The following is a 56,848-nucleotide window of genomic DNA, read 5'->3' on the forward strand; positions in this document are numbered from 1 at the left end:
GCTGTACGGCGCTTTCCGTCGCGGCGAGGCCGATCCGCTGCCGCCGCCGACCTTGCAATACCCGGATTACGCCGCCTGGCAGCGTCGCTACCTGACGCCGGAACGGCTGGCGGCGCAGGCGCAATACTGGCGTGAAACGCTGAGCGATGCGCCGGCGCTGCTGACGTTGCCGACCGACCGGCCGCGCCCGACGGTGCAGTCTTTCAGCGGCGCAGAAGTGCCGATCGCGATCGACGCCGAGTTGACGCAGGCGCTGCGTCAATTCAGCCGACAGCATGGCGGCACGCTGTTTATGACGGTGCTGGCGGCCTGGAGTCTGGTGCTGGCGCGCATGGCCGGACAGCAGGAGCTGGTGATCGGCACGCCGGAGGCCAACCGCAGCTGGCTGGAAACCGAATCGCTGGTCGGTTTCTTCGTCAGCACGCTGGCGCTGCGCATCGATCTTCGCGACGATCCGGATCTGCCGACGCTGCTCGAACGGATCCGCCACACAGTGCTGGCGGCGCAGGAAAACCGCGATCTGCCGTTCGAGCAGGTGGTGGAGCTGGTCAACCCGCCGCGCCATCTGGGCTATACCCCACTGTTCCAGGTGATGCTGGCCTGGCAGGACGGCTCGGTGCGCAATATTCCGCTGCCTGGACTGCAGGCCGAGAGCGCCGAGTTGGGCTATCGGATCGCCAAGTATGATTTGACGCTCGATCTGGCCGATACCGGCGAAGGCATCAGCGGCACGCTGAACTTCGCCACGGCGTTGTTCGATCGCGCCACCGCCGAGCGTTACGGCGCCTATCTGGTGCAGGTGCTGCGGGCGATGGCGACAAACGCTTCGCAGTCTGCTTCGCATATCGATCTGCTGCCGGCCGCTGAGCGCGAACTGCTGTTGTATGGCTGGAACCGAACCGCGGAAGCTTATCCGGCGCAGAACCCTGTTCACGCCCAGTTTGAACAGTGGGCGCGGCGTACGCCGGATGCCATCGCGTTGGTAAACGAGGCGGACAGCCTTAGCTACGCGCAATTGAACGCCCGCGCTAACCAACTGGCACACCAACTTATCGGACAGGGTGTACGCCCCGGCGACCGCGTGGCCACGTCGCTCGAACGCAGTTTCTCTCTGGTCATTGCCCAGTTGGCGATCCTCAAGGCGGGCGCCGCTTATGTGCCGCTCGATCCGCACCTGCCTGTTGCGCGGCAGGCGTGGATCATCGGCGACAGCGGAACGACGTTGATCCTGTGCGATCGCGATCTCGATCGCGAGATAGCCGGCGAGATCGAATGTCTGCGTATCGATCGTCTGCGGCAGGATCCGACCCACGATCCGGCGGTGGCTCGCGCCGGCGACGCACCGGCTTACATCATGTATACCTCGGGCTCGACCGGCACGCCTAAAGGCGTGATGGTGACGCATCAAGGCATCCTCCGACTGGCGATTAACAATCGGTTTGCGGCGTTCGAACGCGGCGATCGCTTTGCTTTCGCCGCTAATCCGGCATTCGACGCCAGCACGTTGGAAATGTGGGGCGCGTTGCTCAATGGCGCCAGTCTGGCGATCATTGCGCCGGAGGTGTTGACGGATGCCGATGCGTTGGCGGCAGCGCTGGTGCGGCAAGAGATTAACGTCTTGTTCCTGACCACGTCGTTGTTTAACCAATATGTCCATAGCATCGCCGCGACGTTGGCGCAGCTGAAATATCTGATCAGCGGCGGTGAAGCCGCGGATCCGCACGCCTTTGCTCGTATGCTGAAAGAGGCGGGGCCGGTGCGTCTGGTCAATGCCTATGGGCCGACGGAAGGCACCGTTATCGCCACTGCGGCGATAGTTGAACAAGTGGGGCCATGGCAACGCCTGCCGATCGGCCGGCCGATCGGCAATACGCACATCTATCTGCTGGATGAGCATTTGCAGCCGGTGCCGCTCGGGGCCACCGGTGAGCTCTATATCGGCGGTGCCGGCGTGGCATTGGGTTATCTCAATCGCGCCGAACTGACGGCAGAACGGTTCCTGGCGGATCCCTTCAATCCCGGAGACCGGATCTATCGTACCGGCGACCTGGCGCGCTACCTGCCGGACGGCAATATCGACTACCAAGGCCGTAACGATCGGCAGGTGAAAATTCGAGGCTTCCGCATCGAATGCGGTGAAATCGAGGCGCGAGTGGCTGGTCATCCGGCGGTGCGCGAAGCGGTGGTGGATGTCCTCGGCGAAGCGAACAATAAACGGCTGGTGGCGTGGGTGGTGCCGGAGGCTGAAGCGGACCGTCAGACGTTGGCGGTGACGCTGCGGCAGTATCTGGCGGGCATGTTGCCGGAGTTTATGCTGCCGACGGCCTGGGTTGCGCTGGATACGCTGCCGCTGACGCCGAACGGCAAGTTGGATCGGCGCGCGCTGCCTGAGCCGCAAGAGGACGCCTACGTGCGTGAGGTTTACGCCGAACCGGAAGGCGAGCTGGAAACGCTGCTGGCGGGGATCTGGCGCGAGTTGCTGGGCATTGAGCGTGTAGGACGTCACGATAACTTCTTCGAACTGGGTGGCCATTCGTTGCTGGCGGTCAAACTGATGGCGCAGCTGCGCCGTGTGGGGTTGAGCGCCGGGGTACAAACGCTGTTCACCGCGCCGACGCTGTCGACGTTGGCGCAGACATTGGTCACGCAGCAAGAGGTGAGCGTGCCGGCCAACGGTATCCAACCGGGTTGCGCTTCCATTACGCCGGAGATGTTGCCGCTGGCGGCGCTGAGCCAGCCGGAGATCGACGCGGTGGTGGCGCAGGTGCCGGGCGGTGTGGCCAACGTACAGGACATCTACGCTTTGTCGCCGCTGCAGGAGGGGATTTTGTTCCACCATCTGCTGGCGGAGCAGGGCGATCCGTACCAGCTGTCCGCGGTGCTGCGTTTCGACAGCCGTGCGCGTCTGGATGCCTGGCTGGCGGCGATGCAGCAGGTGATCGACCGCCATGACATTCTGCGCACCGCGTTCATCACCCAGGGCGTGTCTTCGCCGGTGCAGGTGGTGTGGCGCAAGGCCGAGTTGTCGCTGCAAGAACTGCGGCTCGATCCGGCGCAGGGCGATATCGGTTCGCGGCTGACGGCGTTGTTTGATCCGCGCCGCGTACGGCCAGACCTGACGCGCGCGCCGTTACTGAGCTTTGTCGCTGCACGGGAAGAGGAGGGCAGTTGGTGTGTGCTCCAGCAGTGGCATCACCTGATCGGCGACCACTCGACCCTGGCGGTGATGCAGGAGGAAATCAATCTGATCCTGGCCGGACGCGGAGACGAATTGGCCAAGGCGCCGCCGTTCCGCAACGCGGTGGCGCAGGCGCGGCTCGGCGTCAGCAACGCTGAACACGAGCAGTTCTTCCGCACTCTGCTGGCGGATATCGATGAACCGTCGCTGCCGTTCGGCCTGAGCGATGTGCATGGCGAAGGGCGAGATATCTCGACGGCGCACCTGGCATTGCCGCATGCGCTCAATCAGCAGCTGCGGCGGCAGGCGCGACGGATGGGCGTCAGCCTGGCCAGTCTGTGCCATCTGGCCTGGGCGCAGGTGCTGGCGCGCGCCACCGGCCGCGATGAGGTGGTGTTCGGCACCGTGTTGCTGGGCCGCATGCAGGCCGGAGACGGGGCGGAACGGGCGCTCGGACTGTTTATCAACACCTTGCCGCTGCGGCTGGATGTCAATGAGGTTGGCGCAGAATCGGCGGCGTTGCAGGCGCATATCCGGCTGAGCGGACTGCTGGCCCATGAGCATGCGCCGCTGGCCTTGGCGCAGCGCTGCAGCGGCGTCGCCGCGGGCACGCCGCTGTTCAGCGCCCTGCTGAACTATCGGCATAACAGCGGCGAGGAGACTGCCTTGCCGGCCGGCGTGACGCTGTTGGATAGCCAGGAACGCACCAACTATCCGTTCGTGCTGTCGGTCGAGGACGGCGGCGATTCGTTGGGCCTGACGGCGCAGGTCAGACAGCCGATTGAAGCGCAGCGCGTGTGCGGTTACATGGCGCAGGCGTTGAGCGCCTTGGCGCAGGCGCTGGAAGAGGCGCCGCAGACACCGATCTGCGAACTGGACGTGATGCCGGATGAGGAGTATGCGCTGCAGCTGTGCAGCTGGAATCATACGACGGAACCTTACCCGGCGGATACCTGCGTGCACGAACTGTTTGAACAACAGGCGCAGTTGACGCCACAGGCCGTCGCCGTGATCCAGGGGGCGGGGCAGCTCAGTTACGCGCAGTTGAATGCGCGCGCTAACCGGTTGGCGCACCGGCTGATTGAGCGCGGCGTACAACCGGGCGATCGGGTCGCGGTGCGGCTGACGCGCAGCATCGAACTGGTTTGCGCCCAACTGGCGATCGTCAAGGCCGGTGCGGCGTATGTGCCCCTCGATCCGCAACTGCCGACCGCGCGTCAGGCGTGGATCGTCAATGACAGCGGCGCGTGTCTGATGCTGGCAGAGACCGCCGGCAATGAGGGCATTCCGCAGCTGCCGGTCGAGGATTGCGAAGGCAATGACGGTAATCCGGCGTTGCGATTGTCGAGCGGCACGACGGCCTACATCATGTATACCTCCGGTTCGACCGGTACGCCGAAAGGGGTCATGACGCCGCACCAGGGCATTACTCGTTTGGTGCGCAACAATCGCTACGCCGCCTTTGACGCTGAAGACCGCGTTGCCTTTGCCGCCAACCCGGCGTTTGACGCCAGCACGATGGAGGTGTGGGCGGCCCTGCTGAACGGCGGTGCGCTGGTGGTGATAGCGCCGGAGGTAATGATGGAAGCCGAACGTCTGGCGGCCGAACTGCAGCGTCATCGCATCACCACGCTGTTCTTGACCACCGCGTTGTTCAATCAGTATGTGCACAGCATCAGCGGCGCGCTGGCGCAGCTGAAATATCTGATCAGCGGGGGGGAGAAAGAGGATCCGGGCGCTTATGCGCGGTTACTGCAAGAACAAGGGCCGGTGCAACTGATCCATGCCTATGGGCCGACGGAGACCACGACCTTTGCGACCACGGCGCGTATCGAGCGGGCCGAAGGGGAGGCGCGTTTGCCGATTGGTAAACCGATCGGCAATACCCGCGCGTACTTGTTGGACGCCCGTGGGCGCCCGGTGCCGATGGGGGCGATAGGAGAACTGCACATCGGCGGCGTGGGGGTGGCGTTGGGATACCTGAACCGGCCGGAACTGACGGCGCAGCGTTTCCTGAGCGATCCGTTCAACCCGGTCGGCGGCGGCCGCATGTATCGTACCGGCGATCTGGCGCGTTATCTGCCGGACGGCTGTCTTGAATACCAAGGGCGGTGCGACCAGCAGGTCAAGTTGCGCGGGTTCCGCATCGAACCGGGCGAGATCGAGGTGCAGCTGGCAGCGAGCCCGTGGGTGCGGGAAGCGGTGGTGCAGGTTTGTTCGACGGAGCACCACCCGCGCCTGGTCGCCTGGATCGTACCGGCGGCCGAGGGGGAACGCAGCGCGCTGCAAGGGCAGTTGCGGGCCTATTTGAGCGAACGGTTGCCGGAGTACATGGTGCCGTCGGCTTATGTCTGGCTGGATGCGCTGCCGTTGACCGCCAACGGTAAGCTGGATCGGCGCGCCTTGCCGGAGCCGGAGTGTGCGGCAGTCGGCGCTCGGGAGTATGCGGCGCCTCAGGGTGAGACCGAAACGACGCTGGCGCGGGCATGGTGCGAGCTGCTAGAGATTGGCCAGATAGGACGCCACGACAATTTCTTCGAGCTCGGCGGCCATTCACTGCTGGCGGTGCGTCTCTCCAGCCAACTGCGTCAGCAAGGCATCACCTTGCCGGTACAGGCGATCTTCAACCATCCGATCTTGGCCGAATTGGCCGAACGGATCGATCGTCGCACCGCCGAGGCTCCGCTGTGCAAAGCGGTGCCGGCTCGCAGCAGCGGCAGCCGACCGCCGCTGTTCTTCGTCCCGACCGGCTTTGGCGATCACTCTTATGTATTTGAATTGGCCAAGGAGATCGATGAAAGCTTCCCGGTCTACGCTGTGCCGTGGCCGGCGGTGGAGGAGAAGCCGGCGACCATGAGCGACATGGCCGCCAGCGCCGTGGCGTTGATTCGCGAAGTGCAGCCGCAGGGACCCTACCATCTGGCGGGGTACTCTTCCGGCGGGGTGTTGGCCTATGCCATCGCCGAGCAACTGCAATCGAGCGGGGAAGCGGTCGCTTTCCTGGGGCTGATTGACACGTTGCGGCCGGTGGAGGCGATGCACAGCCCGGTCCAGCTGTTGCTGAACTGGGTGGAATCCACGCAGGAGAGGCCGGATCCGCAGTTCTGTCAGCAGTTGGCCGAGCTGCCGTTACCGGAGGCGATAGCGGCCGTGCAACGCGCCGGGATCAAGACTCAGCGTGCGGAAGTGGCCGACGAGGCGGCCCTCTGGCAACAGCGACACCATTACGCCAAGCTGGTGGAAGCGACTCAGGTGCAGCCTGCATCGCTCAAGATCCATCTGTTCAAGGCGAAGCAGGAGCAGGTTTCCGCCAATTCGCAGAACGAGCAGTTCCAGGCGTACTGGCAGAAGATCAAGCAGGCGGGATATTGCCGCGAAGACGCTTCCGCGCTGGGATGGGATAGGCTGTTGCCGCCGGCGACCGTCCGCGTCAGCCAGGTCAACGGCGACCATGTGTCGATGATGGAGCATCCGGTTCACCGGCGTGAGCTGGGCCAGCACTTCAATCTGGCGTTGCGCGATCTCGGACAGGCGTAAGTCGGCGGGATAGACGATCAGAAAGCCCTCGCAAGAGGGCTTTTTTTATCCGGTGACAACGCCCCGATGGCGCCGATGAACCTTTGTTTACCCGTTGGCGGCGGCTTTGACGAGTTCCACCACCAGCGGTGAAAGCTCGCCGCGCAGCGCGGCGCGTTCCGACTGGAACAGCGTGGCGGCGTAAAAACGCCGGCCCGGCAGTTCGATGGCGCGCACGTCGCCTTCGGCATCGTGGCCGCTGATGATCAGCGGGAAGCGCTGCAGATCGGCGACGAAGTCCGGATTCACGCCGAAGTTGCAGTGGTAGCCTTCATGGGCGTTCAGGCTGCCGTAGGCCTGCGCGACGCGGGTGTCAGGCTGAAAAACGATGTCGCCGGTTTTTTCCACCAGCGAGCAGCTCAATGGGGCGATCACCAGCCGGCCACCGCTGTCGGTTTCCGCATGACCGGCGTCGTGCCAGCCCATCACATTGCGGGCGTATTCGACGATGGCGTATTGAAAACCGCCGCAGGAGCCGAGGAACGGCACGTCGTTTTCCCGCGCATGACGGATCGCCATAAACGCGCCGTCGTCGTGACGATACGGGCTGCCTGGCACTACCCAGATGGCGTCGAAATCTTGCAGCGCGTCGGGGGAGGTCAGGGTTTCGGTCGGGAGCCACTGGGGCTGAACGTCGATGTCGAGGTGGGCGGCGGTGAGCTGGAGTGCCACGGGGATAGCCTGGTGGGCCACGGCTTGCGGGTTGTAATCACCGACCAGAGCAATGCGGACTTGAGCTTTCATCATTTCCTTTCCTGTGCGGGTAAAAAAGGAGATTACAGGAAAGCGGGAGCCCGAGCCGCAGATTTTTTAAACGCGGCGCACAAAAAAGCCCGGCGTTGGCCGGGCTGAAAAAAGAGGGTCAGTACAGCGAGGGCGCGCCAGCCGGTCGGGTTTTGAAACGGCGGTGCAGCCACATGTATTGCTCCGGCGCCCGCATGATCTCTTTCTCGATCACTTTGTTCATGTAAGCCGCGGCCGCCTGTTCGTCGCTCAGCGGATAGTCTTCCAGAGCCGGTTGGATCAGCAGGTCATAGCCGCGGCCGCCTTCGCGGCGGATCAGCACCACCGGCACCAGCGCCGGGTTGGCCATGCGCGCCAGCATGAAGGTGCCGCTGGTGGTGGCGGCCTTATCGACGGCGAACAGCGGCGCGAATACGCTGCCGCGCGGGCCATAGTCCTGATCCGGCGCGAACCACACCGCCTCGCCGCGCTTGAGCGCATGCACCATGCCGCGCAAATCCTTGCGATCGATCATCGCCTTGTTGGAACGCATGCGGCCTTTGGTCTGCGCCCATTCCATCGCCTTGTTGTTATGCGGACGGTACATCGCCATCATCGGCTGACACAGGCCCATCGCCCGGCCGCCCAGCTCCAGCGACATAAAATGCACGCCGATCACCAGCACGCCGCGATCGTCGCGCTGCGCCATTTTGAGGTGGTTGATGCCGGAGACGTTGAACCAGCGCTTGACGCGTTTATCTGACCAGAACCAGGCCATGCCGGTTTCCAGCAGGCCCATGCCGAGGGATTCGAAATTGCCCACCACTTTGCGCTCGCGCTGCGCTTCGTCCATCTCGGGGAAGCACAGCTCGAGGTTGCGACGGGTGATGGTGACGCGGCGCTTGAGAAAACGCATCGAGGTGCGTCCCATCCACCCCCCCAGACGGTAGAGCAGCGGATAGGGGAGCTGTACCAGCAGGAACAGCAGAGCGAGGCCGAACCAGGTTAGCCAGTAGCGCGGGTGCAGCAAGGCCAGTTGAAATGCTTTGGCTGATTTCATAGAAACTCGTTTTATACGTTAAAAGGGGCAGCAAGCTGTAACGCATAAAGGTTCCACTCGATAGCGATACGACTACTCAGACACCCGGGTACGGCCAGGGTTTAGTCGGAATTCCATAATTGACTAAACATTTACATTCGAAGGGCGGTTTGCGCTGCTATCAGGCTTCGGAGGGATAGCTGTTGGCCAGCGGAGGCGGCTCTAGGAATGCTTATGCTAACACAGGGTACGGGGTGCGGCGGAAGAGGGGCATGCGAATATTCTCATTCGCGTTGCCCCTGAGTTGAGGATTGGCGCGTTTTACAGGCTGGGAATGATAATCGCGGCGAAGATCGCGGCGATCACCAGCCATTTCAGCAGGTAGTAACCGCGGCGGTTGCGCGCTTTCAGGCGTTGGCCGGCATCGCGCACCGCGTTGACGTATTTGAAGATGCGGTTGATGCCGCCGGTGCGGTCCTGATCGTCGTTCGGCGAACTGGCCGCCGACATCAGCGTAGCGCCGACCCAGTGGTTGACCGCCTGCGCCCAGCGCCATTTCATCGGCCGCTCGACGTCGCAAAACAGAATGATGCGCGTCTGATCGGTGGCGTTCTGCGCCCAGTGCACGTAGGTCTCGTCGAAGATCACCGCCTCGCCGTCGCGCCAGCTGTGCTGCTCGCCGTCTACTTCGATGAAGCAGCGATCGTCGTTGGGCGTCATCAGCCCCAGGTGATAGCGCACCGAGCCGGCGTAAGGATCGCGGTGTTTACCCAGGTGGCTGCCGGGCGGCAGCTCGGCGAACATCGCCGCCTTGACCGACGGGATGCGGTTGAGCAGCTCGACGGTTTTTGGACACAGCGTCTGCGCCGAAGGGTGACTGTCGCTGTACCATTTCAGATAGAAACGTTTCCAGCCGCGTTTGAAGAAGGTGTTGAAGCCGGCATCGTTATGCGACTGCGCCTTTTTGATGTGATCCTGCAGGCGCACCGCTTCTTCGCGGATCGTCTGCCAGTTGTCGGTCAGCGTCTGCAGCTCCGGGAAGCCTTTTTCGTCGAAATAGGGCTGTTTGGCGGGCAAACGGGAGAAACCGGTCATAAACATGTTGATCGGCCCCATAAACGTGGAGTGATCGAACAGCTGACGGGTAAGCTTTTGTTTCTCTTTGCCGCGGGAGTGTGCGTAGAGGAAGCTGATGATAAAAATGCCGATAATGATCGCGGCAACCATAGAATCCATCCCTGTTAGTGCTTGTTAAAAATTCGTACAAATTATAGTTTTGTGACAGGAAAAATTTAACTTTTTCGTGCGCTTTCCCCGCTCATGCTGCTTAGTGGCATAAAAAATCAATAAAACTGTTTGTAATAAAATTTTATATCGATTTTTTTGGTTTTAGTCCTATTCTTAAATCGTTCAAGGGGCGTTTCATGCCATCTTGTTTCATGACGAATGGCACGTATCTGAGAAAAGAGGGACTTATGAAGAAATCAATCATTGCCTTGTCTGCACTGCTGCTCGCTTCCCCGGTGTTCGCTGCTGAAACCGCGACCGACACCGCCGTTCACGCCAGCAACGAGGTTGTCGCTGAGGCGCATAAAGGGGCGGATACCGCCAAAGAAAAGCTGCACCAGTCTCAGGACAAGGGTGAAGAGCTGAAGCTGAAAGCCAAGCACGCCGCCGAAGGCAAGAGCGATAGCGTTGGCAGTAAAGTGAGCGAAGGCTCGCAAAAAGCCTGGCACTCCACCAAACAGGGTACGGAGAAGGCTTGGGACAAGACCAAGCAAGGGGCGGAAAGCCTCAAAAACAAAGCGACCGAGTAAGGTCTCCGCTTTTTACCCCAAGGGCCGCGTTGCGGCCTTTTTTATTGCCTGCAAACCGAGCGTGCCCCAAAGAAAAAGGCGCTTATCAAATGAGATAAAGCGCCTTTTCAACACGTTAACTGACTAGTATCAGTTCATGCCGTATTTTTTCAGCTTCTTACGCAGCGTGCCGCGGTTGATGCCCATCATCAGGGCTGCGCGGGTTTGGTTGCCACGGGTGTATTGCATCACCATGTCCAACAGAGGCTGTTCAACTTCAGCCAGTACCAGCTCATACAGGTCATTTACGTCTTGACCGTTCAGTTGAGCAAAATAGTTCTTCAGTGCTTGTTTAACCGAGTCACGCAGAGGCTTTTGAGTCACCTGATCTTGTGAGTTAACGGTAGAAACGGTCAGTACGTCAGAATTTACGCGTTGTTCGAACATAGTTCTGTCAGCTCTTTTTTTACGCTAAGATTTTCGAAATATGCCTCCAACGCCTCCAGCTGTTCGCTGGCATCCTCTATGGCGTTGAATGTGCGCCGAAACTGGTCATTCGGAGCGTGTTCCTGGAGATACCAGGACACGTGCTTACGAGCAATCCGGAATCCCTTGCCTTGGCCATAAAAGCCGTGCAATTCCCGAATGTGCCCAATCAACAAGCGCTTCACCTCGCCAAGCGGCATCGGCGGCAGCAACTCCCCAGTGTCCAGATAATGCTGGATTTCCCGGAAGATCCAGGGTCTCCCCTGAGCAGCGCGGCCTATCATCAGGGCATCGGCCCCGGTGTAGTCGAGCACTGCTCTGGCTTTATGCGGGTCAGTAATATCCCCATTCGCGATAATCGGAATGGAAACACTCTGCTTAACTGCCCGAATGCTGTCGTATTCCGCGTTGCCGTTAAACAGACAGGCGCGGGTTCGGCCGTGAATCGTCAGGGCCTGAATACCACAGTCTTCGGCCAGTTGGGCAATCTCTACACAGTTACGGTGCTCTGGCGCCCAGCCGGTGCGAATCTTCAGCGTTACCGGCACATCCACCGCGTCGACCACCGCGTGGAGGATCCGTTTAACCAGATCCGGGTACTGCAACAAAGCGGACCCGGCAAGCTTCCGGTTCACTTTTTTGGCCGGGCATCCCATGTTGATGTCGATGATCTGCGCGCCGCTGGCCACGTTGATACGCGCGGCGGCGGCCATATCATCAGGATCGCATCCGGCAATTTGCACGGAGCGGATCCCAGGTTCATCGCTATGCACCATACGCAGACGCGACTTATCCGTCCGCCACACCTCCGGGTTGGAGGAGAGCATTTCGGATACAGCCATCCCAGCACCCATTGCATGACAGAGGGTTCTGAACGGGCGATCTGTAATACCGGCCATCGGGGCCGCAATCAGGCAATTAGTAAGCTGGTGGTGTCCAATGCGCATAGACAAAGAGTGACCATACTGTGTCCGCAAGGGCGCGTATATTACGCATTTTTGCGTCGAGATGAAAGGCCAAACTTTAACCAATTGGCCCGATATTAGGACGAAAAATACGCTACGCGGCGATTCATAAAAATATTATATATATTTTACAATAAGTTGACGAAAAGTGCTTATTTTGTGTGCGGCAAAATATTCGCCTTTGCGCAGGATATTATCTGCATTCGCCCGCTATTTTTGCCGGGATAGCCTGCCTGGAAGGCGCATTCTCAGGGCGATCCGTCGTTGAGCGGCGAAAAATTGCATAAAATTTTGTGCCGCCCGAGGGCCGATCGCCGGACAAAAAAATCCACCGGCGCAGGGCCGGTGGACGAGAGGGGCACTATACCGTGACGCTTACTTGCGGTGGCCGGTAATGCGGCACCACTCTTCGCGCTCGGCGACCGGGTCGAGCGTGAACTTCTCTGCGTAGGCTTCCGCTACGCTGCTCGCCTGGCTGGCCAGCACGCCGGACAGCCCCAGATGGCCACCGGCCTTCGGCAGACAGCCGATCAGCGGCGCCAGCTCGCGCAGCGGGCCGGCGAGGATGTTGGCGACCACCACGTCCGCCAGCAGGTCGGCAGGCTGGTCTTTCGGCAGATACAGCTCCAGACGCTCTGAAACGCCGTTACGCTGCGCGTTGTCGCGGCTGGCCTGAATGGCCTGGGGATCGATGTCGATGCCGATAGCGCGCGCCGCACCCAGCTTCAGCGCGGCGATCGCCAGGATGCCGGAGCCGCAACCGAAGTCGATAACGGTTTTGCCGGCCAGATCGAGGCCGTCCAGCCACTGCAGGCACAGCGCGGTGGTCGGGTGGGTGCCGGTGCCAAACGCCAGGCCCGGATCGAGCATCACGTTGACCGCGTCGGGATCGGGCACGTCACGCCAGCTCGGGCAGATCCACAAGCGCTCGCCGAAACGCATCGGGTGGAAGTTGTCCATCCACTCGCGCTCCCAGTCCTTGTCTTCCAGCTGTTCTATCTTGTGGCGGAAACCGGCGCCCAGCAGCGGGTGCTGTTCCAGCATTGCCACCACCTCGGCCATATCGGTTTCGGCGTCGTACAGGCCGATCACATCGGTATCGCCCCACAGCAGGGTTTCACCCGGCAAGGGTTCGAACACCGGATTGTCGTGGGTGTCCTGGAAGGTCACCGACACGGCGCCGCTTTCCACCAGCGCGTCGCTCAGGTCTTCCGCCTGGCTGCCGGTGGTGTTCAGTTTGAGTTGGATCCAAGGCATAGCAATTCTCTTCAAGAGGGTAATGATGACGCCGCCCGGCGCTTTTCGCCGACGACGTTACCGAGATAAAACGCCAACAGGCTGAGCAACAGCGAAGGCACGATAGGGTGCAGCCCCGCCGGTTGCAGGTTGAAGCTGGCCAATAGCGTATAGCATACCGCACCCGACACCATTGAGCTAAGCGCTCCCTGTGCATTGGCGCGTTCCCAATACAGGCCCAGCACCAGCGGCCACAGGAAGACCGCCTCCAGCCCGCCGAAAGCCAGCAGGTTGAGCCAGATGATCATCTCAGGCGGCCGCCAGGCCGCCAGCAGCACCAGCAGACCGAGGATCAGCGTGGTCAGGCTGGAGAAGCGCTTGATCAATCGCTCGTTGTGGATCTGCTGCGGCCGCACGCCCAGGTAGAGATCCTTGATGATGGTGGCGGAGGATTGCAGCAGTTGGGCGTTGATGGTCGACATGATCGCCGCCATCGGCGCCGCCAAAAAGATCCCGGCGGCGTACGGCGGCAGCACGGTGATCATCAGCGTTGGGATCACCTGATCGGGGATCTTGAGATCGGGCAATACCGCGCGGCCGAGCGCGCCGGCCAGGTGCATGCCGAACATCAGCACCGCCACCACTACGGTGCCGAGCAGAATGCCGCGATGCACCGCCTTGCTGTCCTTGTAGGAGATGCAGCGCACGGCGGTGTGGGGCAGGCCGATCACCCCAAAGCACACCAGGATCCAGAATGACGCCATAAACGGCAGGCTGAGGATCTGATCGCCGCCCTGCGGCGACACCAGCGCCGGATCGATCTGCTGTAGTTTGCTTACTGCGCTGTCCAGTCCGCCGGCGGCATGGATCACCGCCACCAGCAACAGCACGGTGCCAAGCAGCATCACCAGCCCCTGCATGGCGTCGTTCAGCACGCTGGCGCGGAAGCCGCCGAAGGCGGTGTACAGCGCGATGCTGATGCCGAAGATCAGCAGGCCGGTGTCATAAGGAATGCCGGCAGCGGTCTCCAACAGGCGGGCGCCGCCGATGAACTGCACCGTCATGGCGCCGAGGAACGCCACCAGCAGGCTGAGGCTGGCCAGCCACACCAACAGGCGGCTTTGGTAGCGGCCATACAGCATGTCATTGAGGGTAATGGCGTTGTAGCGCCGCGCCAGGATAGCGAATTTCTTGCCCAGCACGCCGAGCGACAGCCACACCGCCGGCAGTTGGATCATCGCCAGCAGTACCCAGCCCAGGCCGTATTTGTAGGCGGCGCCGGGCCCGCCGATAAACGAACTGGCGCTGATGTAGGTGGCGGTCAAGGTCATCGCCAGCACAAAGCCGCCCATCGAGCGGTTGCCGAGGAAGTATTCGCTGAGGAAATTTCCGTTCTGACGGCGGCGATAGGCATACACCGACAGGCCGAACACCAGCAACAGGTAGGCGACCAGCGGCAGGATCACTTCAGTTTGCATCGCTGTCCTCCAGCGAAATGTCGCGGAACACCGTGCGCACCATCAGCCAGCACAGGCCGATGAACAGCAGCGGCACCAGCAGGCAGGCCATTTCGAACCAGTGCGGCAGGCCGGTGACGCCGATGGCGCTGTCCGGCAGGTAGGCCGCCAGCCCCCAGGCCAGCAGGTAGAGCAGCGTCAGCCCCAGCGCCCAGCGCGCTTCGCGGTGCGCCTGAATAAAGCGTTTGTCCATCCGTGTCTCCCATAGGTTTACGGTGATGGATTCATCAAAGGTAGGGAATTTTACGGCATGACGGCGTTTTGCCAAGCCGTTACTGGCGTCAGCGCCAAAGAAAAAGGCCGGTGATTAACCGGCCTTTCGTCAGACGATGCTGCGTGCCTGCTTAGGTTTCCTGCAGACCCAGCTTCTTCTCCAGATAGTGGATGTTGGTGCCACCGTGCTGGAAGTTTTCGTCGTTCATGATCTTCTGCTGCAGCTCAACGTTGGTTTTGATGCCGTCGATGATCAGTTCAGCCAGGGCGTTTTTCATGCGGGCAATCGCCACGTCACGGTTTTCGCCGTAGGTGATCAGTTTGCCGATCATGGAGTCATAGTACGGCGGTACGGTATAACCGGCGTAGATATGAGATTCCCAACGCACGCCGAAACCGCCTGGCGCGTGGAAGCGGGTGATCTTGCCCGGGCTCGGCAGGAAGGTGTTCGGATCTTCGGCGTTGATGCGGCATTCTACCGCATGGCCGTGGATCTTCACTTCTTCCTGTTTGATCGACAGCGGCTGACCGGCAGCGATGCGCAGCTGCTCTTTGATCAGATCCACGCCGGTGATCATTTCGGTAACCGGGTGCTCTACCTGAATACGGGTGTTCATTTCGATGAAATAGAACTCGCCGTTTTCATACAGGAACTCGAAGGTGCCCGCACCGCGATAGCCGATTTCCACACAGGCTTTCGAGCAGCGCTCGCCGATGTAGCGGCGCATTTCGCTGGTGATGCCCGGCGCCGGCGCTTCTTCGACCACTTTCTGGTGGCGACGCTGCATGGAGCAGTCGCGCTCGGCCAGATAGATGGCGTTGCCCTGGCCGTCGGCCAATACCTGAATCTCGATGTGACGCGGATTCTCCAGGTATTTTTCCATGTACACCATGTCGTTGTTGAAAGCCGCTTTGGCTTCCGCTTTCGTCATGTTGATGGACTGCTCAAGGTCTTTGTCGCTGCGCACGACGCGCATGCCGCGGCCGCCGCCGCCGCCGGAGGCCTTGATGATCACCGGATAACCGATGCGCTTGGCGAAGGCACGGTTTTTATCCATGTCATCGGTCAGCGGGCCGTCGGAGCCCGGCACGCATGGCACGCCGGCTTTTTTCATGGCGTTGATCGCGGAAACCTTGTCGCCCATCAGGCGGATGGTTTCGGCTTTCGGGCCGATGAAGATGAAACCGGAGCGTTCAACCTGCTCGGCGAAGTCGGCGTTCTCGGACAGGAAGCCGTAGCCCGGGTGGATCGCCACTGCGCCGGTGATTTCCGCCGCCGAGATGATGGCCGGGATGTTCAGATAGCTTTTTACCGATGGCGCAGGACCGATGCAGACGGTCTCGTCGGCCAGCAGAACGTGTTTCAGATCGCGGTCGGCCGCGGAGTGAACCGCAACGGTCTTGATGCCCAGTTCTTTACAGGCACGCAGGATGCGAAGCGCGATCTCGCCGCGGTTGGCGATAACAATTTTATCAAGCATGGGGGCGCCTCGTTATTCGATGACGACCAGCGGCTCGTCATATTCGACCGGCTGGCCGTTTTCCACCAGGATGGCTTTCACGACGCCGGACTTGTCCGCTTCGATCTGGTTCATCATTTTCATGGCTTCAACGATGCACAGGGTATCGCCGGCGTTCACTTTCTGGCCCACTTCCACGAAGGCTTTCGCGTCCGGGCTTGGGGTGCGGTAGAAGGTGCCTACCATTGGGGAACGAACGACGTGGCCACTCACGGCCGCCGGTGCTGCAGGGGTTTCTGCCGCAGGCGCGGTGGCAACGGCGTTAGCCAGGGCTGGCTGCTGCTGTGCCGGCATCGCGTAGGCCTGCTGCATGACGGGATAAGCCTGCGCCGGTGCGGCACGGCTGATGCGAACTGATTCTTCGCCTTCAGAGATTTCCAGTTCAGAAATGCCTGATTCTTCAACCAGTTCGATCAGTTTCTTGATTTTACGAATATCCATGAGTGTGATTCCGTACTCTTTTTGTGGAGCAATTAGTGGGTTTTCGACAGACGGTTAACCGCTGCCTGTAAAGCGAAAGCGTAGCCATCCGCGCCGAGGCCGCAAATCACGCCTACCGCTACGTCTGAGAGATAAGAGTGATGGCGGAAAGGTTCGCGGGCGTGCACGTTGGACAGGTGGATCTCGATGAACGGGATCTGCACCGCCAGCAACGCATCGCGCAGCGCCACGCTGGTATGCGTGAACGCCGCCGGATTTATCAGAATGAAATCGGTATTGCCGCGCGCCTGATGGATGCGATCGATCAGCTGATGCTCGGCGTTGGACTGCAGATGGCTCAGGGTAATATCCAATGCGGATGCCTGGTTTTCCAATCCGTTAACAATCTCTGTCAGCGTCGTGCTGCCGTACTTCTCCGGCTCACGCGTCCCCAGCAGATTGAGATTGGGGCCGTTCAGAAGCAAAATGTGAAACTTATCCGCCATTGTGCTGGTATCTCCGGCAATAAAACCATCATCGTAGAAAATAACCCGATGTTACCGATTTGTCACCTGTTAAGGGGCAAATTCACCCTGAGAACAGAAACAAGGTCGGGCATTATAACGATATCGTAGCAATTCGCAGCTAAATACTGGTCTTATCAGCGAAGATATTCAACCCCAAATCGACGAACTCGGGGAGCCGTGACAGGAATATGAGCGCTGGAACACAAAAAAAGTTCCCGCCGGCGGCGCGCGTTTTTCAGCGGCAATCCCACGCGCCGCCGCGCGATTCAGCGCCACCAGGCGCGGAATTTCTTGTAACGCAGGCCCAACAGCGCCACCGCCAACAGCGCGTAAATGAACGGCTGGGGGGAAAACGTTTTGACCGACCACAGATAGTGGATGGGCGCGAGGATCGCCGCCAGATAGACGAAGTTGTGCAACGTTTGCCATTTGGCGCCCAGTTTGCGCATCGCCCACAGCGTCGAGGTGGCCGCCAGCGCCAGCAGGATCAGCCAGGTGAGGATGCCGAGCGTCAGATACGGGCGATTCACCAGCTCGCTGCCCAGCAGGCCGAGATTGCTCAGCCCCAGTTCCAGCGTGGAGTAGCTTATCAGGTGCAACGAGCCCCAGGCAAAGCACCACAGCCCGACCAGGCGGCGGCAGCGGATCAGCAGCGGTTGCCGGGCGTAGCGCGCCAGCGGGGCGATAGCCAGCGTGGCCAGCAGCAGTTTCAGCGTCATCCTGCCGGTAAAATGCTGAATGTCCTTGGACGGATCGGCGCTGAACCAGCCCTGATCCACCGCCAACACCAGCCAGAGAAAGGGCAAAAACGCCGCCAGATGCAGGGCGGCTTTCAGCCATTTGATATGAACAGGCGTCAGGCGCACTTAGAAATTCTCCCGCAGGTCCATGCCGCGATACAGCGACGCCACCTGATCGGCATAGCCGTTAAACAGCAGGGTCGGTTGGCGTTTGACGTCGAGTATGCCGCCGGCGCCGATGAAACGCTCGGTGGCCTGCGACCAGCGCGGATGATCGACGTGCGGATTCACGTTGGCGTAAAAACCGTACTCGTTCGGCGCAGATTGGTTCCAGGTGGTCGGCGGCTGATCGCGCACCAAACGGATATGCACGATCGACTTGATGCCTTTGAAGCCGTATTTCCACGGCGTAATCAACCGCAGCGGCGCGCCGTTTTGCGGCGGCAGGGTTTTGCCGTACACGCCGACGGTCAGCAGCGCCAGCGGATGCATCGCCTCGTCCAGCCGCAGCCCTTCGACGTAGGGATATTTCAGGCCGCCGCCGATAAAGCGATCTTTCTGGCCGGGCATCTGTTCCGGATCGTACAGCGTCTGGAAGGCCACGTAGCGCGCGCTGCCGTTCGGCTCGGCCAGCTTGAGAAGCTTGCCCAGCTCGAAACCGATCCATGGCACCACCATCGACCAGGCCTCGACGCAGCGCATGCGATAAATGCGCTGCTCCAGCGGGAAACGCTTCATCAGATCGTCGATATCCAGCGTTATCGGCTTCGCCACTTCGCCGTCGATGCGCACTTTCCAGCCTTCGGTCTTCAGCCCGCCGGCGTTGGCGGCCGGATCGGCCTTGTCGAGGCCGAACTCATAGAAGTTGTTGTAGCCGGTGACCTTGTCTTCCGGCGTCATCGCCAGCTGCGCCTGCCAGGCGGCCGGTTTGCTGAATTCCAGCGCTTTGCCCGGCGGCGCCTTGGGACGATCGTTGCCTTTGAACCACGACAGCAGGTCCGCCTGTGCGCCGGTAGGCAGCGCCAGCGTGGCGGCGGTGATGCCGAGCGCCTGCAGCACTTTGCGCCGCTGGTGGAATACGCTCTCCGGCGTGACGTCGGCCTCGGTCAATTTGGGGTGTTTGTTCATGCTGATGTTCTCCGCGACTGATGCCCGCCGCCCGCAAGCGGTTAACGGGGCTCCATGAAATAAGCATGGCGCTAAAGCCGGCCGGAAGCGAGGGGACGCGGGAAAATATGAAATTTCGCAGACGCCGGTGAGCCCCCCGTCGCCGGGGGGAGTCCGTCAGCGGATTTTCACCAGAGTGCGGCCGGTGATTTGGTTGTTCAGCAGCGCGGCGGCGGTGGCCGGCGCCTGTTCGAGGGTGATTTCGTGCGTGGCTTGCTGATAGAAACTGTCCGGCAGAATGCCGGCCAGCCGTTCCCAGGCGGTTTGGCGGCGATGCAGCGGCGTATGCACCGAGTCCACCCCTTGCAGGCGCACATTGCGCAGAATGAACGGCATCACGGTGGTCGGCAACTGATAGCCGCCGGCCAGGCCGCAGGCGGCGACGGTGCCGTTATAGTTCATCTGCGCCAGCACCCGGGCCAGCAGTTTGTCGCCGACGGTGTCCACCGCGCCGGCCCACAGCTGTTTCTCCAGCGGACGCGGCGTGTCGATATAGCCATCGCGCGACATCACCTCTTTGGCGCCGAGCGCTTTCAGGTAGTCGGTATTGCTGTCGCGGCCGCTGATGGCGGTCACCCGGTACCCCAGCGCCGCCAGCAGGGCGATGGCGGTGCTGCCCACGCCGCCGCTGGCGCCGGTAACCAGGATATCGCCGTCGTCCGGGTGTACCCCGCCTTCCTCCAGCGCCATCACGCACAGCATGGCGGTAAAGCCGGCGGTGCCGATGATCATCGCTTTGCGCTCATCCAGGCCGTTCGGCAGCGGCACCAGCCACTCGCCGGAGACGCGGGCCTGCTCGGCCAGGCCGCCCCAGTGGTGTTCACCCACGCCCCAACCGGTGAGCACCACGCTTTGCCCCTCTTTAAAGCGAGCGTCACCGCTGTGGCGCACGGTGCCGGCGAAGTCGATGCCCGGCACCATCGGGAAATGACGCACGATCTTGCCTTTCCCGGTGATAGCCAGCGCATCCTTGTAGTTCAGGCTGGACCAGTTGATGTCGACGGTAACATCGCCTTCCGGCAACCGATCGCTGCCGATATCTTTGATATGAGCCAGAGTTTGGTCGTCTTGTTGTTCCAATAACAGTGCACGCATGTCACTCTTCCTCTCGTTTACACTTTTCTATCAATGGCTGAATCACATTTATTTGACTATATGCATAATAAGCGGCCCAAGTCCTGATAAAGGACAAAAACGGCGCTTGCAGGTTTAATTCCTCAGCAAGGCTTGTTAGGGTTGGACGGCCCCTTTTAGCTAAAGGGTGAACACTCACTTAACCATAGCGGACAAGGCACAGGGATGCGATTTACCACCAAACTCTCTGCATTGATCACTCTGTTGGTCGCGCTGGCGATGTTTTTGATGCTGATGGGATGCTCATACAGCTTCTTTTACGTTACCCAGGATCGCCAGGAGCGTCGCTTTGATTCGCTGGTCACGTCTCTCGATCAAGCCATGTTGCGCGAGTCGCCGCGCGATCAGGAGAAATGGTTGCCGATTGTCATGCGCCCGCTCGGCATTGTGTCGATCCGCGTAGAGGCCGGCGCCAGCAAGCTCCTCGACTATAAATTGCCGACGGCGAAAAAAGAGCCCTGGGATGCGCTGAACGGCTATCGTCAGGTCTCGCGGCCGCTGTTGCAGCACCCGGGCAGTACGCTGCAAATCACCTACCTCGATCCCTTCGCCAGCGATGTGCGCACGTTGCAATCCACGGCCGCCGTCACGCTGTCGATCGTCGTTATGGTGGTGATTTTGCTGTTCAGCCTGCGCTGGCTGCGTGAACAGGCCGACGGCGAGGATCGTCTGGAGCGCCGCGCGCGGCGCATTCTGAACGGCGAGCGCGAAAACGTCATGCAGGGCGACGTGCGCGAATGGCCGGCCAACGTCAGCGGGGCGCTCGACCGCCTGCTGGCCGATCTGGCGGAAGCCCGGGAGGAGCGCAGCCGGGTCGATACGCTGATCCGCGCCTTCGCGGCGCAGGACGCCAAAACCGGGCTGAACAATCGCCTGTTCTTCGATAACCAATTGACCACTCAGCTGGAAGAGGAAGGCTCGCACGGCATCGTGATGATGGTGCGGCTGCCCGATTTCGAGACCCTGCGCGACACGCACGGCAGCGTGGCGGTGCAGGAGCTGATGTATTCGCTGGTCAATCTGCTGTCTACCTTCGTGATGCGCTATCCGTCGGCGCTGCTGGCGCGCTATTTTCACAGCGATTTTACCGTCTTGCTGCCGCATCGCACGCTGAAGGAGGCCGACGGCATCGCCTCACAGCTGGTCAACGCCATCGATGCCTTGCCTTCCACGGCGATGATCGACCGTGAGGCCTTCCTGCACATCGGCATCGTGGCGTACCGCAGCGGCCAGACCACGGAGCAGGTGATCGATTACGCGGAGCAGGCGACGCGGCACGCTACGCTGCAGGGCGAAAACGGTTGGTACGTGTACGACAGCCAGGTGCCGGAAAAGGGGCGCGGCAGCGTCAAGTGGCGCACGTTGCTGGAACAGGTGCTGGCGCGCGGCGGCCCGCGGCTGTATCAGAAACCGGCGGTGACCGTGGAAGGCGAGGTGCACCACCGTGAGATCATGAGCCGAATTTATGACGGCGCCCAGGAATTGCTGCCGGCGGAATATATGCCGCTGGTGGAACAATTGGGGTTGGCGGAGAGTTACGATCGCCAACAGGTGAGCCGCATCATCCCGTTGCTGGCGCAGTGGCCTGAAGAAACGCTGGCGTTCCCGCTGTGCGTGGACTCGATTTTGCAGCGCTCTTTCCAGCGCTGGCTGCGCGATACGCTGTTGCAGTGCGAAAAAAGTCAGCGTCGACGAATTCTGATTGAACTTGCGGAGGCAGATGTGTGTCAACATATCGACCGTTTGCGTCCGGTGCTGAGGTTGCTGTCAGGGCTGGGTTGCCGCCTGGCGGTGTCCAAAGCGGGGTTAACCGTGGTCAGTACGTCCTATATCAAGTCGTTGCAGGTGGAGATCGTCAAGCTCCACCCGGGGTTGGTGCGGAGTATCGATAAGCGGGACGAAAACCAACTGTTCGTGCAGAGCCTGACCGGCGCCTGCGCGGGCACGCGCGCTCAGGTGTTCGCTGCCAGCGTACGTACGCGCAACGAATGGCAGACGCTGAAAGAGCGTGGGATCCATGGCGGGCAGGGCGACTTTTTCGCGTCGCCGGAACCGATCGACGTGGGGCGTAAAAAATATTCACGTCGTTATCGTGTTTAAGCTGATTGACGGACAAAAATTGACGTAGAATGAGGACCGGATCCATCTGGGCCTCGTTACCGTCTTTTTGGAGTTTTTTCCAAACTGCCTGCGACAACAACGCCTATTTGAGATAGGCTCTTGTCTGCCTTTATCTGGTTGACGTTGGTAGGTGCTTACCACCGGCGGCAATCAGGGAATATGTTAGATTTTATGAGCTGTGTTACGCCGTTTCGTGCGTTGACAGGGTGGTAAACTGAGCCTTTGTTCAGGGAATTCAGGCCTCATCCAATTTCCGTGCATTCGAGCAGAAACAATACAGACTATTTTTCACCGAAGTAGAACGTTTTTGCGCCTTGTCGCTGCTTCGTGTGGTTGGTAAAGTAGGCGGATTTTATTTTCCGCCCCCAGCTTGCAGGATTATCCTTTCGTTATGTTTAAGAAATTTCGTGGCATGTTTTCCAACGACTTGTCCATCGACTTGGGTACCGCCAATACCCTGATTTATGTTAAAGGGCAAGGCATCGTACTGAATGAACCTTCGGTGGTTGCCATTCGCCAGGATCGTGCCGGCTCCCCAAAGAGCGTAGCGGCCGTCGGTCATGACGCCAAACAGATGCTGGGCCGCACCCCCGGCAACATCGCGGCTATTCGCCCGATGAAAGACGGCGTGATCGCCGACTTCTTCGTGACCGAAAAAATGCTGCAGCACTTTATCAAACAGGTTCACAGCAACAGCTTTATGCGCCCAAGCCCGCGCGTGCTGGTCTGTGTGCCGGTCGGCGCAACCCAGGTTGAACGCCGCGCTATCCGCGAGTCCGCCCAAGGGGCCGGCGCGCGTGAAGTGTTCCTGATTGAAGAGCCGATGGCGGCGGCGATCGGTGCAGGCTTGCCGGTTTCCGAAGCGACCGGCTCCATGGTGGTGGATATCGGTGGCGGTACCACTGAAGTGGCGGTGATCTCGCTGAACGGCGTGGTGTACTCCTCTTCCGTGCGCATCGGCGGTGACCGTTTCGATGAAGCCATCATCAATTATGTGCGCCGCAACTATGGCTCGCTGATCGGCGAAGCCACTGCAGAGCGCATCAAGCACGAAATCGGTTCTGCCTATCCGGGCGACGAAGTGCGCGAAATCGAAGTGCGCGGCCGTAACCTGGCTGAAGGCGTACCGCGCGGCTTTACCCTGAACTCCAATGAAATCCTCGAAGCCCTGCAAGAGCCGCTGACCGGCATCGTCAGCGCGGTGATGGTTGCGCTGGAGCAGTGCCCGCCAGAATTGGCCTCCGACATTTCCGAACGCGGCATGGTCTTGACCGGCGGCGGCGCGTTGCTGCGCAACCTCGATCGCCTGCTGATGGAAGAAACCGGCATCCCGGTCGTGGTGGCGGAAGATCCGCTGACCTGCGTGGCGCGCGGCGGCGGCAAGGCGTTGGAAATGATCGACATGCACGGCGGCGATTTGTTCAGCGAAGAATAGTCAGCCCCTGGAAGGAGGAATCGTATCGGATGAATGCGCACAGCGAAAATCGGGTACGGTTCCTCTTTCTGTTGTCGAGGAACTCGCATAATTTATGAAGCCGATTTTTAGCAGGGGGCCTTCCCTGCAACTGCGACTTTTTTTGGCGGTGATCGCGGCCATTGGCCTGATCGTTGCCGACAGCCGGCTCGGCACGTTCGTGAAGATACGTAACTACATGGACACCGCAGTCAGCCCTTTCTATTTTCTGGCCAACGGGCCGCGTAAAGTTTTGGACAGCGTGTCGGAAACGCTGGCCACCCGCCAACAGCTAGAGCTGGAAAACCGAGCTCTGCGGCAGGAACTGCTGCTGAAAAACAGCGATATTCTTCTTCTTGGCCAATTCAAGCAGGAAAACGCCCGCTTGCGCGAGCTGCTGGGTTCCCCGCTGCGCCAGGACGAACACAAGATGGTCACCCAGGTGATCTCCACCGGTTCCGATCCGTATAGCGACCAGGTCGTTATCGACAAAGGGTCGGATAACGGCGTCTATGAAGGCCAGCCGGTGATCAGTGACAAGGGCGTAGTTGGCCAGGTCGTGGCGGTGGCGAAGGTGACCAGCCGCGTGCTGCTGATCTGCGATGCCTCGCACGCGTTGCCGATTCAGGTGCTGCGCAACGATATTCGGGTGATCGCCGCAGGCAGCGGCTGCGCCGACGATCTGCAGCTGGAACACCTGCCGAACAATACCGATATCCGCGTTGGCGACGTGCTGGTGACCTCCGGCCTCGGCGGCCGTTTCCCGGAAGGGTATCCGGTGGCGGTAGTCTCTTCGGTCAAGGTCGACAATCAACGCGCTTACACCGTGATTCAGGCGCGGCCGACCGCCGGTCTGCAGCGCTTGCGCTACCTGCTGCTGCTGTGGGGCGCCGATCGCAACGGCGACATGCCGTTGCCGCCGGACGAAGTTCACCGCGTGGCCAATGAGCGCCTGATGCAGATGATGCCGCAGGTGCTGCCGCCTGCCGGTTCGGTCGGGCCGCAGCTGCCGGCGCCGGCCACCGGCGTGGCGCCGCAAACCGTCGCTCCGGCGTCTGCCCAGCCTCCAGCCCAGCCTGCCGCCGCGGGAGTGGTGCAATGAACAGTTACCGCAGCCACGGGCGCTGGATCATCTGGCTGTCGTTCCTGGTGGCGTTGGTGCTGCAAATCATGCCGTGGCCGGAACAGATCTACATGTTCCGGCCTTCGTGGCTGGTGCTGATCCTCATCTACTGGGTGATGGCCTTGCCGCACCGCGTCAACGTCGGCACTGGTTTCGTGCTGGGGTTGATCATGGATCTGATCCTCGGCTCCACGCTGGGCGTGCGCGCGCTGGCGCTGGGCATCATCGCCTACCTGGTGGCGTTCAAATTCCAACTGTTCCGCAATATGGCGCTGTGGCAACAGGCGCTGATCGTCGTGCTGCTGTCGCTGTCGATGGACGTGGTGGTGTTCTGGGCTGAGTTTTTAGTGATCAACGTCTCTTTCCGCCCAGAGGTGTTCTGGAGTAGTGTGGTAAACGGCATTTTGTGGCCGTGGTTATTCCTGTTGATGCGCAAAATCCGCCGTCAGTTCGCCGTACAGTAAGGGTATCTCAATGACTTCGCTTTATCTGGCCTCCGGCTCCCCACGTCGACGTGAACTGCTGACCCTGCTGGGCGTATCGTTCGACATCCTGTTGACGCATACCGAAGAGCAGCGCCGGGAAGGCGAAGCCGCAGAAGCCTATGTGCGCCGCCTGGCGCAGGACAAGGCCAACGCGGGCGTGGCGCTGGCGCAGGAAGATCGGCCGGTGCTGGGCGCCGACACCATCGTGGTGCTCAACGGCCGGGTGCTGGAGAAGCCGCGCGACGAAGCCCATGCGGCACAGATGCTGGCGGCCCTGTCGGGCAAACAGCATCAGGTGATGACGGCGGTGGCGATCGCCGATCGCCAAGACGTGCGTTGCCAGCTGGTGGTGACCGACGTGACGTTCCGCAGCCTGTCGCAACAGGATATCCGCGACTATATTGCTACGGGCGAACCGATGGATAAAGCGGGCGCCTACGGCATTCAAGGAAAGGGTGGTTGTTTCGTCAGAACGATAACCGGGAGTTATCACGCGGTGGTCGGTCTGCCACTGGTCGAAACACATGAGCTGCTCAGTAATTTTGTCGCATTACGTGATGTAAGAACCGGTTGATGGGCGCTGCCATTATCGACCGGCTCTGAGGAGAAGGCATGACAGCTGAGCTACTGGTTAATATCACACCGTCTGAAACGCGGGTCGCCTATATCGATGGCGGCATTCTGCAAGAGATTCATATCGAACGCGAATCAAAACGCGGCATCGTCGGCAATATCTATAAAGGGCGCGTCAGCCGCGTCCTGCCGGGGATGCAGGCGGCGTTCGTCGACATCGGCCTGGACAAGGCCGCCTTCCTGCACGCCTCCGACATCATGCCGCATACCGAATGCGTCGCCGGCGACGAGCGGAAAAACTTCCACGTGCGCGACATCGCCGAGCTGGTGCGCCAGGGGCAAGACCTGATGGTGCAGGTGGTGAAAGATCCGCTCGGCACCAAGGGCGCGCGTCTGACTACCGACATTACGCTGCCTTCGCGCTATCTGGTCTTCATGCCGGGCGCGGCGCACGTCGGCGTGTCGCAGCGCATTGAAAGCGAAGCCGAGCGTGAACGCCTGAAGTCCATCGTTGCGCCGCACTGCGACGAGCTGGGCGGTTTTATCATCCGCACCGCGGCGGAGGGCATCGGCGAGGAGGAGCTGGCGCAGGACGCTGCGTTCCTCAAACGCCTGTGGACCAAGGTGATGGAGCGCAAGAAGCGCAACCAGACCAAATACAAGCTGTACGGCGAGCTGGCGCTGGCGCAGCGCATCCTGCGCGACTTCGCCGGCGCGGCGCTGGATCGCATTCGCGTCGATTCGCGGTTGACGCACGATCTGCTGGTGGAGTTTACCGGCGAGTATATCCCGGACATCACCCGCAAGCTGGAGCTGTATACCGGCAGCCAACCGATTTTCGATCTGTACGATGTGGAAAACGAGATCCAGCGCGCGCTGGAGCGCAAGGTGGAGCTGAAGTCCGGCGGTTATCTGATCATCGATCAGACCGAGGCGATGACCACCGTCGACATCAACACCGGCGCCTTCGTCGGCCACCGCAACCTCGATGAAACCATCTTCAATACCAACATCGAGGCGACGCAGGCCATTGCCCGCCAGCTGCGGCTGCGCAACCTGGGCGGCATCATCATTATCGACTTCATCGATATGAACAACGAAGAGCATCGCCGCCGGGTGCTGCACTCGCTGGAGCAGGCGTTGAGTAAAGATCGGGTAAAAACCACGATCAACGGCTTCTCTCAGCTAGGCTTAGTTGAAATGACGCGTAAACGAACGCGTGAAAGCATTGAACATGTGCTCTGTCACGATTGTCCTACTTGCAATGGGCGCGGCACCGTGAAAACGGTGGAAACCGTGTGCTACGAGATCCTGCGCGAAATTGTGCGCGTGCATCACGCCTACGATTCCGATCGCTTCCTGGTGTACGCCTCCGCGGCGGTCGGCGAAGCGCTGAAGAGCGAAGAGTCGCACGCGCTGGCCGAAGTGGAGATCTTCGTCGGCAAACAGGTGAAGGTGCAGATCGAACCGTTGTACAGCCAGGAGCAGTTCGACGTCGTCATGATGTAGCCCGCCCGACATCGGTAGGGGCCCGGCACGCCGGGCCCGTCAGTGCATAGATATTCCCGTTGCCAGGCAGCGGAGCAAGGAGAACTGCGTGAGGCGACTGCCTGGGATTCTGTTAGCAACAGGCGCCACCCTAATTGTGATTGTGGCGCTGCTGATCAGCGGGCTGCGCCTGATGCTGCCGAAGCTGAACGACTACCGCCCCCAACTGCTGGCGCAGGTGGAGAAACTGTCCGGCGTGCCCGTGCGGATGGATTTCGTGCAGGGCAGCTGGGAAACGTTCGGCCCGCAGCTTGAAATGCGCAACCTGAGCGCTACGCTGCCCAAAAGCGATGTGCATATCGAGCGCGTGACGCTGGCGTTGGACGTGTGGCAGTCGCTGCTGCACTGGCGCTGGCAGTTCCGCGATCTGACCTTCTACCAATTCCGCCTCGACTTGAACGCCACGCTGGGCGGCGACCAGCAGGGCGAAGGCCTTGAGCCGGGCAAGATCAGCGATCTGATGCTGCGCCAGCTCGATCACTTCGATTTGCGCGACAGCCGTATCTCGTTCCTGACGCCCGCCGGCGCGCGCGCCGAATTCGACATTCCTCAGCTGACCTGGCTCAACGGCCGCGATCGCCACCGCGCCGAGGGGCAGATCAGCCTGTCGACGCTGAACGGCCAACACGGCGTGGTGCAGCTGCGCATGGACCTGCACGATAATCAGGGCCTGCTGGATACCGGCACGGTCTACCTGCAGGCCGATAACATCGATATGAAACCCTGGTTTACCCGCTGGCTGCGCGCCAACACCGGGCTGGAAAGCGCCGACTTCAGCCTGGCGGCCTGGCTGCAGGTGCAGAACGGCCAGATCGCCGGCGGCAATGCGTTGCTCAAGCAGGGGGCGGCCAACTGGGACACCGGCGCCGCGCAGCACCGGCTGGACGTGGATAATCTGGCGCTGTCGCTGCGCCGCCAGGGCACCGGTTGGCAGCTCGACGTGCCGCAACTGCGGTTGAGCACCGACGGCCAGACCTGGCCGCAGGGCGGGCTTTCCGCGCTGTGGCTGCCGGAAAACACCGAATTCATGGGGCCGGCGCAGAATGAAGAACTGCGTGTGCGCGCGACTGATATTCAGCTGGAGCGTCTGTCGGCGCTGTTGCCGACCTTCTCCTTCCTCAGCCCGGACGTGCTCGACCGCTGGAACGATCTGCAGCCGCAGGGGCAATTGGAAGCGCTGGCGCTGGACATCCCGCTCAAGCAGCCGGAAAAGAGCCGTTTCCAGGCGCTGTGGCGCGATGTCAGCTGGCAGCGTTGGGAACTGCTGCCGGGCGTTAACCACTTCTCCGGGGCGTTGAGCGGCGGGGTGGAGAACGGCCGCCTGACGCTGGGGCTCACCGACAGCACTCTGCCTTACGGCGACATGTTCCGCGCGCCGCTTGAAATCAGCAGCGCGCGTGGCGCGCTGACCTGGCGTTACAACGATCAGGGCTGGGAACTGGCGAGCCAGGGGCTGGACGTCAAGGCGAAGTCGCTGTGGGTCAACGGCGATTTCCGTTATCAGCAGCCGGCCAAGGGCGATCCGTGGCTGAACATCCTGGCGGGCATCCGCCTGTATGACGGCGCCGACGCCTGGCGCTATTTCCCGGAACCGTTGATGGGCAAGCATCTGGTGGACTACCTGAGCGGCGCCATTCAGGGCGGCCAGGTGGATAACGCCACGCTGATTTATTCCGGCGATCCGCAGCACTTCCCGTATCGCAAAAACGAAGGACAGTTCGAAGTCTTCGTACCGCTGCGCCATGCCACCTTCCAGTTCCAACCGGGCTGGCCGGCGCTGACCGATTTGGCGATCGATCTCGATTTCGCCAACGAGGGGCTGTGGATGCATGCGCCGCAAACCCGGTTGGGCAAGGTGGCGGGTAAAAATATCAGCGCGGTGATCCCGGATTACCTGAAAGAGCGATTGCTGATCGACGCCGAAGTCGCAGGCGCGGGCAGCGATGTGCATGACTACTTTATGCAGACGCCGTTGCACGATTCGCTGGGGGCGGCGCTGGAGCAGCTGCAAATTGGCGGCGATGTCAGTGGGCGCTTACATCTGGATATCCCGCTGGACGGCGAGCAGGTCAAAGCCACCGGTGAAGTGGCGCTGAACAATAATTCGTTGCTGATAAAACCGCTGGAAAGCGAGCTGCAGAAGCTCAGCGGCAAATTCCGTTTCAACAACGGCAATCTGGAGAGCGACACCCTGTCGGCCAACTGGTTCGGGCAACCGGTGGCGGTCAACTTCACTACGCAGGAAGGCGAGCGTGACTACAAGGTCAACGTTGGTCTGAAAGGAGACTGGCAGCCGGGCAAGTTCCCCGGCCTGCCGAAAGAGGCCGCCGATGCGCTCAGCGGCAGCGCGCCCTGGCAGAGCCAGGTGGCCATCACGCTGCCGCACCAAGGTTCGGCCAGCTACGATATCGGTCTCGACGCGGATTTGAAGAAAGTGAGCAGTCACTTACCTTCGCCGCTGGACAAGGCGCCAGGAGAGGCGCTGCCGGTGAACGTCAAGGTCAAAGGCGGTTTGAACGGCTTCATGTTGACCGGTAGCGCGGGCAAACAGAACCGTTTCAACAGTGAATGGAACTTCGATAAAAAACAGGTGAATCTGGCGCGCGCCGCTTGGCAAACCAACGGGGGCGGCACGCCGCCGCTGCCGGCCGGCAAGTCGATGACGCTGAATCTGCCGGCGTTGGACGGTGAGCAGTGGCTGGCGCTGCTCGCGCCGGCGCTGAAACAGGGCGGCGGCAGCGGCCAGGTGGGAGGTTTCAGCTTCCCCACCACCGTGGCGCTGACCACGCCGCAGTTGCTGTTGGGCGGCCAGGCCTGGCATAAGCTGACGCTGTCGGCCGAGAAACAGCTTGGCGCTACCCTCGTGAGCGCCAAGAGCGACGAAGTGGACGGCAGCCTGCGGGTGGCCGATCGCGGGCCGTGGCGCGCCGATATCAATTATCTGTATTACAACCCGCAGTTCGCAGAGACGAAAAGCGCGGCGGGCACGCCGCCGCCGCCGGAGAAAATCAGCTTCCGCGACTGGCCTTCGCTGATGTTGCGCTGCAAATCGTGCTGGGTGCTGGGGCAGAACCTCGGCAAGGTCGAGGCGGATTTGACTAATCGGGGCGATACTCTGACGCTGGATCACGGCCTGGTCGATACCGGCCAAGGGCGCATGACCGCCACCGGCCTGTGGAAACAAAACGCGCAAGAAGAGCGCAGCTCGCTGAAAGGCAAGCTGCTCGGCGGCAAGATTGATGAAACCGCCGCCTTCTTCGGCATCACCATTCCGCTCAAGGGAGCGCCATACGACGTGGATTTCGATCTGTACTGGCATGGCACGCCGTGGCAGCCGCGGGTCGATACGCTGAGCGGCGCGTTGCAGGTCAAAATGGGCAAGGGCGAGATCGACAGCATGGGCGGCGGCCGCGCCGGTCAGCTGCTGCGGCTGGTCAGCTTCGACGCCTTGCTGCGCAAGCTGCAGTTCGACTTCAGCGATACCTTCGGCAAAGGTTTCTACTTTGATTCCATCCGCAGTACCGCCTGGCTGAAAGATGGCATAATGCATACTGATAATCTATTGATCGACGGCTTGGCGGCGGATATTGCTATGAGCGGCCAGATCGATTTGGCGCGCCGCCGCATCGATATGGAAGCGGTGGTGGCGCCGGCGATTTCAGCGACCGTCGGCGTGGCCACGGCGTTTGTCGTTAACCCGATCGTCGGCGCGGCGGTGTTCGCCGCCTCGCAGGTGCTGGGGCCGCTGTGGAGCAAGATTTCGCTGATTCGCTACCATATCGGCGGCGATCTCGACCAGCCGAAGATCAATGAGGTACAGCGTAAGTCAAAGGAGGATAAGGCGTCATGAGGAATGCTAACGTTGCGTTGTTGCAGTTGTGCAGTGGCGATCAGGTGCGCGATAACCTGGCCCAGATTGAACAGCAGATTAAGCAGCTCAATGCCGGGGTAAAACTGGTCATGACGCCGGAGAACGCGCTGCTGTTCGCCAACTCCGCAGCCTACCGCCAACAGGCGGAAAAACAGGGCGATGGCCCGCTGCAGAATGCGGTGCGCGAACTGGCGCGCCGCTATGGCGTGTGGTTGCTGGTGGGCTCGATGCCGCTCGTCAGCCGTGATAACCCGGAGCTTATCACCACCAGCAGCCTGTTGTTCGACGAGCAGGGCGAGATCCGCGCCCGCTACGACAAGCTGCACATGTTCGATGTGGACATCAACGACGCGCACGGCCATTACCGCGAGTCGGATACCTACCAGCATGGGCAGCACCTGACGGTGGTGGATACGCCGGTCGGGCGTTTGGGCATGACCATATGCTACGATCTGCGCTTCCCCGCGCTGTTCCAGGCGCTGCGGGCGCAGGGCGCCGAACTGATTTCGGTGCCGGCGGCCTTTACGCGGGTAACCGGCGAGGCGCATTGGGAAATCCTGCTGCGCGCCCGAGCGATCGAGAACCAGTGCATGATCCTGGCGCCGGCGCAGGTGGGGCGCCACGGGCCGACCCGTCGCACCTGGGGCCACACGCTGGCCGTCGACGGCTGGGGCAAGGTACTGGCCGAGAACCCGGACGCCGTGGCGGCACTGAAGGTGCGCGTGGACGCCGCAAGCCTGAAAAATATTCGTGCGCAGATGCCGGTGCTGCAGCACAACCGATTCCAGACGTCGCTGACGGCGCCGTCTGACAAGTTATCCTCCAATCAAGAGTGAAACCATTATGAGTCTGACGTTTGTCAGTGAGCAGTTACTCGCTACCAACAAGCTGAGTCATCAAGACCTGTACTCGGTACTGGGTCAACTGGCAGAACGCCGTATCGACTACGCCGATCTCTATTTTCAGTCCAGCTATCACGAAGCCTGGGTGATCGAGGACGGTATCATCAAGGATGGCTCTTACAATATCGATCAGGGCGTCGGCGTGCGCGCCGTCAGCGGTGAGAAGACCGGGTTCGCCTATGCCGATCAGATCACTCTGAATGCGCTGCAGCAGAGCGCCCTGGCGGCGCGCAGCATCGTGCGCGAGCAGGGCGACGGGCGGGCGCATACCCTGGGCGAAATCGGTTATCGAGCGCTGTACCCGCTGCTCGATCCGCTGCAAAGCCTGCCGCGCGAAGAGAAAATCGCCCTGTTGCACCGCGTCGACAAGGTGGCGCGCGCCGCCGATGCGCGGGTGCAGGAAGTGAACGCCAGCATCACCGGCGTTTACGAGCAGGTGTTGGTGGCCGCCACCGACGGCACGCTGGCGGCGGACGTTCGCCCGCTGGTGCGCCTTTCCGTCAGCGTGCTGGTGGAGCAGGACGGCAAGCGTGAGCGCGGCTCCAGCGGCGGCGGCGGCCGTTTCGGCTATGACTACTTCCTGGAAACCGTCGACGGCGACGTGCGCGCCGACGCTTACGCTAAAGAAGCGGTGCGCATGGCGCTGGTCAACCTCGGCGCGGTAGCGGCGCCGGCCGGCAATATGCCGGTGGTGTTGGGCGCCGGCTGGCCGGGCGTGCTGCTGCACGAAGCGGTGGGCCATGGCCTGGAAGGCGACTTCAACCGGCGCGGCACCTCGGTGTTCAGCGGCCATATGGGCGAGCGGGTGGCGTCTGAGCTGTGTACCGTGGTGGACGACGGCACCCTGCAAGGGCGCCGCGGTTCGCTGGCGATCGACGACGAAGGCGTGCCGGGCCAGTACAACGTGCTGATCGAAAACGGCGTGCTGAAAGGCTACATGCAGGACAAGCTCAACGCGCGCCTGATGGGCGTCGCGCCGACCGGCAACGGCCGCCGCGAGTCCTACGCGCATCTGCCGATGCCGCGCATGACCAACACCTACATGCTGGCGGGTAAATCGACGCCGGAAGAGATCATCGCCAGCGTTGAATACGGCCTGTACGCGCCGAACTTTGGCGGCGGCCAGGTGGATATCACCTCCGGCAAGTTCGTGTTCTCCACCACCGAAGCCTATCTGATCGAGAAGGGCCGCATCACTAAACCGGTGAAGGGGGCGACGCTGATCGGCTCCGGCATCGAGGCGATGCAGCAGATCTCGATGGTCGGCAACGATCTGGCGCTCGATAAAGGCGTGGGCGTGTGCGGCAAAGAAGGCCAGAGCGTGCCGGTGGGCGTCGGCCAACCGACGCTGAAACTGGACACGCTCACCGTCGGCGGCACGGCGTAATTTTTCCTCCAGGGGCCACGCGTTGGCCCCTCAATCATGCTCCATTTTGCGGCCTTTCTCGCATTCGTAACGCTAAGCGCGGCAGGACGCCGTAGCCTGCACGATATAATGGAATAAAATTGACGTGGCGAAAAAACAGAGCAATACGATGATGACGCGTCTGGCTATACCCGCCCGGCGTTGGCTGCTGGCGCTGGGCGTCCTGTCCCTGACGGGCTGCGCCCGCTCCGATGCGCTGTGGGGCGTGGTCGATAAGCTTTGCATGGCCAATTATCAGCAAAAGCGCGATCCGGCGCCCTGTGAGCAGATTTATATGCCGCAGGGGAAGGCCCAGGGCTTTAGCGTGCTGCAAAATCCGCGTTACCCCTATCATTTTATTCTGGTTCCGACGGCGCCGCTCTCCGGCATCGAAAGCCCGCAGCTGTTGGCCGGGGAACGGACGGACTATTTTGGCTATGCCTGGCTGATGCGTTATCGGCTGGCCGCCGAATATGGCGGGCCGGTGCCGGATGATATGTTGGGCATGGCGATCAACTCCGCATACGGCCGCAGCCAAAACCAATTGCATATTCACCTGACCTGTCTGCGTGAGGACGTGCGGCGTCAATTGCAGGCGGAACGTCCCTACATACAGGAACAATGGCGGCCCTTGCCGGATAAGCTGTTGCGCCACACCTACTACGCGCGCCGCGTGATGCAGCCAACCGCGATGGGCGTTTACCCGATTAAGGATCTGGCGGATTATTTCCATCTGTCGCCGCCGCAGATGGCGGAATATGGCGTGGCGTTAGTGCCCACTACGTTTGGCGGCCAACGGGGGTTTATTTTGCTGGCCTCGAAGCGCGGCTGGGACGTCGGCAACCGCGCTTCGGTAGAATCGCTGCTGGATAAAGAGTGCGCGATTTTGCCGCGTTAATTTTGCGACATAAAATGACGCAGGTGAGAGCGGCGAAGCATCGCTCTCACCTCGTTGTCCCTACCTGAACCGCGCATCCCGCGCAAACAGAAAAGCGGCTTCCCGCTGGCGAGCATCGGCTTGTGCCTGATCCCCCTGATAGCGCAAGATCATGATCAGCGTGGCGTAGACGTTGGCGTCGATGCGGTGCTGCAGATAGGCATTGGCCCACTGCCGATAGCCGGTCAACAGGGCATCATCGCGCGTTTGGTTATAGACCAGCAGCGCGTGAGATTGCTCGTCGAAGGTTTTGCGCTCCCGGTAGATCCAGGCGGCCGGCGGCGGCATCTGCTCGATGCTGTCGATGTTGGCCAGCATAGTGCGCTCCGACTGAGTGAGCGCCATGCGCCCTTGCCAGGCGAAGGCCGCCATCACCAGCACGCCGAGCGCCGCAAGCGCCACCGGCAGGCTCAGGGCTTTGGCGAACGGCAGCGGGCGGGGCTCGCCGGTTTGGCCGTCCAGCAGCGCCAGCAGCAGCAGAAACGCCAGCCAGTGCGGCGCAGACAGATAGAAAGGGTATTCCAGCTGAGTGTGTATCAGCATCGGCAGCAGCACCAGGAACAGGCCGACGCGCGCACCGTTCTGCTGTTCTCGATCCCGTTGCCAGGCGCTTTTCAGCAGCCGTACGCCGGCGGCAAGGACGATAGCGATACCCGCCAGCGCCGTCAGGCCGCCCTCGACCCACCACAGCAGGATTTCATTGTGCGGATGCCCGGCGACTTCCAGCACTTCTCTCCAGGGCATTGTCTGCAGGCGGAAGTGCGCGAAGCTGTATTCAAAGCCGCCGTAGCCCCAGCCCAGCAGCGGCTTGGCCAGGATCATGGCGCCGACGTCGTGCAGCATGGTCAGGCGCGCGCTGTTGGAAAGCTCCCGTCCGATCAGGCCAGCGCGGCCATCCAGACCAAAACCGGTGAACAGCACCGTCAGACCGATCGCGGCGCCCAGCAGCAGCGCGCCGCCGGCCCAGCGGCTTGCGGCCGGGCGTTGGCGGGCAAAGCGCCACAGCAGCAGCGCCGCCGCCAATGCGGCCCCCAACCAGGCGGCGCGCGACTGGATCAGCACCAGCAGGGCGGAGAAAGCGGCCAGCAGCGCGAGCAGCGGGATTTGCCGCCGTGTCGGCGCAGAGAAGGGAGCCAGCAGCAGCCAGAGCGCCAAAGCCAGCCCGGTGGCGATAAAGCTGCCCAGCACGTTCGGCTGCTGAAAGACGCCGTAGACCCGGCCGCCGTTAGGGGATACCCAGGCCAGCGCGGGGGCGAACAGCTGTAAAGCCGCCAACAACGCCTGAATGCCGACGGCAAACAACAGGCCGAACAGCAGCAGCTCGCGCTGCCGTGCGGTGACGCGCAGCTGCAGGCAGGCGACATAGAACAACCAACCGCCGAGCAAACCGGCGCAGCGCCACAGGGCGTCTTCGCGCCATTCGGGGCGGGTATACAGCAACGGCAGCGCCAGCACGGCGATGCCGAGCAGCAACAGGCGCGCGGTGGGCGTGAGCGAAAGGTGGATGCGACCCAGGCAAACGGTAAACGTCACGATCAGCGTAGTGAGCGCCATGACGCCCCAGGCCAGAATGTTTTGCGGCAGCGCCAGACCGTCGCCGCCCATGTTGGGATGATAGACCGGCAGGACCGCCGCCATCCAGATCAGCAGCAGGGGCAGCACGGCGATGGTCGCTGCGTTAGCGGGAGATTTATCGGCCATGGTTAACCTGCCAAGGCCTGATAGCGTTTATTAAATGCATGCTTTGATTATTCCCTATCCTTTATCCTGGTGTTGAAATGCGTGTAATGTTGAAATCGAAAATGTCTCACGGGAAATTTAAACCGTCTTTATGGTAAAGCGATAAATAATGTTTGCCCTGAGAATGCGCGAGGCTGTTTGCCCAAAGAAAGGTTAAGCCGTATTTTTCACTCGCAAAAGGCATTTTTGTTGTTTGCAAAAACAGACGCGCTATTTTCTCAAATCTATTGTGATTCAGTCAATTTTTAATCTTAATGTTGTTTTTATTAATTAAAATCAATGGGTTGTTTGTGGTTCTTGCGTGTGTGGATATCGTGGGGTATCCCGGCAACGGCCTAGATTGGCAGGCAGTGTGAAGAATAAAAGAGGTATCTGCTTGTTTAATTGATGCCGTCAATGGCGGCGTGACGGTGGAGATTTACTTCATCGTTTTCCATTGCTGATTTTTAAATTCAATGTGATTTTCATGGTTTTAATTTTATTAAGATTCTTCCTGTCTTTATCTGTTTTTTTAAATTTTCATGAAATAATTTATTATTAGGATTGTTCTGCTGCATTGGAAATAAAAGCGGTTATGACTTGAGCCTCCCCGTTGCCGCGGCAGAATACAGACTAACGCGCCTGCCCAAGCGCGTTAATCTCGTCTCTTGTGCGCTTACTCCACGTCGCCGATCCGCTCCAGCGCATCCACCACCAGATCCCAGAATTTATCCTGATCCAGTTTGACCGCGACCTGGGTGTGGCAGTCCGGCGGCGGCGGCGCGCGGAAGTCCGCGACCGTCATGCCCAACGTCAGGGTGCCGGTCAGCTCGATATCCACCGGCACTTTGCGCACCGACATAACGCTCGGATCGATCACATAGGCCACTGCGCAAGGATCGTGCACCGGCGGGGCGCTGAAGCCCTGCGCCTGTTGGTACATACGGCCAAAGAATGCCAGCAGTTCGCCGACGAAGGTGGCCGGCCGGGTGCCGAGGGTGGCGATGCGTTCGCAGACTGCCGGCGTGGCCAGCGCCTGGTGGGTGAGATCCAGCCCGACCATGGTCAGCGGCCATTTTTCATTGAACACGATGTGCGCCGCCTCGGGATCGATTTTGATATTGAACTCCGCCACCGCGCTCCAGTTGCCCACATGATAGCCGCCGCCCATCAGCACCACTTCCTTGACCCGCTCGGCAATGCGCGGCTCTTTACGCACCGCCATGGCGATATTGGTCAGGCCGCCGGTCGGCACCAGCGTCACGCTGCCGGGCGGGTGGGCCATCACGGTATCGATGATCAGATCCACCGCGTGGCGCGAGTCCAGCTGCAGGTGAGGCTCCGGCAGCACCGGGCCATCGAGGCCGGAGTCGCCGTGAATGTCGGGTGCCACTTCGATATTGCGCACCAGCGGGCGCGGGCAGCCGGCGGCGAAGGGCACGCCGGTGATATTGGCGATGCGCGCCACCGCGAGGGCGTTGCGCGTCACTTTGTCCAGCGTTTGGTTACCCACCACGGTGGTGACCGCCAGCAGGTCGATCTGCGGATTGCCCCAGGCCAGCAGCAGGGCGATGGCGTCGTCATGCCCCGGGTCACAGTCCAGTATGATTTTTTTCATGGTTATTCCTGATGCAGGGAGAGGTGCCCGCAGCATAACGCAGCGCAGCGGCGTGGGATAATGCCGATGATGCTTTTGTTAACGGCATCAAAGCCTTGCCATTATTACGATGTAATGAAACGTAAATCCTCATCGCCGGGCTTTACCCTGGAGTTTACTCCAGGGTTTACAGTGAGCTTCAGCGTGAATGCACAGAGGAGAGGCGGGATGAGCTTACTGAAAAGGTTGTTGGGGCAAGGCGGTATTAACGGCGGTCATCAGCGTGCGAGCCACGGCGGTGGGCATCATGGCAACCGCTATAACCAGCATGGCGAGCCGGGGCCGCAGTGCCCGGAATGCCGGGCCGTGAATAAATCGGGCGCGCGTTATTGCCACCGCTGCGGCCAGCCGTTTGCCGCGGCGAGCGCCACCTGCGGACAGTGCGCCGCGCCGCTGCCGCCGGGGAGCCGCTTTTGTCCGCAGTGCGGCGGCGGTGTGCCGTGAATCGGGGCGGCTGGACGGTCGCGCTGCTGCTCGGCGCCATGGCGCTGTGGACGTTGCTGGCCTGGGGCGTATCCGGCCTGCTGACCTGGCTGCCGACGTTGGCGGAGGCGGCCGGAAACGCAACGTTGCCGGTGAACGGTGCGCTGAGCCTGGTGCCGCAGACGGTGTTGGACACCTGGCTGCCGTGGCTGAAACAGCTGGGCAGCGGGCTGGCGAGCTATTTTCCTCTGCTGCTGGCCTGGGCGGGCTACGCCGTCTGGCTGCTGTGGGGCATCGGCATGTTGGCGCTGATGCTGCTGGCCGCGCTGGCGCGCCGCTATTTAAGCGCTGCTCAGCGATAGCCCTGATAGACCGCCGCTACGCGTTCGAAATAGTCGGTTAAATAGTTGATGCACACCTGTACCTTCAGCGGCAGTTTGTCCTTCTCGGTATAGAGCGCGTAGATCGGCCGCGGATCCGAATGGTAGCTTTTGAACAGGATCTCGATCTCGCCGCGTTTGATCTCTTCGATCACCCACATCAGCGGGGCGTAGGCGATGCCGGCGCCGTTTTTCAGCCAACGGATCATGGTGGAGGAGTCGTTGGTGACGAAGCGCCCCTGCGGGGAAATGCGCGTGGTGATGCCTTCCGGCGACATCAGTTCGAATTCGCTGTCGGGCCGCACGCTGTACTCCAGCCAGGAAAAGTTGACCATGTCGCTCGGCTTCTGCGGCGTGCCGTGCTGGCTCAGGTAGCTTTTGGCGGCGCACACCACCATCGGCATCTGCCCCAGGCGGCGCGAGAACAGACTCGAGTCTTGCAGCGCGCCGGTGCGGATCACCAGATCCAGACCGTCGGTGATCAGATCCGGCGCCGGTATACCGGTCACCAGGTTGACCGTCAGACCCGGGTACTCTTTCATCATCTCGGCGGTCATGTTCGCCAGCACGTTTTGCGCCATGGTGGACGAGCTGCCGATGCGCAGCGTGCCGGCGGGCGTATTGTTAAACGCGTACAGCTGCTCATGCACTTCGCTGACTTCCTGCAGCATGCGTCGGCAGCCCTGATAGTAAATCTTGCCGGCCTCGGTTAGGCCGATGCTGCGCGTGCTGCGGTTCAACAGCTTGACCTGCAGCTCATTTTCCAGTTTCGAGACGGTTTGGCTGATCGATGAAACGCTCATGTCGAGTTGGCGCGCGGCCGCGGTAAACGACCCGAACTCAACCACTTTGGCGAATACCGACATGCGTTTTAATCTTTCCATTATTCACTCTGGCTTAAAAGTGATTTAGATCACAGATTGTTGATGCCTTGATAGTAAGCAGGCTAATATAACGTGGTCGGGTGAATAGACCTCACCAACGTGCGAGAGCGAGCGGCGACGTCATCCTGCCGCTCCTCCGGCACCCTCGCAATCCCTGTCGTGGATGTCTGCCCCAAAGTTTAACCTTTTTTCGGGTTCGTGACCTGGACAAGCTGCCTGGTCAAGATTTGTGGCGCGCGCACGCTAAAATGTAAAGAGAATGTGAATGGCGAGACCTGTCTTTCCCCGGCGCAGTGAACAATAAGGAAAAAGTGATGAGTTTGCTTCCGGTTATGGTCATCTTCGGACTGTCGTTTCCGCCGGTGTTTTTCGAGCTGCTGGTGTCGCTGGCGCTGTTTTTTCTCTTGCGCCGCCTGCTGCAGCCGACGGGGATTTACGATTTTGTCTGGCATCCGGCGCTGTTTAATACCGCGCTGTATTGCTGCTTGTTTTATCTGATTTCGTGTCTTTTTGTTTGAGGTCGCTGTGAAAAATTTTTCGATAAAAATAACCCGAATCGCGATCACTTTGATTCTTGTGCTGCTGGGCATTGCCGCGGTATTCAAGGCCTGGGTGTTCTACACCGAGTCGCCGTGGACGCGTGACGCCAAGTTTACCGCCGACGTGGTGGCGATCGCGCCGGACGTCAGCGGCCTGCTGACCGACGTGCCGGTGGTGGACAACCAACTGGTCAAGAAAGGCCAGGTGCTGTTCGTGGTCGATCGGCCGCGTTATGAGCAGGCCTTGGCGGAAGCCGGCGCCGACGTCGCCTACTATCAGACGCTGGCGGCGGAAAAACGGCGTGAGGCCGGCCGCCGCGTGAAGTTGGGCGTGCAGGCGATGTCGCAGGAAGAGATTGACCAGTCGAACAACTCGCTGCAGACCGTGCAGCACCAGCTGGCGAAGGCCATTGCGGCGCGCGAGCTGGCGCAGTTGGATCTGGAGCGCACCACGGTGCGCGCCCCGGCCGATGGCTGGATCACCAACCTCAACGTACACGCCGGTGAATACATCACCCGCGGGTCGGTCGCGGTGGCGCTGGTGAAGAAAGATTCCTTCTACATCCTGGCGTACCTGGAAGAGACCAAGCTGAACGGCCTGAATAAGGGCGATCGCGCGGAGATTACCCCGCTCGGCAGCAACCGCATCATGCATGGCACCGTCGATAGCGTGGCGGCGGCGGTGAACAACAGCAGCAGCACGGTGAACAACAAAGGGTTGGCCTCGATCGACAGCAACCTGGAGTGGGTGCGCCTGGCGCAGCGCGTGCCGGTGAAGATCCTGCTGGACGCCAAGGACCAACAGCATCCGTACCCGGCCGGCACCACCGCCACCGTGGTGATCGTCGGCAAGAACGATCGCAATGCCGACAGCGGCTCGCCTTTTGTGCGCCTGATGCACCGGCTGCGTGAGTTCGGCTAATGAGCAGCCCAACCTTTATCCGGCTGAGATTTGCCTTCAAACTCAGCTTCGCGATTGTGTTTGCGCTGTTCGTCGGCTTCCATCTCAATCTGGAAACCCCGCGCTGGTCGGCGATGACCGCCGCCATCGTCGCCGCCGGCCCGGCCTTTGCCGCCGGCGGTGAACCCTTCTCCGGCGCCATTCGCCATCGCGGCTGGCTGCGCATCATCGGCACCTTTATCGGCTGCTTCGTCGGCCTGCTCATCATCATCACCACCGCCCGCGCGCCGGTAGTGATGCTGATGCTGTGCTGCATGTGGGCCGGTTTCTGCACCTGGCTCTCTTCGCTTATCAAGGTGGAGAACTCCTACGCCTGGGGGCTGGCCGGCTATACCGCGCTGATCATCATCGTGACGGTCGCCACCAGCGAGGCCCACCTGCTGGAAGCGCCGCAGTTCGCCATCGAGCGTTGCAGCGAGATCGTGCTGGGGATCGTCAGCGCCGTGTTGGCCGATCTGCTGTTTTCGCCGCGTTCGATCAAGCAGGACATCGATCGGGCGGTGGATAAGCTGCTGGTGGATCAATACCGCCTGATGCAGATGTGCATCAGCCATGCCGATAAAGAGGACATCGACCGCGCCTGGAGCAATCTGGTGAAGAGCACCACGGCGCTGGACGGCATGCGCAACAACCTGATGATGGAATCCTCGCGCTGGCAGAAGGTCAACCGACGGGTGAAAGCGCTGCATACCCTGTCGCTGACGCTGATCACCCAGGCCTGTGAAACCTATCTGATCTTGTTGAATCACCCGCAGGCGCTGAAAGAAAGTTTGCGGGAACAGCTGATGGTTCCGGCGGAGACCCCGCAGGAAATCCACAAGCGCATGAAGCTGTTGCGCCAGGTGCTGACCACGCATCGCTCCGAGGAAACGCTGCCGACCATCACCGGCTGGGTCGGCGCGGCGACGCGCTACCTGCTGCTGTCGAAAGGCGTGCACACCAACTGCAGCATCAGCGCGGTGGAAGAGGGCGTATTGAGCAATGAAACCGTGGTCAAGCCGACCTCGGCGGAAGGGCATCACGCGATGATCAACGGCCTGCGCACCTTTGTGGCGACGGCCTTCGGCTGCCTGCTGTGGCTGTGGACCGGCTGGACGTCCGGCAGCGGTTTTATGGTGATCATTGCGGTGATCACCTCGCTGGCGATGCGCACCCCGGCGCCGCGCATGGTGGCGATGGATTTCGTGCTGGGCATGCTGGCGGCAATCCCGGTCGGTTCTCTGTTCTTCATGGTGATCCTGCCGGCGACCCAGCAGAGCATTTTGCTGCTGTGTCTCAGCCTAGGCCTGCTGGCGTTTTTCATCGGCATCGAGGTGCAGAAGCGGCGGCTCGGTTCGCTGGGGCTGTTGGCGGGGACCATCAACATTCTGGTGCTGAGCAACCCGATGGAGTTCAACGTGACCCAGTTTCTCGACGGGGCGCTGGGCCAGTTCCTCGGCAGCTGCGTCGGGCTGATGGTGCTGCTGCTGATCCGCGATAATTCGCGCGAACGCACCGGCCGCACGTTGCTCAACCAGTTCGTCAGCAGCGCGGTGTCGGCGCTGACCACCAAGGCGGCGCGCCGTCGGCAAAACCACCTGCCCGCGCTGTATCAGCAGCTTAATCAGCTGCTGATGATGTTCCCGAACGACATCGCCAAGTATCGTCTGGCGCTGAACCTGATCATCGCCCACCAGCGCATGCAGCGAGCGGAAATTCCGGCCAGCGAAGAGCTGTCGGCCTTCCACCGCCAGATCCGCAGCACCGCCGATCGGGTGGTCTCCGCCAAGAACGACGTCAAGCGCGCCTACTACTACGATCGCTTGCTGGGCGAAATGAACGAGTACCAACAGAAGCTGGTCGACAATCAGGCGCCGCTCAGCGTCACCGGGCCGGTGAAACGCCTGGCCGACATGTTGCACCGCTACCGCCACGCCTTGATCGATTGATGCGTTCCCTCCTGTTGCGCCGCGCTGTGCGGCGCCTTCCCTGACTATACTGTAAGCAGTCGTTGTTCGGCGGGCCGTCTCAGAGCAGGCGGCTCGTTTTCAGAGAGACTCCGAGTGCCAGAACGGCTGGAAAGTGGCATCATTGATATGAATGGATGAAACCCTCACCGCCGCGAAAACGCAACGTGTCGGTCATCTTAGTTTCATCCAGCTCGACTATATAGCTAACTAGCCTGGGGGAGCTGCGGTGCCTCCGGCGGCATAATTTCAGGGAATGTCATGAACAAGCGGATTCTGTTGGCGATTGTCATCGCCGTGGTCATCGCCGTCTTCAGCGCGTTGCGCGGCAACGAGCACCGTGCGATCGGCGGCAATGCGGCGGTGGTGCAAGCCCCGGCGGGGCAGCAACAGAGCATCGATCGGCTCACGCAGCAGCAAACGGTGGTGAGTTACCTGCAGCAGCATCAGCGGCTGCCGGATTATTACATCACCAAGAAGCAGGCGCGCGAGCGGGGCTGGGACCCGCGTTCAGGCAACCTCTGTTCGGTATTGCCGGGCAAGGCGATTGGCGGCGATCGATTTTCTAACCGTGAAGGGCAACTGCCGAGCGCCGGCGGCCGGGTCTGGCGTGAAGCGGACATCAATTACCAGTGTGGCCGGCGCGGCGCCGATCGCCTGCTGTATTCGAGCGACGGTCTGATCTTCGTCTCGCGTGACCATTACAAAAACTTCATTCGTGTGGAGTGAGTTTGATGGCAAAAGTAGAGTTTGATTTTGAGCAGATCCATGATGTGCCGGCCTTCTACCGCGATTTCGCGCATAAGTTTGCGCTGGACGAGGGGTTTGGCGCCAACCTCGACGCGCTGTGGGACGTGGTGACCGGCGATATCGGTCTGCCGGTGGAAATCGAGTTCACCCACCTCAATGCCCGCAGCAAGCGTCGTTTTGGCGCGATCATTCTGCTGTTTGAAGAAGCGGAAGAAGAGCTGGAAGGCAGCCTGCGTTTCAATATCCGCGAAAGCAGCGGCGAACCGGCGCATCACCGGGGATGAAACGGGTTCATCCCGGGATGGCGGCGGCGCTTAGTCAGCCGCTTCGGCCAGCTCGCGCAGGTATTGGAAGATCTGGCGGTAAGCCTTAGGCGGCTTGTTGGCGGCCTTCTCTTTCTGCGCATTGCGCACCAGTGAACGCAGCTGTTGACGATCGGCGGCCGGATACAGATCCAGGATCGACGGAATGACGTCATCGCCTTCTTCCACCAGGCGGTCGCGCAGCGCTTCCAGCTTATGGAACAGCGAAACCTGCTGGTTGTGGCGGTTTTTCAGCTTGTCGAGCGCGGTCTGGATCGGCTCGATATCGCGGGCGCGCAGCATCTTGCCGATCAGCTGCAGCTGACGGCGACGGCCTTCTTTCTTGATCTTCTGCGCCAGCTCGATGGCGGCGCGCAAATCTTCGTCCAACGGAATGCGATCCAGCGCGTTTTTGCCCAGATCGACCATTTCGGCCCCCAGGTCTTTCAGCGCTTCGGCATCACGTTTAATTTCACTTTTACTGACCCAGATAATCTCGTCATCGTCCTCGTTTTCATTCTCCGGGACATCGTCGAGCCAGTCTTCAGGCTGTTTGTTCATGGTAGGCTCCGTTAAAAAGAGGCTAATCCTAACAGGTTGCCGGCTTTATGCGAAATTCAACGCGGTTCCTGTTAGACTCAACGGCAGAGATCTCAGGATTTTTGCGCGCCGCCCCGCGTGCACAACTACGCCGCTCCGGCACTTTTCTCAACGATTTTCTGATTAATTATGGCAGATTGATGAAAGTAGTCACTCAAGTTGCAGAACAGCGCAAGGCGCTGGAACAGGCCGTTTCTCAGGCTCTGGAGCTGGCATGCGCCGGTTCCGACGCGGCGGAAGTCGCGGTCACCAAATCGACCGGTATCAGCGTCAGCACCCGCTTCGGCGAGGTGGAAAACGTCGAGTTCAACAGCGATGGCGCGCTGGGCATCACCGTGTATCACCGTCAGCGCAAAGGCAGCGCTTCTTCCACCGATCTCAGCCCGGATGCCATCGCCCGCACCGTACAGGCGGCGCTGGACATCGCGCGTTACACCTCTGAAGATCCCTGCGCCGGCCCGGCGGAGAAAGATTTGTTGGCGTTTGAGGCGCCGGATCTCGATCTGTTCCACCCGACCGAGCTGGACGCCGAGCGCGGCATCGAGCTGGCGGCGCGCGCCGAGCAGGCTTCGCTGGCGGCGGACAAACGCATTACCAACACCGAAGGCGGCAGCTTCAACAGCCACTACGGCATCAAGGTGTTCGGCAACAGCCACGGCATGCTGCAAAGCTACTGTTCCAGCCGTCATTCGCTGTCCAGCTGCGTCATTGCGGAGCAGGACGGCGACATGGAGCGGGATTACGCTTACACCATCGGCCGTGCGATGGGCGATCTGCACAGCCCCGAGTGGGTGGGGCAGGAGTGTGCCCGCCGCACGCTGGCGCGTCTCGCGCCGCGTAAACTGTCGACCATGAAGGCGCCGGTGCTGTTCGCCTCCGAAGTGGCCACCGGGCTGTTCGGCCATCTGGTGGGGGCCATCAGCGGCAGCAGCGTCTACCGCAAATCCACTTTCCTGCTGGACGCGCTCGGCAAGCAGATCCTGCCGTCGTGGCTGACCGTCGAGGAACACCCGCATCTGCTGAAAGGGCTGGCATCAACGCCGTTCGACAGCGAGGGCGTGCGCACCCAACGGCGCGATATCGTCAAGGATGGCGTGCTGCAAACCTGGCTGATGACCAGCTACTCGGCGCGCAAGCTTGGCCTGCACAGCACCGGCCATGCCGGCGGCATCCATAACTGGCGTATTGCCGGGCAGGGCGCAGACTTCGCCGGCATGCTGAAACAGCTTGGCACCGGCCTGGTGGTTACCGAATTGATGGGCCAGGGCGTCAGCGGCGTCACCGGCGATTATTCTCGCGGCGCCGCCGGTTTTTGGGTGGAAAATGGCGAGATCCAGTACCCTGTCAGCGAGATCACCATCGCCGGCAACCTGAAAGACATGCTGCGCAACATCGTCAGCGTCGGCAGCGATATCGAAACCCGCAGCAATATCCAGTGCGGTTCGGTGCTGCTGCCGGAAATGAAGATCGCCGGCCAGTGATCCTCTGTGCGGTCGGCGCCCGCCGGCCGCGCGTTATCCCGTCTCAACCTTGCTTACAAATCTCCGGTTTCGATTTTGCCCGGCCTTGCCTATGGTAGCGGTGGGTTAACTAAAACAATAACTGGAAGGTGAGCAAACATGCAGAATACCCTGAAAGCGCTGGCGGCGTTGACGCTGCTGGCGGCCAGTTCGCTGGCGGCCGCCGCCGATCTGGGCGACGATATGGACACCCTGGCGGAAAACTACAAAACGGTGCTGAATACCGACTCCGCCGCCACCCTCAAACAGAGCCTGCAGAACATGCGCGCCGCCGCGCAGGATGCCAAGCAGGGTACTCCGCCGAAACTGGAGAGCAAAGCCGCCGACAGCCCGGAGATGAAAGATTTCCGCAGCGGGTTGGATACCCTGATCGGCCAGATCGATCAGGCGCTGGCGCTGGCCAATCAGGGCAAAGTCGCCGAAGCCAAGCAGCTGGCGCAGGGCTTCAAGCAGACCCGCGACGCCAATCACAAGAAATTCCGCTAACCCGTCAACCGTCGCGCCCGTCTTCCGTCAGATAGGAGGAGGGCGCCTGCCCCAGCACGCGGCGAAACATGGTTGAAAACGCCGCGCTGCTGTCATATCCCATCTCCATGGCCACCTGCGTCACGCTGCGCCCTTCGGCCAGCAGCGCCAGCGCCAGCACCACGCAGGCGCGCTGACGCCATTGCGAAAAAGGCAGGCCGGTCTGCGCCCGAAAGAAGCGGCTGAAGGTGCGAATGCTCATGTACAGACGAGGGGCCCATTGCTGCGCGGAGTCGTGGGCGTCGGGGTGCTGCAAAAAGGCGCGGCACAGCTCGCCCAGCCGAGGATCGGCGGGCAGCGGGATGTGCAACGGCAAGGGTTGCAGCCGGGCCAGCTCGTGCAGCAGCAGCGTCGCCAGCGCCCCGTCGCGTCCCTCCCGCTCATACTCCAGCGGCATGTCCACCGCCGCCATCAACAGCTGGCGCATCAGCGGGGTGACGCTAACCACCTGGCAAACCTGAGGCTGTTCGGCGGGCAACGCGCCCGGTTCGAGGTACAGACTGCGGGTAGTGACGCCGACCATCCTCACCGCGTGCGGCATCTGCGGCGGCAGCCACACCGCGTGTTGCGGCGGGACGATCCAATTGCCTTGCTGCGTGAAAACGTGCATGACGCCGGTGGCGCCGTACAGCAACTGCGCGCGCCGGTGGCTGTGCATCGGCAGCAAATGCCCCGGCGGATAATCGGTGCCGATGGCGATCACCGCGCGCGCTACGTGGTCGATGTCATCAATGCGGACGTTGCGCATGTGTCCCCTTTGGCGGCAGGTTGGCCGAAACGCAATGATAGTTGGCCTTTCATATAAAGCAAGCCAGCGGCGGTCGCCCTACTATCGGGGCAGAAAAATAACGCTTGTCCGGGGCGCCGTTATTTTATCGGCCATAAAGCCCGCGCAAGTTTTCACACCGGGGTGAGAAGAAGGTTTTCGTTCTCGCAATACAAGAAGTTAATAAGGAATAAATCGTCATTTTATTCCAACACCTGAAGCAATAGTTCTTAGCGCAGTTCAATGACTATAAGGTGATATTTCATGTATAAGTTCGGTGTGATTGGCGGCGGAGCCGCCGGCATCTCTTTTGCGTATAACTTTATAAAAAATAAGTCGGTTAATCATTGCAAAAGGCCGCTTTCCCTGACGGTGTTCGACAAGCAGGGCTTCAAGGGCGGTATGGCATACAGCAGCGATTTTGACAGCCATATATTAAATATGACGCCAGAAAATATGTCGGCGGATATTTTCGACGACGCGCACTTCGTCGATTGGATCGCCATGCATTTCCCGCAGTTTTGCCAGGATCGTTATCCGCCGCGTTGGCTGTATCGGGAATATCTCGATTTTATTCGCGACATGACGATGTATATGGCGGCGGACAGCAACGTGGCGCTGAATTTCGTGACCGCCGAAGTGAATGCCATTGCGCCGCACGAGGCAGGCTATCGGCTGACCACCGCCTGCGGCGCCGCCGAACAGATGAACGCGCTGGTGCTATGTTCTGGGCATAACCCGCCGGAATGTCTCTATCCGGTGGACGGGGTGATCGCTTATCAGGCCCACCGGGATCTGCCGCCGATCAACCCTTACTCAACCATCGGCGTGATCGGCTGCAGCCTGACGGCGATCGACGCCATCGTTGAACTGATGGAGCGCCTGGGGGCTACCGATATCTGCGCCCTGTCGCGTTCGGGCCTGTTCCCCAGCGTGCAACCGGCGTTGATGCGTCCGCCGCCGGAGGCGTTTGTTGAGGGGCTGCGGCGCTTTGTCGCCGGTAACGATTTTATTGATGCGCATCAGCTGGTGCATGCGATCAACGCCGCGCTGGCGCGTCACTATCCGGGGCCGGAACGGTTGACGGTGCTCTCGGCGCTGGGGGAAAGGCGCGATTGCTACCGCGATCTGGCGGACAGCCTCGACCGGGCGCGCTTTGCCCGGGAGCACATCTGCAGCTACCTGGCGGCGATCCATCCGACGGTGTGCGCCGCCTGGGTCAAAATGGATGCCAACAACCGGCAGATCTTCATGCGCTTTTACAACTCCTCCTGGATGCGCAATCGGCACGCCATGCCGATCAAGAACGCCTACAAGATCGTGGCGGCGTTGGAGAGCCAACGCCTGCGCGCCTGCGGCGGCCTGGCGGATATCAGCAAGGGGGCGGACGGATTTATCCTTCGTTGCCATGAGACGCGGGTGCATGCGCAGTATCTGTTCAACTGCACCACGCCTTCTTATCAACTGCCGCCCAACCGCCTGAGCCATCAACTGCTGCAAGACGGGGTGGTGCAGGAGAACCTGTTCGGCGGCGTGAAGTGCAACCCGCACACACTGAAAATCGCCGATCGCCGCGGCCGCGAGCAGCATCTCTACTCGCTCGGCGCGCCCGCCAAGGGCGACCTTTTTTACACCTCGGCGATGGAATCCATCACGCGAGATATCAGCAAAATCGTGTTTAACAACCCTATTTTCAACGCAAAGAAGGCTGAAGCATGAAAAACGTAGCGCTCTTTGTCGGCAACGACATTTTCTCCTGGCTGGTATGTCAGGATCTGATCGCCGCCCTGAAAGGCGAGTGTGCTTTTACGGTGTATTTCCCCCTGGCGAAAAGCGGCGGCCGCGCCCAGGAGCCGGCGGTTCGCCGCCTGGGGCTGTATGAGCGCGAGGTGCTGAACGATTTCGTGTTCCCGTTCGTTGGCCGCAACGCCGCCGCCTGTGAGGGCGCCTATCAGCCGCCGGCACTGTTCCTGGCCGCCGCCGGGGTCAAAGCGCATCGCGTTCTCGACATCAATGACGCCGCGTTTATCAGCAGCCTGGGTCATATGGACGGGGTGATTTCTTTGCGCTGTTATCAGAAATTTTCCGCCGACTATGTGCGCGCCTTCAGCCAGCGCGGCAAGCTGCTGTGGAACCTGCATCCGGGCAACTTGCCGCGCTATCGCGGGGTGATGACGCTGTTCCGCGCGATGATGAACGGTGACAAGGACTGTGCGGTGACGCTGCATGAAATGGACGAACATTGGGATGCCGGCCCGGTGCTCGCCCGCCTGCCCGCCGAGCTGCGCCACGACCTGTCGTTCCTGGAAAACATGATGTTGTTGGGCGTGCAGAGCGGCACCTTCCTGGCGCGCCAGCTGATGCGGGCGGAACGGAGCGAAGCGATAGCGGCGGAAAAGCAGGGCGATTCGCGCTATTGGGGCTTCCCGGATGCGCAGACGCTGGCGCAGGCGGAACAGGCGGGCATTGAGCTGGTGGATCACGACGCCGTGCGCGAGCAGTATCTGGGGCTGTTTGTCGGCGATCGTTTCCACCCGCTGGCGGGGCAGTTCTGCGCCGGGTTCGACGACTTCGTGCGGGCGCACGGCCATGATTGAAATGTTAATCGTTCTGGGTGCCGGTTTTCTGACCGGCATCACCACCATTCTGTTCGGCTTCGGCGGCGGCTTTGTGGTGGTGCCTTTCGTTTACCATTTGATCTCCGCCTCAGGCGAGCAGCCCGGCCAGGCGATGCATATTGCGGTGGCGACCTCGACGGCGGTGATGATCCTTAACGCGGGGTACGCCACCCTGACCAACTGGCGCAGCGGCAACCTGCTGCGGGAAACCATCGTGCCGCTGATCTTTTTCATCGGCATCGGCGCGGCGCTGGGCGCGTTTGCCTCCTCGCTGCTGGCGGACGGCGTGATCCGCGTGCTGTTCGTGGCCTATATGGCGGTGACCATCGCCGACTGTCTGTTCCGCCGGGGGTTCCTGACCAAACCGGCACGCGCTGAACTTTCCCCTGCCACGCTGTGGGGCGGCGGGCCGCTGATCGGCGGCATCGCCACGCTGCTGGGGGTGGGCGGCAGCGTGATGACCGTGCCGCTGCTGCGCCGCCATGGCTATGACATGAAGTATTGCGTCAGCGCCGCCAACCCGCTGTCGATCCCGGTGGCGGTGATCGGGGCGCTGATGTATATCGTGTTGGGATGGCGCGAGATGAGCGGGCCGCAGTATCTGGGCTACGTCAATCTGAACATTCTGGGGCTGCTGGTGGTGGCGGGGATTGCGGGGATCGTGTTTGCCAGGCGCTGTTTGCCGAAGGTGAGCGATGCGCTGCATGCCAAAATCTACGTGCTGCTGCTGATCGCCGTGCTGATCGCTATCTGCCTCTGAAACAGAAAGGGCGGCCGGATGCCGCCCTGAGAACCGCTTAACGGTGGTATTCGCCCGCCGCTTCCGGCTGGTACAGCAATTCCAGCACTTCAATCCGCGCTTCTTCACCGTTCGGCAATTGCCAGGAGATCTGCTTGCCGACGTGCATGCCGAGCAGCGCTGCGCCCAGCGGCGCCATCACCGACAGCTGATCGTGGCTGTCTTTCAGCGAGGCCGGGTAAACCAGCGTGCGCACGTGCTCTTCATCGGTGTGCAGATCGCGAAAACGCACGCGGCTGTTCATGGTCACCACGTTGGCCGGCATTTTCTCCGGCGGCAGGATTTCCGCGCGATCCAACTCGTCGTTCAGCGCGGCGGCGACGTCGGTGTTGGCAAAGGCCGGTTGTTCCAATAGCGCATCCAGGCGTTCCGCATCCAGCTCATTAATAGTAATGATGGGTTTGGTCATTCCACTCTCCAGTCAAATCAAAGGGCGCCAGTCTGTGCACCCATAAATTCGGAAAAACAACACAAAGCAACACCCCCGCGCCAGAGGAGCGGGGGTGTGGGTAATGTCGATTTGTCCCATTGATAGTAGGCGGTTGGGGCGAGAAAAGAAAGAGATCCCGATCACGAAGGCTTTTATCGTCAATCGAGGCAAAAAAAACCGTTAGCCGGGTTATGTAATTGTTATCTCATTTACTTTTTCGCCTTAACGCCGTTTTGCGAAATGGATCTCCGCGCGTCATTCGATTTCCACTTCGAACTGGAAAAAACCGGTCTCCACAGAAAATCTTACCGGGGGTAGGGTAAAGACATCACAGAAAGCGGGTTATTCAGGTGATGCGCTTTACGGCTTACTGATTAATGTGGGATCTAGGGGTACTGAAAAGTGAATGATGGATCTGCTTCGATAAAAGAAATTGAACAATCCGATATCAGCGAAGCCGGTGAGATCACCGCTCGGGTGCTGGCGGATATTACCGCGATGCTGAATGCTGAGAATATTTATACCAATGCGGTGCAGCAACAGATGCTGGAATCGCATATTCGCGCCATGGTGCTGCGCTCAATAACCGGTGAGCCGTTGCCGGAGGTGGATAAATCACTGTTCGACGAAATTTCCGCCGAGTCCATGCAAATGGCGGAGCGCGTGGTGGATCAGTTTGGCACATTGCCTATCGAAGAAGCCTATTTGCTTTCAGTGCACTTCGAAGTGGCGAAAGATAATAACGCATAGCGGTTAACGCATCGATTTCAATCAGGAGAATATACCATGGGTCAAATTACCGTAGTGATCGGCGATCGTTTGGGCAAAGGGCAAAAAGTCGGCCAGGGCGTTGAAAACGCAGGCGGAAAAGCGGTGGTTATCCCCGGCGTGGCGGCGGATATGAAGCTGGGCGACGTCATGAAAGCGGAAAACGCGCAGCTGGGCATCTCTTTTTGCGGCAGCGGCGGCGCCGGCGCGATTACCGCGCAAACCAAATACGGCTACAAAGCCAAATACGGCATGCGTTCGGTGGAAGAGGGCGTGACGGCAATTAACGAAGGCTGCAATGTGCTGGGGTTCGGCTTTATGGATAAAGAAGAGCTGGGCCAGAAACTGGTGGAAGCCTACGTCAAAAAACATGGCAACCCATAATGAAAGAGCAATATACCACATCGGTAAAGGTGGAGGGTAAAGGCGACAGCAAAGCGAAAGCTTTTGCTTCCGCCTTGGCTAATGTGCAGGGCGCGGTATTAAAGTCCACCAACAATATTCTGCTGCGCATCGAGCCGCAGGACGTCAGCGTGGTGAAAGCGGAAGAGAAAATAACAAAAGAGAAATTTCTTTTCTTCTTTTTGCCGCGTGAAAGAAAGAGCTATGCCGTTTCTCTGGAAATAACCGTGAACGTAACCATTATCAATACCGAGAAGGTTGTCTTCGTCACGAAATAAAAACGTTAGCATAAATGAAAGGGTATACTGATGTTTTTAATCATCTTATTTAAATCGATTATTATCGGTGGGCTGGTGGGGGTTGGCGTAGGGGCCGGCGCCGCACGCATGTTCCACGCGCCGACAACACAGGGCATGGGGGCGTTTCGCACCCTGGGCGAGCTGAACTCCTGCGAGGGCGATCCGGCTTCCCACTTCTCATTCGGTCTGGGCTTCTTCTTCAACGCCTGGGCGTCTTCCGTGGCGGCGGGCTCCTTCACGCAGGACGTCGATCACCGCATCATCCCGCACTGGGGCGCGGCGGCCCTAATGGTCAAGAACCGCAATCTGGCGCAAACGCTGCACGATCCGAAAAAAATGGCCATCGCCTGCGGCATCATCGGCATGCTGGTGGTGGCCTTCCTCAATACCACCGCTTCCGCCGTGCCTGCCGCGCTGCAGGTCACCGCGATCAAGGTGCTGGTGCCGGCGGCCAACCTGCTGGTGAACACCGTGATGCCGGTGATCTTCTGGCTGGCGGCGATCGACGCCGGGCGCCGTTCCGGCTTCTGGGGCACCATTTTCGGCGGCCTGGCGCAGCTGATCATGGGCAACGCCGTACCGGGCCTGGTGCTGGGCATTCTGATCGGCAAAGGCGTGGAAGAGAGCGGCTGGAACAAAATCACCAAGATCATGATGGCGGTGATCGTGCTGCTGTTCGTGCTGAGCGGCTTCTTCCGCGGCTTCGACATGAAAGTTCTCGAGTCCTTCAGCCTCGGCGTGCCGGGCTGGCTGGACGCCATTCACAACACCCTGAGCGGTAAATAAGGAGCGGGATGATGGAAGAGCAAACCCAAAAAGGCTTCTGGTACGCCGACTGGTCATTCCCGATTTTTGTTGGCCTGCTGTCCTCCGGCGTGTTCGCCGGGACGCACATGTACTACCTGTACGGCATCGGCGCCTTTAACGAAGTGGCCTTCGTCTCCATGCTGCGGGCGGGGATGGATACCGGCGTGTACGGCGCGGTGGCGGCGTTCGGCGCCAGCTTCCTGTTCGCGCGCATCATCGAAGGTTCGCTGGTAGGCATCCTCGACATTGGCGGCGCGATCCAGACCGGCGTCGGGCTGGGCGTACCGGCGCTGCTTTTGGGGGCCGGCATCGTGTTCCCGGTCGCCAACTTCGCCGCTTCGCTGGCTACCGGCCTGATCATCGGCCTGGCGATCGGTTATGTGATCATTCTGGCGCGCAAATTCACCATCAATCAGAGCAACTCCACCTACGGGGCTGACGTGATGATGGGCGCGGGCAACTCCTCGGGCCGCTTCCTCGGGCCGTTGATCATCCTGTCGGCAATGACCGCCTCGATCCCGATCGGCATCGGTTCGTTGCTCGGCGCGCTGCTGTTCTATATCTGGGGTAAACCGATCACCGGCGGAGCGATCCTCGGCGCGATGATCCTGGGGGCGATCTTCCCGGTAGCCATTTCTTAAGAGGCCTGCGCCAGGCGCCGCCCGATGCTGCGGCGGCGCCCGGGCTAACAGGAGCAATGCGGTATGTATGACTTAGTAATCAGAGGCGCCAGACTGGCGGACGATACGCTGATCGATCTGGCGGTGAAAGACGGCAAAATAGCCTCGGTGGGGCGGTTGGCGGCGGACGTCAGCGCCGTTCGCCAGCTGGATCTGGCGGGCAACTGCCGCCTGAGCGCCGGTTGGATCGATGCGCACGTGCACTGCTATCCCGAATCGCCGATCTACCATGACGAGCCGGATCGGGTCGGCGTCGCCAGCGGCGTCACCAGCGTGGTCGATGCCGGCAGCGCCGGTGCCGACGATATCGACGCCTTTTATCAGCTGACGCGCAGCGCCAAAACCAACGTTTTCGCCTTCCTCAATATCTCGCGCATTGGCCTGCTGCGGCAGAACGAGCTGGCGGAGTTGACGGACATCGACAAGCGCGAGGCCGGCCAGGCCATCGCCAACCATCCCGGTTTCATCATCGGCATCAAGGCGCGCATGAGCAGCAGCGTGGTGGGCAAGAACGGCACCCGGCCGCTGGTGTTGGCCAAAGAGATCCAGCAGGAAAACCGTCGGCTGCCGCTGATGGTGCATATCGGCAACAACCCGCCGGATCTGGACGACATCGCCGATCTGCTGACCCGTGGCGATATCATCACCCACTGCTACAACGGCAAACCGAACCGCATTCTGACGCCGGCGGGCACGCTGCGCGAGTCTATCCAGCGCGCGCTGCGGCGCGGCGTATTGCTCGACGTAGGGCACGGCACCGCCAGCTTCAGCTTCGAGGTGGCGCGCCAGGCGATCAAACTGGGCATTTTGCCACACACCATCAGCTCCGATATTTACTGCCGCAACCGCATGAACGGGCCGGTGCACAGCCTGGCGACGGTGATGTCCAAATTCTTCAGCGTCGGCCTGACGCTGCCGCAGGTGATCGCCTGCGTGACGGAGAACGCCGCGTCGGCGCTGCAGCTGAGCGGCAAAGGGCGGCTGGAGCCGGGCTATGACGCCGATTTCACGCTGTTTGAGCTGCGCCGCGAACTGCAGGTATTCGCCGACGCCGAAGGGCAAACCGCCGAGGGCGAACGGCTGCTGGTGCCGCTGGCCGCAGTGGTGGCCGGGGAAATCCTATTAACCGAACAAGGGGAGGCAAGCCATGTCTTCGATTTATGAAAAATACGGTTTGAAGCAGGTGATCAACACCTCCGGCCGCATGACCATTCTCGGCGTTTCCACGCCGCGCCAGGACGTGATCGACGCCGTTGATTACGGCCTGAACCACTATTTCGAAATCAAGGATCTGGTCAACAAGACCGGCGCCTACATCGCCGATCTGCTCAACGTGGAAGATGCGGTGATCGTCTCCTGCGCCTCGGCGGGCATCGCCCAGTCGGTGGCGGCGGTGATCGTTAAAGATAACGCCAATCTGCTGGTGAACCTGCATTCGGCTCCGATCGCCGTGCCGCGCGAGATCGTGCTGCCGCGCGGTCACAACGTCAACTTCGGCGCGCCGGTGGACACCATGGTGGCGCTGGGCGGCGGCAAGGTGGTGGAGGCGGGGTACGCCAACGAATGTTCGCCGGAGCAGATTGAAGCCTGCATCACGCCGCAGACTGCGGCGATCCTGTACGTCAAATCGCACCACTGCGTGCAGAAAAGCATTCTGTCCGTCGAGCAGGCGGCGGTGGTGGCGCGCAAACATAACCTGCCGCTGATCGTCGACGCCGCGGCAGAAGAAGATCTGATGTGTTACTACCAGATGGGGGCCGATCTGGTGATCTACAGCGGCGCCAAAGCCATCGAGGGGCCGACCAGCGGTCTTGTGATCGGCAAGAAACAGTACGTCGAGTGGGTGAAGTTGCAATCCGGCGGCATCGGCCGGGCGATGAAGGTTGGCAAAGAGGGCATCCTCGGCCTGACCCAAGCGATTGAAAGCTATCTGACGCTTGAGAAAACCACCGGGCAACAGATGGTGGAGCGGATGACGCCGTTCCTCGACAGCCTCAACACCCTGACCGGCGTCAGCGCCAGGACCGTCTGGGACAGCGCCGGCCGCGATATCGCTCGCGCCGAGATCACCTTTGATGAGGCGGTGCTGGGGCGGTCGACCTATGACATCGTCCAGGCGTTGAAAACCGGCGATATCGCCATCTACTTCCGCGGCTACAAGGCCAACGAAGGCAAGATTGAGGTCGACGTGCGCAGCGTCGACGAGCGGCAACTGATGACCGTCTTTACCTGTATCAAAAATCTGTTTACGGAGAAACAAGCATGAAGCTGCAGCCTAACTACTATCGCGACCGCGTCTGCCTGAACGTGCTGGCCGGCTCCAAAGCCAACGCGCAGGACATCTACGCCGCGGCGGAAGGCCATGTGCTGGTGGGCGTGCTCTCCAAGAACTACCCTGACGTCGACAGCGCGGTGACC

At 60.7% G+C, this 56,848-nt stretch carries 52 protein-coding genes (1 of these 52 cut by a window edge); 32 read left to right on the top strand and 20 right to left on the bottom strand.

Translation table 11 applies throughout. The features are described from left to right. The coding region (locus H7A77_RS16625; protein ID WP_182074425.1) for a non-ribosomal peptide synthetase at positions 1–6,715 on the top strand (6,715 nt) is incomplete at its 5' end. Positions 6,716–6,802: 87 nt separating this feature from the next. Here H7A77_RS16625 and H7A77_RS16630 read toward each other — a convergent pair. The 3 genes from H7A77_RS16630 to lpxO form a co-directional block, all read right to left on the bottom strand. Beyond that, positions 6,803–7,498, bottom strand: coding sequence for a CTP synthase (locus tag H7A77_RS16630; RefSeq protein ID WP_042785799.1), 696 nt, complete (start codon positions 7,496–7,498; stop codon positions 6,803–6,805). 118 nt (positions 7,499–7,616) lie between these two features. Next, positions 7,617–8,537 carry a kdo(2)-lipid IV(A) palmitoleoyltransferase gene (lpxP, locus tag H7A77_RS16635; RefSeq protein ID WP_147838562.1) on the bottom strand — a complete coding sequence of 307 codons (921 nt, stop codon included), beginning with the start codon at positions 8,535–8,537 and terminating at the stop codon, positions 7,617–7,619. A 300-nt stretch (positions 8,538–8,837) separates the two neighbouring features. Continuing rightward, a complete protein-coding gene (gene lpxO / locus H7A77_RS16640) occupies positions 8,838–9,743 on the bottom strand; it encodes a lipid A hydroxylase LpxO (RefSeq protein WP_033651231.1) in 906 nt (301 codons plus the stop codon). Positions 9,744–9,991: 248 nt separating this feature from the next. Between lpxO and H7A77_RS16645 the strand changes: the two genes are divergently transcribed. Further along, a complete protein-coding gene (locus H7A77_RS16645; RefSeq protein WP_182074426.1) occupies positions 9,992–10,333 on the top strand; it encodes a hypothetical protein in 342 nt (113 codons plus the stop codon). A gap of 129 nt (positions 10,334–10,462) precedes the next feature. Here the strand turns inward: H7A77_RS16645 and fis are convergent, their stop codons facing one another. The 11 genes from fis to H7A77_RS16700 form a co-directional block, all read right to left on the bottom strand. Then, positions 10,463–10,759 carry a DNA-binding transcriptional regulator Fis gene (gene fis, locus H7A77_RS16650; protein WP_000462905.1) on the bottom strand — a complete coding sequence of 99 codons (297 nt, stop codon included), beginning with the start codon at positions 10,757–10,759 and terminating at the stop codon, positions 10,463–10,465. Beyond that, positions 10,741–11,745: a tRNA dihydrouridine synthase DusB gene (gene dusB, locus H7A77_RS16655; RefSeq protein ID WP_033644443.1), complete on the bottom strand. Its 1,005-nt coding sequence runs from the start codon at positions 11,743–11,745 to the stop codon at positions 10,741–10,743. The genes fis and dusB overlap by 19 nt, the downstream gene beginning before the upstream one ends. 393 nt (positions 11,746–12,138) lie before the next feature. Beyond that, positions 12,139–13,020, bottom strand: a complete 882-nt coding sequence (prmA, locus tag H7A77_RS16660; protein WP_182074427.1) for a 50S ribosomal protein L11 methyltransferase — start codon at positions 13,018–13,020, stop codon at positions 12,139–12,141. A gap of 11 nt (positions 13,021–13,031) precedes the next feature. Next, positions 13,032–14,477, bottom strand: a complete 1,446-nt coding sequence (gene panF / locus H7A77_RS16665) for a sodium/pantothenate symporter (RefSeq protein ID WP_004936863.1) — start codon at positions 14,475–14,477, stop codon at positions 13,032–13,034. Further along, a complete protein-coding gene (locus H7A77_RS16670) occupies positions 14,467–14,709 on the bottom strand; it encodes a YhdT family protein (protein WP_033644445.1) in 243 nt (80 codons plus the stop codon). The genes panF and H7A77_RS16670 overlap by 11 nt, the downstream gene beginning before the upstream one ends. Before the next feature lie 151 nt (positions 14,710–14,860). Continuing rightward, positions 14,861–16,210 (bottom strand): acetyl-CoA carboxylase biotin carboxylase subunit, encoded by a 1,350-nt coding sequence (gene accC, locus H7A77_RS16675; RefSeq protein ID WP_033651233.1) that lies wholly within the window; start codon positions 16,208–16,210, stop codon positions 14,861–14,863. Between the two features lie 12 nt (positions 16,211–16,222). Beyond that, positions 16,223–16,690, bottom strand: coding sequence for an acetyl-CoA carboxylase biotin carboxyl carrier protein (accB, locus tag H7A77_RS16680; RefSeq protein ID WP_033636178.1), 468 nt, complete (start codon positions 16,688–16,690; stop codon positions 16,223–16,225). A gap of 32 nt (positions 16,691–16,722) precedes the next feature. Continuing rightward, on the bottom strand, positions 16,723–17,175 hold the full coding sequence (aroQ, locus tag H7A77_RS16685; RefSeq protein ID WP_004936891.1) for a type II 3-dehydroquinate dehydratase: 453 nt from the start codon (positions 17,173–17,175) through the stop codon (positions 16,723–16,725). Between the two features lie 287 nt (positions 17,176–17,462). Beyond that, the gene (gene msrQ / locus H7A77_RS16690; protein ID WP_182074428.1) at positions 17,463–18,062 is read right to left on the bottom strand and encodes a protein-methionine-sulfoxide reductase heme-binding subunit MsrQ; all 600 of its coding nucleotides are present in this window, start codon (positions 18,060–18,062) and stop codon (positions 17,463–17,465) included. Further along, complete coding sequence (gene msrP / locus H7A77_RS16695; protein ID WP_060660201.1) at positions 18,063–19,064, bottom strand: protein-methionine-sulfoxide reductase catalytic subunit MsrP; 1,002 nt, start codon at positions 19,062–19,064, stop codon at positions 18,063–18,065. It abuts the gene before it with no gap. Positions 19,065–19,220: 156 nt separating this feature from the next. Further along, entirely contained in the window at positions 19,221–20,198 is a 978-nt protein-coding gene (locus H7A77_RS16700) for an MDR family oxidoreductase (protein ID WP_033644448.1), read from the bottom strand. Between the two features lie 204 nt (positions 20,199–20,402). Between H7A77_RS16700 and csrD the strand changes: the two genes are divergently transcribed. The 10 genes from csrD to H7A77_RS16750 all read left to right on the top strand — a co-directional run bounded on the left by csrD (position 20,403) and on the right by H7A77_RS16750 (position 34,616). Continuing rightward, on the top strand, positions 20,403–22,337 hold the full coding sequence (gene csrD, locus H7A77_RS16705; protein WP_033644450.1) for an RNase E specificity factor CsrD: 1,935 nt from the start codon (positions 20,403–20,405) through the stop codon (positions 22,335–22,337). Between the two features lie 412 nt (positions 22,338–22,749). After that, complete coding sequence (gene mreB / locus H7A77_RS16710) at positions 22,750–23,793, top strand: rod shape-determining protein MreB (protein WP_003855260.1); 1,044 nt, start codon at positions 22,750–22,752, stop codon at positions 23,791–23,793. Between the two features lie 94 nt (positions 23,794–23,887). Beyond that, complete coding sequence (gene mreC / locus H7A77_RS16715) at positions 23,888–24,913, top strand: rod shape-determining protein MreC (protein WP_033644451.1); 1,026 nt, start codon at positions 23,888–23,890, stop codon at positions 24,911–24,913. After that, positions 24,910–25,398: a rod shape-determining protein MreD gene (gene mreD, locus H7A77_RS16720; RefSeq protein WP_004936918.1), complete on the top strand. Its 489-nt coding sequence runs from the start codon at positions 24,910–24,912 to the stop codon at positions 25,396–25,398. Before mreC ends, mreD begins: the two co-directional genes overlap by 4 nt. Before the next feature lie 10 nt (positions 25,399–25,408). Beyond that, a complete protein-coding gene (locus tag H7A77_RS16725) occupies positions 25,409–25,993 on the top strand; it encodes a nucleoside triphosphate pyrophosphatase (protein ID WP_094143402.1) in 585 nt (194 codons plus the stop codon). A 38-nt stretch (positions 25,994–26,031) separates the two neighbouring features. Then, entirely contained in the window at positions 26,032–27,501 is a 1,470-nt protein-coding gene (gene rng / locus H7A77_RS16730; RefSeq protein ID WP_019453170.1) for a ribonuclease G, read from the top strand. Between the two features lie 88 nt (positions 27,502–27,589). Beyond that, entirely contained in the window at positions 27,590–31,390 is a 3,801-nt protein-coding gene (yhdP, locus tag H7A77_RS16735; protein ID WP_182074429.1) for an AsmA2 domain-containing protein YhdP, read from the top strand. Beyond that, the gene (gene nit1, locus H7A77_RS16740) at positions 31,387–32,247 is read left to right on the top strand and encodes a deaminated glutathione amidase (RefSeq protein WP_182074430.1); all 861 of its coding nucleotides are present in this window, start codon (positions 31,387–31,389) and stop codon (positions 32,245–32,247) included. The genes yhdP and nit1 overlap by 4 nt, the downstream gene beginning before the upstream one ends. Positions 32,248–32,254: 7 nt before the next feature. After that, positions 32,255–33,700: a metalloprotease TldD gene (gene tldD / locus H7A77_RS16745; protein WP_182074431.1), complete on the top strand. Its 1,446-nt coding sequence runs from the start codon at positions 32,255–32,257 to the stop codon at positions 33,698–33,700. A 151-nt stretch (positions 33,701–33,851) separates the two neighbouring features. After that, positions 33,852–34,616 carry a CDP-diacylglycerol diphosphatase gene (locus H7A77_RS16750; RefSeq protein WP_033644908.1) on the top strand — a complete coding sequence of 255 codons (765 nt, stop codon included), beginning with the start codon at positions 33,852–33,854 and terminating at the stop codon, positions 34,614–34,616. A 60-nt stretch (positions 34,617–34,676) separates the two neighbouring features. Here the strand turns inward: H7A77_RS16750 and H7A77_RS16755 are convergent, their stop codons facing one another. Both H7A77_RS16755 and H7A77_RS16760 read right to left on the bottom strand, forming a co-directional pair. After that, positions 34,677–36,356, bottom strand: coding sequence for a PglL family O-oligosaccharyltransferase (locus H7A77_RS16755; RefSeq protein ID WP_046687886.1), 1,680 nt, complete (start codon positions 36,354–36,356; stop codon positions 34,677–34,679). 694 nt (positions 36,357–37,050) lie between these two features. Further along, positions 37,051–37,992 carry a nucleoside hydrolase gene (locus H7A77_RS16760; protein ID WP_046687885.1) on the bottom strand — a complete coding sequence of 314 codons (942 nt, stop codon included), beginning with the start codon at positions 37,990–37,992 and terminating at the stop codon, positions 37,051–37,053. Positions 37,993–38,199: 207 nt separating this feature from the next. Between H7A77_RS16760 and H7A77_RS16765 the strand changes: the two genes are divergently transcribed. Together H7A77_RS16765 and H7A77_RS16770 are read left to right on the top strand one after the other, a co-directional pair. After that, the gene (locus H7A77_RS16765; protein WP_182074432.1) at positions 38,200–38,475 is read left to right on the top strand and encodes a zinc ribbon domain-containing protein; all 276 of its coding nucleotides are present in this window, start codon (positions 38,200–38,202) and stop codon (positions 38,473–38,475) included. Next, entirely contained in the window at positions 38,472–38,816 is a 345-nt protein-coding gene (locus H7A77_RS16770; RefSeq protein ID WP_033644460.1) for a hypothetical protein, read from the top strand. The genes H7A77_RS16765 and H7A77_RS16770 overlap by 4 nt, the downstream gene beginning before the upstream one ends. Here the strand turns inward: H7A77_RS16770 and aaeR are convergent. Then, a complete protein-coding gene (gene aaeR / locus H7A77_RS16775) occupies positions 38,807–39,718 on the bottom strand; it encodes an HTH-type transcriptional activator AaeR (RefSeq protein ID WP_004936950.1) in 912 nt (303 codons plus the stop codon). The genes H7A77_RS16770 and aaeR overlap by 10 nt on opposite strands. A gap of 314 nt (positions 39,719–40,032) precedes the next feature. Here aaeR and aaeX point away from each other — a divergent pair, with 314 nt between their 5' ends. The 5 genes from aaeX (at position 40,033) to H7A77_RS16800 (ending at position 44,198) form a co-directional block, all read left to right on the top strand. After that, positions 40,033–40,236, top strand: a complete 204-nt coding sequence (gene aaeX, locus H7A77_RS16780) for a p-hydroxybenzoic acid efflux pump operon protein AaeX (RefSeq protein ID WP_004936952.1) — start codon at positions 40,033–40,035, stop codon at positions 40,234–40,236. A gap of 7 nt (positions 40,237–40,243) precedes the next feature. Next, a complete protein-coding gene (gene aaeA, locus H7A77_RS16785) occupies positions 40,244–41,179 on the top strand; it encodes a p-hydroxybenzoic acid efflux pump subunit AaeA (RefSeq protein ID WP_033644462.1) in 936 nt (311 codons plus the stop codon). Beyond that, positions 41,179–43,146 carry a p-hydroxybenzoic acid efflux pump subunit AaeB gene (gene aaeB, locus H7A77_RS16790; RefSeq protein WP_033644464.1) on the top strand — a complete coding sequence of 656 codons (1,968 nt, stop codon included), beginning with the start codon at positions 41,179–41,181 and terminating at the stop codon, positions 43,144–43,146. The genes aaeA and aaeB overlap by 1 nt, the downstream gene beginning before the upstream one ends. Before the next feature lie 279 nt (positions 43,147–43,425). Continuing rightward, entirely contained in the window at positions 43,426–43,893 is a 468-nt protein-coding gene (locus H7A77_RS16795; protein ID WP_182074433.1) for a ribonuclease, read from the top strand. A 5-nt stretch (positions 43,894–43,898) separates the two neighbouring features. Beyond that, positions 43,899–44,198 (top strand): barstar family protein, encoded by a 300-nt coding sequence (locus H7A77_RS16800; protein ID WP_182074434.1) that lies wholly within the window; start codon positions 43,899–43,901, stop codon positions 44,196–44,198. Positions 44,199–44,228: 30 nt separating this feature from the next. On the opposite strand, the gene yjgA is transcribed toward H7A77_RS16800, so the two are convergent. Beyond that, positions 44,229–44,777: a ribosome biogenesis factor YjgA gene (gene yjgA / locus H7A77_RS16805; protein ID WP_004936968.1), complete on the bottom strand. Its 549-nt coding sequence runs from the start codon at positions 44,775–44,777 to the stop codon at positions 44,229–44,231. A gap of 179 nt (positions 44,778–44,956) precedes the next feature. On the opposite strand from yjgA, the gene pmbA reads away from it, so the two are divergent. Together pmbA and cybC are read left to right on the top strand one after the other, a co-directional pair. Beyond that, on the top strand, positions 44,957–46,297 hold the full coding sequence (gene pmbA / locus H7A77_RS16810; protein ID WP_033644467.1) for a metalloprotease PmbA: 1,341 nt from the start codon (positions 44,957–44,959) through the stop codon (positions 46,295–46,297). Positions 46,298–46,435: 138 nt separating this feature from the next. Then, entirely contained in the window at positions 46,436–46,822 is a 387-nt protein-coding gene (cybC, locus tag H7A77_RS16815; protein WP_033644470.1) for a cytochrome b562, read from the top strand. A gap of 4 nt (positions 46,823–46,826) precedes the next feature. Here cybC and H7A77_RS16820 read toward each other — a convergent pair whose 3' ends face one another. Continuing rightward, positions 46,827–47,609 carry a helix-turn-helix domain-containing protein gene (locus tag H7A77_RS16820; RefSeq protein ID WP_033644472.1) on the bottom strand — a complete coding sequence of 261 codons (783 nt, stop codon included), beginning with the start codon at positions 47,607–47,609 and terminating at the stop codon, positions 46,827–46,829. 282 nt (positions 47,610–47,891) lie between these two features. On the opposite strand from H7A77_RS16820, the gene H7A77_RS16825 reads away from it, so the two are divergent. The 3 genes from H7A77_RS16825 to H7A77_RS16835 are packed head-to-tail and all read left to right on the top strand — an operon-like array spanning position 47,892 to position 51,005. Further along, positions 47,892–49,346, top strand: a complete 1,455-nt coding sequence (locus tag H7A77_RS16825) for an FAD/NAD(P)-binding protein (protein ID WP_072626909.1) — start codon at positions 47,892–47,894, stop codon at positions 49,344–49,346. Continuing rightward, positions 49,343–50,224 carry a formyltransferase family protein gene (locus H7A77_RS16830; protein WP_072626910.1) on the top strand — a complete coding sequence of 294 codons (882 nt, stop codon included), beginning with the start codon at positions 49,343–49,345 and terminating at the stop codon, positions 50,222–50,224. Before H7A77_RS16825 ends, H7A77_RS16830 begins: the two co-directional genes overlap by 4 nt. Continuing rightward, the gene (locus tag H7A77_RS16835) at positions 50,217–51,005 is read left to right on the top strand and encodes a sulfite exporter TauE/SafE family protein (protein ID WP_033644477.1); all 789 of its coding nucleotides are present in this window, start codon (positions 50,217–50,219) and stop codon (positions 51,003–51,005) included. The genes H7A77_RS16830 and H7A77_RS16835 overlap by 8 nt, the downstream gene beginning before the upstream one ends. A gap of 37 nt (positions 51,006–51,042) precedes the next feature. On the opposite strand, the gene rnk is transcribed toward H7A77_RS16835, so the two are convergent. After that, positions 51,043–51,453, bottom strand: coding sequence for a nucleoside diphosphate kinase regulator (gene rnk / locus H7A77_RS16840; RefSeq protein ID WP_004936993.1), 411 nt, complete (start codon positions 51,451–51,453; stop codon positions 51,043–51,045). Positions 51,454–51,897: 444 nt separating this feature from the next. Here rnk and H7A77_RS16845 point away from each other — a divergent pair, with 444 nt between their 5' ends. The 8 genes from H7A77_RS16845 to H7A77_RS16880 form a co-directional block, all read left to right on the top strand. Next, complete coding sequence (locus H7A77_RS16845; protein ID WP_089192640.1) at positions 51,898–52,224, top strand: glycine dehydrogenase; 327 nt, start codon at positions 51,898–51,900, stop codon at positions 52,222–52,224. A gap of 36 nt (positions 52,225–52,260) precedes the next feature. Continuing rightward, complete coding sequence (locus tag H7A77_RS16850; RefSeq protein ID WP_004937000.1) at positions 52,261–52,626, top strand: glycine-rich SFCGS family protein; 366 nt, start codon at positions 52,261–52,263, stop codon at positions 52,624–52,626. Next, the gene (locus tag H7A77_RS16855; protein ID WP_004937003.1) at positions 52,626–52,922 is read left to right on the top strand and encodes a DUF4312 family protein; all 297 of its coding nucleotides are present in this window, start codon (positions 52,626–52,628) and stop codon (positions 52,920–52,922) included. Before H7A77_RS16850 ends, H7A77_RS16855 begins: the two co-directional genes overlap by 1 nt. A gap of 30 nt (positions 52,923–52,952) precedes the next feature. Next, positions 52,953–53,729 carry a DUF4311 domain-containing protein gene (locus H7A77_RS16860; RefSeq protein ID WP_004937006.1) on the top strand — a complete coding sequence of 259 codons (777 nt, stop codon included), beginning with the start codon at positions 52,953–52,955 and terminating at the stop codon, positions 53,727–53,729. Positions 53,730–53,740: 11 nt separating this feature from the next. Beyond that, complete coding sequence (locus tag H7A77_RS16865; protein ID WP_004937013.1) at positions 53,741–54,391, top strand: DUF4310 family protein; 651 nt, start codon at positions 53,741–53,743, stop codon at positions 54,389–54,391. A 63-nt stretch (positions 54,392–54,454) separates the two neighbouring features. After that, entirely contained in the window at positions 54,455–55,594 is a 1,140-nt protein-coding gene (locus tag H7A77_RS16870; RefSeq protein WP_182074435.1) for an amidohydrolase/deacetylase family metallohydrolase, read from the top strand. After that, the gene (locus tag H7A77_RS16875) at positions 55,578–56,696 is read left to right on the top strand and encodes a DgaE family pyridoxal phosphate-dependent ammonia lyase (protein WP_033651248.1); all 1,119 of its coding nucleotides are present in this window, start codon (positions 55,578–55,580) and stop codon (positions 56,694–56,696) included. The genes H7A77_RS16870 and H7A77_RS16875 overlap by 17 nt, the downstream gene beginning before the upstream one ends. Continuing rightward, positions 56,693–56,848, top strand: partial view of a KDGP aldolase family protein gene (locus H7A77_RS16880; RefSeq protein ID WP_033651249.1) — the beginning only. 585 nt of this gene lie beyond the right edge of the window; 156 of the gene's 741 nt are visible here — the first part of the coding sequence; the start codon lies at positions 56,693–56,695; the stop codon falls past the right edge of the window. Before H7A77_RS16875 ends, H7A77_RS16880 begins: the two co-directional genes overlap by 4 nt.

It is taken from the genome of Serratia sp. ME47 (assembly GCF_903970925.1).
GTDB classification, from domain to species: domain Bacteria; phylum Pseudomonadota; class Gammaproteobacteria; order Enterobacterales; family Enterobacteriaceae; genus Serratia; species Serratia ureilytica.

What these genes read in the sequence shown, in the direction of transcription:
- dusB (WP_033644443.1), bottom strand. Translation starts at nt 11,745, where the DNA reads ATGCGCATTGGACACCACCAGCTTACTAATTGCCTGATTGCGGCCCCG.
- H7A77_RS16830 (WP_072626910.1), top strand. Translation starts at nt 49,343, where the DNA reads ATGAAAAACGTAGCGCTCTTTGTCGGCAACGACATTTTCTCCTGGCTG.
- H7A77_RS16870 (WP_182074435.1), top strand. Translation starts at nt 54,455, where the DNA reads ATGTATGACTTAGTAATCAGAGGCGCCAGACTGGCGGACGATACGCTG.
- H7A77_RS16820 (WP_033644472.1), bottom strand. Translation starts at nt 47,609, where the DNA reads ATGCGCAACGTCCGCATTGATGACATCGACCACGTAGCGCGCGCGGTG.
- tldD (WP_182074431.1), top strand. Translation starts at nt 32,255, where the DNA reads ATGAGTCTGACGTTTGTCAGTGAGCAGTTACTCGCTACCAACAAGCTG.
- H7A77_RS16875 (WP_033651248.1), top strand. Translation starts at nt 55,578, where the DNA reads ATGTCTTCGATTTATGAAAAATACGGTTTGAAGCAGGTGATCAACACC.
- H7A77_RS16700 (WP_033644448.1), bottom strand. Translation starts at nt 20,198, where the DNA reads ATGCGTGCACTGTTATTGGAACAACAAGACGACCAAACTCTGGCTCAT.
- H7A77_RS16800 (WP_182074434.1), top strand. Translation starts at nt 43,899, where the DNA reads ATGGCAAAAGTAGAGTTTGATTTTGAGCAGATCCATGATGTGCCGGCC.
- accC (WP_033651233.1), bottom strand. Translation starts at nt 16,210, where the DNA reads ATGCTTGATAAAATTGTTATCGCCAACCGCGGCGAGATCGCGCTTCGC.
- H7A77_RS16760 (WP_046687885.1), bottom strand. Translation starts at nt 37,992, where the DNA reads ATGAAAAAAATCATACTGGACTGTGACCCGGGGCATGACGACGCCATC.
- H7A77_RS16860 (WP_004937006.1), top strand. Translation starts at nt 52,953, where the DNA reads ATGTTTTTAATCATCTTATTTAAATCGATTATTATCGGTGGGCTGGTG.
- H7A77_RS16630 (WP_042785799.1), bottom strand. Translation starts at nt 7,498, where the DNA reads ATGAAAGCTCAAGTCCGCATTGCTCTGGTCGGTGATTACAACCCGCAA.
- lpxO (WP_033651231.1), bottom strand. Translation starts at nt 9,743, where the DNA reads ATGGTTGCCGCGATCATTATCGGCATTTTTATCATCAGCTTCCTCTAC.
- lpxP (WP_147838562.1), bottom strand. Translation starts at nt 8,537, where the DNA reads ATGAAATCAGCCAAAGCATTTCAACTGGCCTTGCTGCACCCGCGCTAC.
- pmbA (WP_033644467.1), top strand. Translation starts at nt 44,957, where the DNA reads ATGAAAGTAGTCACTCAAGTTGCAGAACAGCGCAAGGCGCTGGAACAG.
- msrP (WP_060660201.1), bottom strand. Translation starts at nt 19,064, where the DNA reads ATGAACAAACACCCCAAATTGACCGAGGCCGACGTCACGCCGGAGAGC.
- H7A77_RS16825 (WP_072626909.1), top strand. Translation starts at nt 47,892, where the DNA reads ATGTATAAGTTCGGTGTGATTGGCGGCGGAGCCGCCGGCATCTCTTTT.
- mreB (WP_003855260.1), top strand. Translation starts at nt 22,750, where the DNA reads ATGTTTAAGAAATTTCGTGGCATGTTTTCCAACGACTTGTCCATCGAC.
- H7A77_RS16755 (WP_046687886.1), bottom strand. Translation starts at nt 36,356, where the DNA reads ATGGCCGATAAATCTCCCGCTAACGCAGCGACCATCGCCGTGCTGCCC.
- cybC (WP_033644470.1), top strand. Translation starts at nt 46,436, where the DNA reads ATGCAGAATACCCTGAAAGCGCTGGCGGCGTTGACGCTGCTGGCGGCC.
- rng (WP_019453170.1), top strand. Translation starts at nt 26,032, where the DNA reads ATGACAGCTGAGCTACTGGTTAATATCACACCGTCTGAAACGCGGGTC.
- aaeR (WP_004936950.1), bottom strand. Translation starts at nt 39,718, where the DNA reads ATGGAAAGATTAAAACGCATGTCGGTATTCGCCAAAGTGGTTGAGTTC.
- H7A77_RS16855 (WP_004937003.1), top strand. Translation starts at nt 52,626, where the DNA reads ATGAAAGAGCAATATACCACATCGGTAAAGGTGGAGGGTAAAGGCGAC.
- panF (WP_004936863.1), bottom strand. Translation starts at nt 14,477, where the DNA reads ATGCAAACTGAAGTGATCCTGCCGCTGGTCGCCTACCTGTTGCTGGTG.
- H7A77_RS16750 (WP_033644908.1), top strand. Translation starts at nt 33,852, where the DNA reads ATGACGCGTCTGGCTATACCCGCCCGGCGTTGGCTGCTGGCGCTGGGC.
- H7A77_RS16865 (WP_004937013.1), top strand. Translation starts at nt 53,741, where the DNA reads ATGGAAGAGCAAACCCAAAAAGGCTTCTGGTACGCCGACTGGTCATTC.
- H7A77_RS16725 (WP_094143402.1), top strand. Translation starts at nt 25,409, where the DNA reads ATGACTTCGCTTTATCTGGCCTCCGGCTCCCCACGTCGACGTGAACTG.
- yjgA (WP_004936968.1), bottom strand. Translation starts at nt 44,777, where the DNA reads ATGAACAAACAGCCTGAAGACTGGCTCGACGATGTCCCGGAGAATGAA.
- rnk (WP_004936993.1), bottom strand. Translation starts at nt 51,453, where the DNA reads ATGACCAAACCCATCATTACTATTAATGAGCTGGATGCGGAACGCCTG.
- aroQ (WP_004936891.1), bottom strand. Translation starts at nt 17,175, where the DNA reads ATGGCGGATAAGTTTCACATTTTGCTTCTGAACGGCCCCAATCTCAAT.
- nit1 (WP_182074430.1), top strand. Translation starts at nt 31,387, where the DNA reads ATGAGGAATGCTAACGTTGCGTTGTTGCAGTTGTGCAGTGGCGATCAG.
- H7A77_RS16645 (WP_182074426.1), top strand. Translation starts at nt 9,992, where the DNA reads ATGAAGAAATCAATCATTGCCTTGTCTGCACTGCTGCTCGCTTCCCCG.
- H7A77_RS16795 (WP_182074433.1), top strand. Translation starts at nt 43,426, where the DNA reads ATGAACAAGCGGATTCTGTTGGCGATTGTCATCGCCGTGGTCATCGCC.
- H7A77_RS16765 (WP_182074432.1), top strand. Translation starts at nt 38,200, where the DNA reads ATGAGCTTACTGAAAAGGTTGTTGGGGCAAGGCGGTATTAACGGCGGT.
- fis (WP_000462905.1), bottom strand. Translation starts at nt 10,759, where the DNA reads ATGTTCGAACAACGCGTAAATTCTGACGTACTGACCGTTTCTACCGTT.
- H7A77_RS16850 (WP_004937000.1), top strand. Translation starts at nt 52,261, where the DNA reads ATGGGTCAAATTACCGTAGTGATCGGCGATCGTTTGGGCAAAGGGCAA.
- mreC (WP_033644451.1), top strand. Translation starts at nt 23,888, where the DNA reads ATGAAGCCGATTTTTAGCAGGGGGCCTTCCCTGCAACTGCGACTTTTT.
- H7A77_RS16670 (WP_033644445.1), bottom strand. Translation starts at nt 14,709, where the DNA reads ATGGACAAACGCTTTATTCAGGCGCACCGCGAAGCGCGCTGGGCGCTG.
- aaeX (WP_004936952.1), top strand. Translation starts at nt 40,033, where the DNA reads ATGAGTTTGCTTCCGGTTATGGTCATCTTCGGACTGTCGTTTCCGCCG.
- aaeB (WP_033644464.1), top strand. Translation starts at nt 41,179, where the DNA reads ATGAGCAGCCCAACCTTTATCCGGCTGAGATTTGCCTTCAAACTCAGC.
- csrD (WP_033644450.1), top strand. Translation starts at nt 20,403, where the DNA reads ATGCGATTTACCACCAAACTCTCTGCATTGATCACTCTGTTGGTCGCG.
- accB (WP_033636178.1), bottom strand. Translation starts at nt 16,690, where the DNA reads ATGGATATTCGTAAAATCAAGAAACTGATCGAACTGGTTGAAGAATCA.
- mreD (WP_004936918.1), top strand. Translation starts at nt 24,910, where the DNA reads ATGAACAGTTACCGCAGCCACGGGCGCTGGATCATCTGGCTGTCGTTC.
- prmA (WP_182074427.1), bottom strand. Translation starts at nt 13,020, where the DNA reads ATGCCTTGGATCCAACTCAAACTGAACACCACCGGCAGCCAGGCGGAA.
- H7A77_RS16835 (WP_033644477.1), top strand. Translation starts at nt 50,217, where the DNA reads ATGATTGAAATGTTAATCGTTCTGGGTGCCGGTTTTCTGACCGGCATC.